The following is a 57,671-nucleotide window of genomic DNA, read 5'->3' on the forward strand; positions in this document are numbered from 1 at the left end:
CTAAGAATATGGCTTGAAATAAGAATGGTCATCCCGTAATTTTTAGATAAATTTTTAAATAACACCCTCATTTCTTGAATTCCAAGTGGATCTAGTCCATTTACTGGCTCATCCAAAATTAAAAGCTTAGGTTTATGAATGAACGAACGTGCTATTGCTAACCTTTGTCGCATTCCTAATGAAAATTTAGAAACTGGTTGGTCGCCCGTTTGAGTAAGGCCTACCATTTCTAAGACTTCAGAAACTCCAAATCCTTCCACATTCATATATGCTAAATGAAATTTTAAATTCTCAGTTGCTGATAAATGCTCATAAAATACTGGGACTTCAATTAAAGTTCCTATATTTTTTAATATCAACTCGCGATTTTTCGTTATATCCATTCCAAAAATTTCAACCTTCCCAGATGTAGGAACCAATAATCCTGATAAAATTTTAAACACTGTTGTTTTCCCTGCACCATTGGCACCTAAGAATCCATATATGGTATTGGCTTTCACCGTCATTGCGCTGCCTTTAATCACCTCTGAACCAGCAAATGTTTTTACCAATTTATCTATTTTTACCGCAAAACTATTCATCTATATCACCATCTTCTACATTCGGATAATTCTCCATAAGTGATTCTATTAATTTGTCACTCACAATATCAACACCTAGTTGCCTCATCATATATTGCATAAAAATCAGCCGCCTAATTGTTTCTGTTTTTTTACGATTAAATAGAACTGGATTCGTCCAAATATTTATCAAAAACATAAAAACTTCTGCACATTCATTAGGATATTCAGTTTCAATTGATCCATCAGCTATCCCTTGTTCTATAATTTCTTTAAAAATTAACGCTTCTTTTGTTACACCTTTTTTTATTCTTTGAATAACAAACTGTGGATTTTTAATTTGGACATTTAGAACACTATCAATCGTATGAATATTCTTGTCTGATATAAGTATCTCTAAGATTTTTATCAGCTTATCCCTACTATTTACTGAATCAACGCTGTTAGCTAATTGCTCCAACATCTCGTAAGTATAATTTAAATGTCGTTCTATAACTGCATCTAATATATCTTCTTTCGACTTAAAATGATGAAAAATAGCACCACGTGACATTCCAATAGAATCAACAATATCTTGTATACTCGTTTTATCAAATCCCTTCTCACTAAACAGCGTTGCTGACACCGTTAATATTTTTTCAATTGTTTGCTTTGAATCTTTAATTTTCATTTACACACCTCTTCTAATCTAAACATACAGGACGTCGGTATGTTTAGATTAGCATTACAATATTTGGATGTCAATAGATTAAGATATGAAACTTTTTAATTTTCCGAAAATATTTTCTTCTTCACTTGAATCAATTTCATAATGATTTCTTTTCCTCAGTTGGATGAGCAGAATGTTAAATGATATCATGGATTCATTGGACCAAAAGTTTAAGGAACTTTACATCAACAATATAGGACTTTATTCAAGTTTATACGATAATACCTACAAGGAACTAATAGGGACAGTTGAATTAGAAGGAATAAACAACTTTGATTGGGTTTTGGGGGATTGGCAGACGCTTTTACAAGCTTATGGGCCTCTTTCGGTTTCCGGTTTTACACAATCCAATCAAGCTTGGTCCTTGAATTCCTTAATTGTAATAGGCATTAACAACGGAGATCCAAATAATCTTAAACAATTCAATTTTTTAACATGTATAAATCCTTCAGACGATTTAATCAAGTATATAAGCAATGCAGCATCGATAAATGTTATTAAGCCACCCGCAGAACCGGTATTGCTATTTAAACCTTGGATTTTCTATTTCCCAAAAAATCATGACAAATTTTTTAAGTATCTTCGGTGTACGTACAGGGCACGAGGAAAACTTAAGTCTTTATAGAATATAATCAAGAATAAGGAATTTTCGAAATGTCACATTAAAGTCCTTCCTTTTTAATATTAGTACACAAAATTTTGTAATTATAAAATAAAAAAGCATGACATAAAATTGTCATGCTTTTTCTTCTCTATCCATATTTCCCCAAACCTTACCTGTTACAAAAGCTTTTATTTGTTGAAATCACTTAATTCTCAAACACAAAATTAATCTTATTTTCTTTCCACTCTAACATCGCATCAAACGTTTTCTCGCCTTTTTTAAAGCCTTTAATTAAATCGGTCTTTTCACCTTTTAAGAGCTTTGTCATATTCTTTTGTGAAATTGTTTTACTTAATATTTTCTTCGAGATGGTAAAATCACATTGCGTTGTGTTGTAGTTAGAACAACCGTAAAACGTTGACTTATCAATCACGTCGCCATCACATTTTTTACAACTACCAACCTTTTTACCAGTTGTAAATTTCGATCCTTTTCGCTCAATCGATTCAACATGTAATCCAGTGAAATCCCACTTCTCCGACATTTCCACTGCATCTTCAATAATTTTCGCTGATAGCTTTTTCGTTTGTTCCATAAATGTAGCTGGTGATGCTGTACCTTCCCCAATTTCCGCAAGGCGCTGCTCCCATTTCGCTGTCATTTCTGGTGAAGCCAGTATTTTATCACCGATTGCGGTAATTAATACTTTCCCTTTATCGGTTGCATACACTTGGTTTTTCTGCACATCTATATATTTACGGTCTTTCAGCATCGTAATAATTCCAGCGCGAGTTGCCTCTGTACCTAAACCTTCTGTTTTCTTTAATACTTTCTCAAGCTCTTCGTTCTCTAAATACTTACCTGCCGTTTTCATTAAGGTAATAAGTTGACCTTCTGTATAACGCTTCGGTGGCTGTGTTTTTCCTTCTTTCACTTTCACCTTTACAACTTTTCCTTGTTCACCTTCAGCTACAATTGGAAGAATCGTTTCGTCATCTTTATCGTCTTGGAAAATAACTTTACGCCAACCTTCTTGTATTTGCTGTTTTCCTTTTGAAATGAATTCAGCACGTTCGTCTACAAGAGTTGTAATCGTTGTGTAGTCAAAGATTGCAACTTCATAATGCGCCGCAATCAGTCTTCTTACGATCATATCGTAAATTTTCTTTTCATCACCTGATAGTTTGCTTGGATTTGTAACTTGCTCTGTCGGAATAATGGCATAGTGATCTGTTACTTTCTTTTCATTCACATAACGCTTATTATTCATAATTGATTCAACCGGAGCCGGTAATAAACCTTTATATTCATCAAACTGACTTAACTTCTGTAAAATATCAGGGAACGTCGCTGCCTCTCCTTGTGTAACATAGTTAGAATCCGAACGCGGATAAGAAACTATCCCTTTTTGATATAGTGCTTGTGTTATATCAAGCGTCTTTTTCGGTGAAAATTTAAAAGCTTTATTAGCTGTCGCTTGCAGTGCTGATAAATTAAATAAAAACGGTGGCTGAAACTCTTTACGCTCCGTTTTCATTTCTTTTACTACAGCCGGTTTACCTTGGCAAAATGCTGCAATTTTATTTGCCATATCAGGGTCTTTTAAGCGGGATTCACTATCCTTCTCCCATTTCCCCTCATACTTCTTTCCTTCTATATTAAAGGTTGCGAACACTTCCCAAAACGGCTCCGACTTAAAGTTTTCTATTTCTTTTTCACGCTTTACAATTAATGCGAGTGTCGGTGTTTGTACACGTCCAGCTGAAAATACATCGTTCATTCCTTTTTTCTTTAGCAAAATACTAAAGACACGCGATGCATTCATACCAACGACCCAGTCCGCACATGACCTTGTATACGCCTCATAGTACGTATTGATAGTATCTGATTCATCAAGCAAGTTTTTAAATCCTTGATATATAGCTTGCTTCGTTAAAGATGAAATCCAAAGACGTTTCATCGGCTTTTGTACGTTACAAAGATTAATAATGTTTCGTACAATCAATTCCCCTTCACGCCCGGCATCGCCCGCGTGAATAATTTCTGTTACCTGAGGATTATGTAACAGCTGTTTCACAACGTTAAACTGTTTATACTTCGACTTTGTTACTTCAAATTGAAATTGCTCTGGAATCATCGGTAACGTATTAAGTGACCATTTTTTCCACTCTGCGTGATAATGTTCTGGATTACATAACTGCGTCAAATGACCAATTGCCCATGTACAGTACGCTCCATTTGGAAATAACTCATTCGCTTCCACTTCTAAATATCCATCTTTCCGGCGATATTTAAACTGTGAAACAAGAGCCAAACCTTGATCTGGTTTCTCGGCAATAATTAATTTCATTTTATAACTCCCTATCCGTATTCCAGTGTTACTTTCATTGTCTATCTGTTTAGAGGCGATGATAAAACAACAATCTTATTTATCATTCGCGGGTTACTCCCCATAATGGGATAACTATAATATTATACGCTTATTCTTTATGGCTTCACAATAGAAACTCTTCATTTAACTCTTACATTCACATGCTCATAATTAAAAAGACGTCCAAAAAATCAGGAGCCTTCTTACTCACATTAATTAAATTGTGCAGATAATATGCAGATATAAATAAGCATAAGAACTCTCCATATGAACATATGATGAAATGAATGATAGGACAGGGAGGTATCATAATGTTCGCTTACACAACAACCACCTTAACACTTTGTTGTATCTCGATTCTTATTACATCTTACATTTCTAAACGTAACGGTACCCTAATGGAGTATATGGTATTTATTATGTCTTTTAGTATGAGTATCGGTTTAAGTATCGGATTTTATTTAGGAATTCTTTTTAAAGGAGAATTACTCTATTCTACTTTGCTTGCTATATTAATTAGTGGTTGTATCGGTTTTTTAGTCGGTCTACGTTTTCACCTATATACTGCTTTAGAAGGGATGTTCTCTGGATTAATGGCAAGTATGATGGGAGCAATGATTACAGAAATGTTAAACGCTCAACAAGCTCATAGTATACTGTTTATTAGCCTTTTACTTACGATAACAATAACTATGTCATGTATAATTCAACTTTTATCAGAAACTTTTTCTGCTTTTATCCAAAGGCGTTTTTTATTATTACTTTCAATTAGTGTGGTAATTATCGTTGCCGTATTCGTGACATTCCCAGATCATACTCCCCCACCTTCCCCCGGGCATGATCAACATATACATTGACTCTTGCACCGAAAATGAATAAGCAGCTATCCATAGGATAACTGCTTCATATTATTCTGGCTTATTAGGAATGTTTGGGTTGGGAACATAGTTAGATTTATAATCTGTATATTTCACTTCTGTTACCATCCCCGCGGAAGCATGGTGTAAATCATGACAGTGGAACATCCAATCACCCGGATTGTCTGCTGCAAAGGCTACTTCATATTCTTCTCCTGGTTTTAAGTTCAATGTATCTTTCACAATTGGAGAGCCTTCTATCGGTTTTCCATCTTTACTCAACACCTGGAAGAAGTGACCGTGTAAATGCATCGGATGATCGTCCATTTTAGAACGATTTACCAATTTCACTTTAACTAAATCGCCCTTTTTCACTGGAATTGGATCAATATCTGGAAATACCTTTCCGTTAATTGTATATACCATTTCATTTCCATTCATTTGCGTATTTAAGTCCATATTATATGTGGCAGTATACTGCTGATTTAACGTGAAACTACCTAGTTTTTTAGCACCATATTTCGTCATATCTAATTTCGATAATTTTTCTTTTTCATCTGCTTTATCTATCCTCTCTTTGCTGCCATCATATTCAATAACAGCTTTCATTCCTTTTGCACCTTTATTTGCTGAATGGTCTTCAACATACCATTTCCCAGGATTATTAGCAGTAAATTCAATATCATAACGTTCACCAGGTGCGATTGAAATTACTTGATCCTTTATAACTTTTGGATCGTTTATTGGTTGACCATCTGTTGCAATTACTTTTATATCATGACCGTGAACATGTATATCATGTGATAAATAACCAGCATTAACGAGTCGCAGACGAACTTTATCTCCCTTATTCACTTTCAACGGCGCTACTAAATCACCGCTTTTTCCATTGATTGTGAATAAATCATACATACTCATATCATGTCCTTCCATCTTCATATTTCCATGGTCCATTCCTGCCATATTGCCAGGGTCTTTTTTATCACTGTCCATGTCCATACCAGAATGATCCATGCTGTTCTTATCATCATTCTTTTTCGCATTTTCATTATCCTTACTAGATTTATTACCGTCTGCTTTTTCTGTTTTTCCTTTTGTCATTTCTTTTAACTGTTTATTAATCTCTTCTTTATCTGTTATCCATTCATCTAACATTAATGTGTAATCTTTATCATACTTTTCATTTGTATCTTCTACAACGAGAGCACCATATAATCCTCTATCTAATTGATTTACAGAATCTTGATGCGAGTGATACCAGTACGTTCCTGGTACGTTCGCTTCAAATTCATAGGTGAAACTTTTTCCAGGTTCAACCGCATCTTGCGTCACACCTGGAATTCCATCCATGTTATTTGGAACAGGATACCCATGCCAATGAATAGATACCGGTGCAGATAGTTCATTTTTTAATGTCACTTTCACCTTTTCACCTTTTTTCACCCGAATTTCTGGACCAGGAGATGAGCCATTAAATGTCCAGACCGGAACAATAACACCGTTACTTAATTTTTGCTTTTCTTCTTTCGCTATTAAAGTAACTTCTGGTCCCTTAACAATTTCCAATGGTTTTGTAGCCGTTTCAGTTCGTTTAGTTTTTTTATCATTCATATTTTTATGATCGTTTGTTGTATTTGTGGCCAAAGAACATGCAGCAATTAAAGATATGACAAAGACTGTAACTGCTGTTAACACAAATCTCTTCATGGAAACCCCTCCTTTTTCTTTTTCAAAATCATTATAAAAAATGATTTTCAAGAAAATATGGAGATATACAATGAGCTAAATAAAAAGACGCCCAAAATTGAGCGCCTCTTCTAATGGTTATTTCGTAACAACTTCATCTTTTTTTACATTTACATTGTTTTCTCTCATAAACGCTTCAATCTCTTCAACTTCTCTAATGATATCTTTTGACAAGTTTTCATGTCCGTCTTTCGTTACAAGAATATCATCTTCAATACGAATGCCGATTGATTCTTCTTCAATATAAAGACCAGGTTCAATTGTTATAACCATGCCTTCTTCTAACACTCTATCTTTGTATGTCCCTACATCATGCGTATCTAAACCAAGGAAATGGCTGACACCATGATAATAATATTTAGACAGTTCCTCATCTTCTTGTATTAAACCAACTGCTTTACACCCTTCTGCAAGTACTTTTTTAGCATGCTCATTTAATGCAGCGAACTTTAAGCCTGGCTTAATAATCTCTGTTGTTTCTTTCAATGCTTTTAATACAATATTATAAATTTGTTTTTGGCGACTAGAGAATGTTCCATTTGCCGGGAATGTATAACTAATATCAGCGTTATAGTAATTTTTTTGAGCGCCTAAATCTAGCAGTACTAAATCGCCATTTTGAATTTGTGCATCATTATCTTCATAATGAAGAACTGTAGCATTTTTCCCACTTGCCAAAATTGTATTGAAAGCATGATGCTTAATGCCAGATGATTTTAGTATGAAATCAAACTGAGCTTCTAATTCATATTCCATCATGTCTGCTTTTGCATGCTTAAGTACGTTGTAAATACCGTCTTTCGTTACAGCAATCGCCTCTTTCATAATTTCAATTTCTTCTTCTGTTTTAAACACTCGTAATTCACAAATATTCGGATATACATTACCAATTGTTACGTGTGGATATTGTTCTCTTACATGTTTAGCAAATGCTAATGTTTTTGTCTCTGTACCATTCCATTCACGACGCTCTAAATCTAAATATAGATGCTTCACATTTTCTGTAAAAAGTATATTTGACATTGTCTTTTCAAAGCTATCTAAATATACAACTTTCTTTATACCCGAAATTTTCTCTGCTTCTTCGTTAGAAACTGTTTTACCGACCCACTTTTCCATTACTGGATCTGACTTTTCAATAAAAAGTGTTTCTTCAACACTATTTCCAACCTTCTTCAACATGAAAATAACATTTGGTTCATCGATTCCTGTTACATAGTAAAAATTCCGATTCGGCACAAATTTATAATGTGCATCCGCTGACATATGAGGTGCTTGTCCCGCAAATAAAATAGTAATAGATTCGTCTGGTAATGTGTTTACTAATCGTTCTCTATTTTGAGCAAAAAATGTTGCTTTCATAATAATCCCCCTAGCGTTCTATGTATGATTAAAAAACTAATTATCTAATCAATTCATTTTATTATTGTTACAATTTTTCGTCAATTAATAGTACTCATAGAAAAAGGAAAATCCCCCTTACTAGTACCCCTCTAATCTACATTATGCATACAACTCCACAATTTCTTGACATTTATTCCATATACTTAAAATCTCATATATAGGAAAGGAGCCACAACTTTGAAACATTATGTAGCAACTGGGTTAGCAATTACTTCCTTATTCATAATTACTGGATGTTCTAGCAATACCGAAACAGCACCCGTGAAGAAAGAAACGGTGCAATCTGAGTCAAAAAATATAGAAACAGCAAATACGAGTCCGCAAGACTTCTATAAAGAAATTACATCTGGAAAAATCGAGCACATTCACGGAATTGGCTATGCAGGAAATATGCCTGGGGTTTCTATCGCCACTCATAGCGGGATAAAAGTTTATCATAATGGAAAATGGCTTGAAACTAAGACTGGATTACATGATTATATGGGATTTCAAGCAACGAAGAACGGATTCTTTGCCAGCGGTCATCCTGAACCAGGAGCAAATTTAAAAAACCCTTTAGGATTAATGAAAAGTTCTGATGGCGGTAATACCCTTGAAAAGCTAGCTTTTTACGGAGAATCTGATTTTCATAACCTTGCTGTCGGATATAATACGGAAGCAATTTATTTATACAATGAGCGTCCAAATTCTAAATTACAACAAGGTTTTTATTTTAGTACGAACAACGGACAAGATTGGAAAAATAGTAAGTTAAAAGGTCTTTCGAGTACGATTCATTCCTTTTCCGTACATCCGGATCAAGCTAGTGTAGTCGCGGTAAGTGCTAAAGACGGTGTTTACTTATCTACAGATTACGGAAATACATTTGAACTATTATCTACATCACTTGAATCGACAGCAGTTACATTAAGTAATGAAGATGTTATTTACGCCCCTATCAATAAACAAATGATAATGAAGAAATCAATTGCTACAAATGAAGAGACAAATATACAAACTCCATCTTTAGATGCTAAAGATGCAATTATGTACATATCACAAAACCCTCAAAATTCAGCTGAAATCGTATTTGCTACACTGAAAGCAAATGTGTTCCTTTCTACAGATGAGGGTAAAACGTGGAAGCAGATTACTAAAGAGGGAGCATTCCAATTTAATTAGAAGGGTGAATATAACTTGTTTTCAACAATTAGTGAATGGAGCTATCAACTCATGTCTCCTTTAATGGATGTCGCGAATGCTACGAAATCAGTACCTCTTTTATTTGCGTTTTTATTAGGCGTAGTAGGTACCCTTGCTCCTTGCCAATTAACAGGAAACATTAGTGCTATTACACTTTATGGCAATCAATCTTTACAAAAGGGACATGCATGGAAACATATATTGTTATTCATTTCAGGAAAAATAATAGCTTTTACAACGCTTGGACTATTAGTATGGGTCTTAGGAAAAGAGATTCAGCAAATATTAACTTTGTATTTCCCGTGGTTAAGGAAAATGATCGGACCTTTATTAATTTTAATGGGGCTAATGTTGTCAGGTATTATAAAAGGTAGTAATTTCTTCTCTACCATCTTCCCTATCAAATTTATACGAAAACAAAGTGAAGTCAGCTCATTTTTACTTGGATTTTTCTTTTCGTTAGCTTTCTGTCCGACTATGTTCGTTCTATTTTTCGGAACATTAATCCCTTTATCTTTCTCATATAATTATGGTTACTTGTTTCCGACATTCTTTTCGGTAGGAACAGCTCTCCCTATCGTTATATTAATGTTCATCATCTCCTACCTTGGATTAAATGGGGCACTACTTAAAAAGAGCCGAAAAATAGGAAAAAACATTCAACGTATAGCCGGTGTCCTACTCATTTTAATCGGACTTTATGATACTGCTCTATATTGGTAATACATCCAAAAGGTAAGCTTCAGTAAAATGAGCTTACCTTTTGGATCATTTTATTTATTCATTTTTTCTTTTGTTGTAGTTGGCTTAGCAAATTCATAACAAATGCCCGAAACAGTGGATCATTCTCTTTTTTAGGTGACCACTGCATAATAAGTTGTCGTGGAATTCTAATTTCTATCGGTTGCACAATGAAATCATTAATAATTTGCTTATGTAGTCCTGATACTGGAACAATTGTTATACCGTTAACCTGTAAAGCAAGTGCTAATGCTGAACTAATGGTCTCTGATTCCATCACTTTATTAACTACTATTTCATTTTTCGTCAAATATGGTTCAAGTACTTCTTTACAACCAGAAAGCGGCATAATGAAAGGATAATTTTTCAACTCTTTAATAGTAAGATTAGGTGGAACAAACTTTGAAGAAACCATAACATAAGGATCTTCACCAATAACTTCATAATGAAATCCTTGTATTAAATTTTCTTTTATAGAAATAGAAAAATCAGCACTTCCAGAAGACAGCCAATCTAATACTTCTTGATAGCTTCCTTCTCGAACTGCAAGCACGTACTGACTTTGATCAATATTACCTAGCTGGATACACTCCGCCAAACAATATACAGTAACGGAAGGATACGTAGCTAGTACAATTTTATACAAGCTTTTATTCTTCAACTGGAAAGCTGTTTCCTCAAGTTTTTCATACTCCATTAGAAGTCGATTCACACCAACTAAAAATTCCTTTCCATTTTCAGTTAACATCGTTCCTTGTCTAGAGCGATCAAATAAAGTTAAAGCATATCGTTTCTCTAATTTGTTTATGATATGAGTTATAGCCGGCTGTGTCATATGTAATTCTTTCGCTGCTAAACTAATGCTGTTCAACCGAGCCACATTTTTAAAAACTTTAAAATCAAAAACGTTCATTCTGTTCTCCTTATATAAAAGATATTTATATCATCTATAAATAACCTTCATTATATTTATCAAACCACTTCCTATACACTAAGTATACACCATCAATATTACGAAAAAATAAGGCATATAAACATTAGAGGAGTGTTGATTAAATGAGTACTTACATTTTAATACATGGAGCATGGCAAGGTGAATGGGCATGGGAATTAGTAAAACCTCAGCTTGAGGCTTTAGGTCACACAGTTGTTACACTAGATTTACCTGGAAGCGGAAAAGATATGACTCCCTCCCAAAATGTAACGTTAGATTCTTATGTTAATGCAGTAACAGCTACTATAGATCAACAAAATGAAAAAGTTATTCTTGTTGGACATAGTATGGGTGGAATTGTAATCACGCAAACAGCTGAACTTATACCAAATAAAATCGATAAATTAGTATATCTTTGTGCATTCTTACCACAAAACGGAGAAAGTCTTGGTAGTAAATTAGATGGTGAAGCTGGTCCACAATTCTCAATTAATGAGAATGACATGACTGCAGAACTTATACCAGAGTTGACTGAACAAACATTTTTAAATGCTACAGAAAATGAAGCTATTAAAGAATCTTCTTTCAAACAAATGCGTCCTCAACCACTAGGTCCATTCCAGCAAGAGATAAAAATATCTGCAGAGAACTTCGGAACTATAGATCGTATTTATATCGAAACGACTCTAGATAGAGCGATTCCCATTGATTTTCAGCGCCGAATGAATACAGAAACTCCTTGCACGAAAATAATTACTTTGGAAGCTGATCATTCACCATTCTTTTCTAAAGCGGCAGAACTTGTTAATTGTTTAAATGAGTTAAGCTAAACTTCATTTAATGAAAATAGACACCCGCAGGTGTCTATTTTTTATGCTAACTAAGGATTGTATTTCCTTCTCTACATTTGCATACCCTTTTGCTTCATCTCCCACTTTTTATACAGTAGTACTGCACCAAATAAAAATACTCCCGCAACAAATGAAGCTACTGGTAACATCTTTATCATTTCATCTGGAAATACGAGCGGCAATAGTGGAAATGCATACGCTGCTGGAATACGTACTCCAACGATTTTTAATAAAATAAGCATTAATATCATATTTAATAAAGTGACTACAATCCATGAATCAATCGTAAAGTACAATAACGTTCCAACAGTTGCAGATGCAGTTAATACTAATATTTGTTTAAAAGCCATTTTTTCATTGTACATCGGCTTTTGAAGTGATTCATACACAACAACTAATATTGGTGGAATAACTGCTAATTGTTCATAACCAGTTATCCAACATAAACTGATCCATACGAAATTTAGTATTAGAAATACAGTCATATATTTATACTGTATTTGCACTTTTCGCTCAATACCGTTGTTCAATTTAAATATAAGAACACCTATCATTAAAATAAATGTTAAAGCAAATACCGCGATAACAAATGACCATTCCGTCGCATTTGTTACTAATGGTAATAAACCTGTCGCAATTGATGGTGCTAAATTGGATTGAATTACACGTAAAAACAGCATCATGAATACAAGCGTTAAGCTTACTTTCCCTAAATAGGCTATATCCATTTGATTCACCATAAAACCTATCACAGCCGTTATTGACGGTGCAATAAAAATTTTATCAGGTTGTCTTAGCCACCCTGGCTCACGATATGCCCATAAAGCAACTGCCATCGCAGCTATTTCTGGCAAAATGACTTCCGGATCATTTAATAACACACCAGCTGTTACCATAGCTAAAATAAATAAAATAGCAATCGTATATGAGATGATTGTTTCTTTCTTTGAAATTACTGCATTCATTATTACATACTCCTTTTTGCTTATTACTCTCATAAAGTAAAATAATACTTTATATACCCTACTAAGGTATTGTATATTAACATCTTTTCTATTTCAAATATTTGTAGTTTTTTCATTATTTATCACCCCATACACTTACAAAACAAGGAATGTTTATAGGCATTGACACTTATTAAAAGATAGGTTACAATAACTATACATTAGTAAGTAACTAATGTAATTGAATCTAACTAGAGGTGAAACAAATGAAAAACATTTTATTCCGTATTAACGAATTATCAAAAAAAGAAAAAGCATCTGGATTAACAGTTGATGAAAAACAAGAACAACAAATGTTGCGTCAAAACTATACAAAAACATTTCGTGGAAGTTTAGATTCCATTTTATTAAACACAAAAATTGTTGATCAACATGGTCTTAACGTTACACCAGCCGCATTACAAGATGCTCAAATACGTTTAAAATTAAGCAAATGAGTTCCGCGCTAAAGAATTTTAATAAAACATAAAAAGAGCTGGATTTCCTATATAGAAATTCCAGCTCTTTTTATTGTCTTTTCTAATTTAGTATACGAACGATACATCGCAATTCTCCACGATACAATCATCGCAAATGCAAGTAAGAAAAACATTCCGCTTAACTCTGCTAAATCAATTGATTGACTTAAATACGATTTTAACGCTACTCGTACAGCCAATAAGCCTACTAAAATAAAGATGAATGCTTTTGACGGTTTCATATATATATGTTCGTTTCTTATTTCAAACTTAGTTGTTTTAATAAGAAATATAGAGAAAATAAGTCCTATACTAATCGCCTCTACTATTTCTAACGATGTTAATCGAAACTCTGGTAAGAAGTACATCATTGCACCAGTACTCATAAAAATTGGCGGTAATATAATTTTCTTTTTCGTTACCGGTTTTTTCGCTGCTTTAAAGCGAAGAAACATGACCCCAAAAGCCATACAAACTGCTACAATACTTGATAAAAGTGCTATCATACTCTCCCCCACACCTATCTATTTAAAAGACTTTTTGAGCAAAATCATAAACCAAACGAGCCCGATACTTATAATAACATGACCTAATCCAGCCATATGGCTTAAACCATTAAAGTCAGTTCCATTTACTTGTAGAAGCCCTCTCCATAGCATTGTAGCGACAGTAAAAATTACTCCTACATTATAAACAACAAACCACGCATGAAAACTCTTTGTTTCATGGACATGAAATACTTTAAATAGAGCCAAAGCGATTAAAAAGAAGACGAAGCCGAGCACTAATACGTGTGTATGCACTAATTGCAACATTGTGGATCCTTTAATTCCTTGTGCTTTCGAATACTCTCTTGCAAATACTCCTGATAATAAACCGATAATTAAGTAAATGAATGCTGCATTATATAATTTCTTCATTCTATTCCTCCTGCTGTAAACTTTCTATATTCGCTGCAATCATTTTACGCAAAGTTTATGAACGGAATATGAACAAAATATTACATTCAACTTTTGAAAATAAAAAAGCCATTCCACAATTAATAATTGCGGAATGGCTTTTCAACTTATTTTAAATCTTCTATTGAGAAAGCACCTGGAAGTAATTGCTCAACAGTCACTTCTTTTTCATCGCCTTTTACATTCATTAGTAAAACTGGCATTTTCGGTTCACAGAATTCAGCAATCACTTGTCTACAAGCACCACATGGTGAAATCGGTCCGTCTGTTTCGCCTGTAATAACTAAGTAACTAAAATCGCGCTCACCTTCTGATACTGCTTTAAAGATTGCTGTTCTTTCTGCACAGTTACATAAACCATAAGAAGCATTTTCTATATTACAACCAGTATAGATTTTACCTTCTTTCGTAACTAACGCTGCACCAACAGGAAATTTCGAATACGGAATATATGCTTTTGATAACATCTTATTTGCTTCTTCGATATATTTTTTCTTATCCATATTTTTTCCTCCTCAAAGTAAACGTAATTATGATTAGTCAGTAATAACTGTATGAACTAATTTAGGAGCAACTGCTGTTTCGGCGATAGAAATGTTCTCATAAATTTTAGCTTTTACATCTTCTACATTTTCACGGTTCGCATAGATTGTTACGAATGGCTCGCCTTCTTTTACTGCATCGCCAACTTTTTTACGTAACATTAATCCTACTGCTAAATCAATTTCATCTTCTTTTGTCGCACGGCCAGCACCTAGTAACATAGCTGCGATACCGATTTCATCTGCAACAATGTTAGAAATAACACCTGAAGCTTTTGCTGGTACATCAATTACATACTTCGCCTGTGGCATTTTTTCTGGATTGTCTACAATTGAGCTATCTCCGCCTTGATTGCTTAAGAACTCTTTAAACTTCTCAGTTGCTTTTCCGTTTTTCATAACTTCAATTAGCATTTCACGAGCTTCTTCTAATGTATTTGCTTTTTTCGCAAGTACGACCATTTGGCTACCTAATACAAGTACTAATTCCGTTAAATCTTCTGGACCTTCACCTTTTAACGTATCAATCGCTTCTTTCACTTCTAGAGCGTTACCAATCGCAAAACCAAGCGGTTGTGACATATCTGAAATAACAGCCATAGTTTGACGTCCTACATTATTTCCGATACGTACCATTGCATGTGCTAATTCTTTTGCATCTTCTTCTGTTTTCATAAATGCGCCAGCACCTGTTTTTACATCAAGTACGATTGCGTCAGCACCAGCTGCAATTTTTTTACTCATAATTGAACTCGCGATTAAAGGAATTGAGTTTACTGTTCCTGTTACATCACGTAATGCATAAATCTTTTTATCTGCAGGTGTTAAGTTTCCAGTTTGTCCAATAACAGCTACTTTGTCACGGTTTACAATATCAATGAACTGCTCTTTCGTAATTTCAACGTGGAATCCTTCTACCGCTTCTAATTTATCAATTGTTCCGCCTGTATGTCCTAAACCACGACCAGACATTTTTGCTACTGGTACATCTAAAGCAGCTACTAATGGTCCTAATACTAATGTTGTCGTATCACCAACACCGCCAGTTGAATGTTTGTCTACTTTAATTCCTTCAATTGCTGATAAATCGATCGTTTCTCCAGACTCAACCATCGCCATCGTTAAATCTGCACGTTCGCGATCTGTCATATCTTTAAAGAAGATTGCCATTGCAAGTGCACTCACTTGATAATCAGGAATACTTCCGTCTGTATATCCATTAATAAAGAATTTGATTTCTTCAGTCGTTAATTCTTTGCCGTCACGTTTTTTCGCAATAATATCTACCATTCTCATTACAATCACCATTCCTTTTTATATGATATGAATCTATTAAAATAATAAGCCTACGATTGTTGCTGATAAGAAACTTACTAACGTTGCACCGAAAAGTAATTTCAAACCAAATCTTGCGACTACATTCCCTTGCTTTTCATTTAAGCTCTTAACTGCCCCTGCAATAATTCCAATTGAAGAGAAGTTTGCAAATGAAACTAAGAATACAGATATAATCGCTGTCGTTCTATCTGAGAAATTAAAGTTTCCTTGTGCTAAATCTGTCATAGCGACAAATTCATTTGATACTAATTTTGTTGCCATAATATTTCCGGCATTAACTGCTTCATGCCAAGGTACACCCATAATAAATGCAAATGGTGCAAATACATAACCAAGAATTTCTTGGAATGAAATACCAATTACACCTTTAAATACTGCATTAATGAATGCGATTAAAGCAACGAAACCGACTAACATAGCTGCTACTGTAATTGCAACTTTAAATCCATCTATAATGTATTCCCCTAATACTTCAAAGAAAGTCTTTTTCTCTTCTTCTTGTACTTCTAACATATCTTCTTCTTCAGTAACTTCATAAGGGTTAATGATAGAAGCGATAATAAAACCACCGAATAAGTTAAGCACTAAAGCGGTTACAACATATTGTGGTTTTAATAACACCATATATGATCCAACGATAGACATTGAAACGGTAGACATTGCAGATGCACATAATGTATACATTCTTTTCTCTGGCAATAATCCTAGTTGTTTCTTAACTGAAATAAACACTTCAGATTGTCCTAAAATCGCAGAAGCAACAGCGTTATATGATTCTAGTTTCCCCATTCCATTTACTTTACTTAATGCTAGACCGATAGATTTCACAATAATAGGTAATACTTTAATGTGTTGCAAAATACCTATTAAAGCTGAAATAAATACGATTGGCATTAATACACTTAAAAAGAACGAAAACTCTTTTTGATTTACTAATCCACCAAATACGAAATTCACACCGTCAGCGGCATATTTTAATAGCTCTCCAAAACCATCTGCTATTCCGCTAATTAATATATTCCCTACACTTGTATTTAATAATAAAAACCCCAAAATGAATTGTAATATAACCATCGTTATGATTGGGCGATATTTGACTTTCTTTCTATCATTACTAGCAAGCCAAGCGATACCTAAAATCAATACGAGGCCTAAAATACCGATTAAATATTTCATAAGCCGTCTCCTCCCATTCGTATCCGCTTACATTTTTTTCAATTGTTAAAGCAATAGATACACTTTACTTTGTGTATCTATTGCTCTTAACTTTATTAATGATTAGTAGTTATCTGTAGCACCTTTTGCATCATTTAATACGATTGCAACACTAGCACTTGCTCCAACGCGAGAAGCTCCAGCAGCTACCATTTTGTCTGCATCTTCACGTGTACGAACGCCACCAGATGCTTTTACACCAACGTTTGGTCCAACTGTTTTGCGCATTAATGCGATGTCTTCAGCAGTTGCTCCGCCAGTTGAGAATCCAGTTGAAGTTTTTACGAAGTCAGCACCAGCTTTTACTGATAATTCACAAGCGCGTACTTTCTCTTCATCTGTTAATAGGCAAGTTTCAATGATTACTTTTACAAGAGCTTTTCCTTTTGCTGCTTGTACTACTTCATAAATATCTTTTTCAACGAACTCGTTATCGCCATCTTTTAAAGCGCCTACGTTGATTACCATGTCAACTTCAGTTGCACCTTTTGCGATAGCATCTTTTGTTTCGAAAGCTTTTGTTTCAGTAGTGCTTGCTCCTAATGGGAAACCGATTACAGTACAAACATCTACATCATGTCCAGCTAATTCTTCAGCAGCTAGCTTCACCCATGTAGGATTAATACAAACAGAAGCGAATTTATATTCCTTTGCTTCTTCGATTACTTTCATAACATCTTCTTTTGTAGTATTAGCTTTTAAAATTGTATGGTCAATTAACTTTGCAATATTCATTATCTTCACTCCTCATATCTTTTAACAACTTCATTCTAACTCTTAGTTGAACAAATGTAAATACACTTTTGAAATTTTGTTCATCCTTTTTCAAAAGTAATTTTCTTGTAGTAAATAAAGCGTATTCTAACTAAGAAACACTTCATATATAAAAACAAAACTTTTATATTAACAATGGTAGTATGTATCTCAATATCCATAATTATTTTTAAAAAGGCAATTTGTATTCAAAAAACACTCCATAATTCATACATAACAAAATAAAAGGCTTTCTCAAAATTAATATCTTGAGAAAGCCTTTTATTTCTAACCTTTTTGATAATGTAACAGTTCTTTAGCTGTATGCTGATCGATAATTAATACATTTGCATACCCGCCACGTAACGCACCATCAATTGCTTTTATTTTTCTATTACCACCTGCAACTAAAATAGAGCGTTTCTTTAATTTCAGTTCCTCTAACTCAATTCCAATTGTACGCTGATTAATCTCTTCGCTACTAATATTTCCGTCTCCATCAAAGAAACGTGAACAAATGTCACCGACCGATTGTTTTTTGAGTAAACTCGTTTCATCCATATCGAAATAACCTAATCGAAATAATAGCGCTTCGTCTCGCACTGTTCCTACAGTGAACACTGCAATATTCGCTTGTTTCCCCATTTCAATAATGTGATGAATATGTCGATCCTGCTCTACTAATTCTTTTGTCACTGCATTATCAAATATAACTGGAAGGGGTAGATTTCTTGGCGTCGTTTGAAAAGCATCTGCAAATAAAGCAATGGTCTCATTCGCATATGTATTTACACTAGAATGACTAATACCACCTTTTAACTGGACAACTTCTACACCTTTTACATGTTGCGGTACGATTTTTCTAGCGATTTCATACATCGTCATTCCCCAGCTTACACCAACGATATCACCGTTTTTAACCGTCTTTTCCATATACTCAGCTGCATATTTACTAATATACTCTGTAATCGTTGCATATTCTGGCACTGGTGAAAAAACGACATGCGCCTCTAACAAGTTGTACTTTTCTTTCAGTAAATTTCCAACGTTATCTAAATCAGCAAATGGATCGGCTATGCTAATTTGAACAAATCCTTTTTCTTTCGCGTACTTTAATAATCTAGAGATAGTCGGTCTTGAAATATTTAATTTATTAGCAATTTCTTGCTGACTATAATCTGATTGATAATATAATCTTGCAACTTCAACGCTTAATTGTTGTTTATCTTTATCCATAGTAACTCATTACATATCCTTTCCTGTATTTCCTTTTCGTTACAAGCATTATACAGCTTTATGCAAAAAAATTCGACTACCGAATTTTATCTAACTGAACTTCTACTACACTTATTATATACAAGGTAACTTATTGTGTAGATTTACAAACTCAATATAGATACGCTTGAAACATGTACATCGATTAATATTTAATTCATGCTTTTTCTGCAGTAACGATAACAAATCCGTTCAAAATGTACGAATCAAGTGATTTAACATAGAAAAGTTGTATATGAGGCCTAGGATATTAAAAACTGTTTTTTCTCATACCTATGGAATTTCCATCCGTTTTTCTGTAAGAGATTGAACTGATGAAGCAATAATTTTATTATCTAAAATACAAAAGCTGTACAGAACAAAGAATATAGATTATGTATCCATGGAGATGCAATCCCAATCTTCATTTTTATAATTGATTAACCAAAACAAGCCCCTTCGTCTTTCAATAACAATACTTTCCTGCATACCTGCAGTTGCTTCTCTCTCATTAATTCTATCATGTACACAAGCCCAATGAAGCCGATAAATGAGGTCGGCCTCATCCAAAATCTCTTCTGCACTTCGCAATCTTGTTTGTTGATAAAATTCATTAAAAGAACTACAACCAGAAACAAGTTTAATTGCATAATGACAGTCATAGATTTCTTTTGGAAATTTCAGTTTATTCACGAGACCAATTGACCAAAGTAAAACCCATTGGGCTTCATACTGCCATGCAATCTGTATCGCTTCTTTCACGTCAGGTTGCTCTGAAGTTAGGAAATTTCTTTCCTGCCTCGTTAATGATTCAACCACATCAAATTTGTTCAGCAGCCCCATGACAAACTCTTTGGAATTTTCCAAATCTCCTTCTTGGGCAACATCACAAGCATATTGTATGACAATCAACAAAGCTACCGCTCTCTTCGTAATCTCTTCTCGATTTCTTAACTGAATACTTGTCAAAGGAGGCAATTGAGGCAATCCTTCGATATATGGAATCCCTTTATCTTGCAGGTAGCTTATCGATTCCTGTTTTCTTTTCTCCCCATCGGTAGAAGTACTATTCTGTCCCATTATTTTGTTCGTACATGCTTGAGGAGTAAATTCTGAAGGACCAGAGGATCCATCCGGAAATACAATTACTTTTCCATCATTCCCGATGAGAGTTCGATCAGGGATAAAACCAATACCGTTTACCTGATTAAGTAATTTAAGAAACAGCTCCACGTATTCATCACTATAATCCTTCTTCGTCTCTATAGCAATTATGGTATTAATTACAGAAATTTGTGCCAAAACCATTCTCTTAAGATGTTCTTCTTGAAATTCAATTTGATCGTACATGTGCATCATTCCAGGAATATTATTGGAAAAATAATCAGGAGATGATTCTTCAGAATCCACCCGAATAATAATTTTATTTTTGCCAAATAGTCTTTTCGATTGAATGGTATATTCATTTTTATTGCGGTCAACCTTGAACCCATTTTTGAAAACTTGAGTAATGAAACCTTCTACATCACTTGTATCATTCCTTGATGCAAATATCGTAAAAAACCTCAATTTTCTCCCTCCTCTAATTCCTATTTTCTTCTTAGCTATTAAATTTAGAAAAACAAAAGAACATAAACTATTTAATATATTAAACAGCCTTTTATTATGACTTGTTCTTCAACTAAAATCTATTTGATTGTCTTAGTTGTTATTATAAATAATTATACTATCCAGTTTGGAGTATTGCTAAATGCCCATCAACTTAAAGGAGCTATTTGCTTTTTTTAGTTTGATAGCGATGTGGTGCTACCTCTGTTTTAGTAGGTTGGTAATAGTTATTTTTTAGAATATATGTGAAATCAAAAAGCTTTGAACTGGATTTTTATCATGCATTAAACTTTAGAATTCATAAAATTTTTCTGTAGATAATTTACTTTATAACTCTATACTTAAATCCAGTATAAAACTTTTATATTCTACAGCTACTTAAATTGAGTTCCCTTACTATTACCTCTTTAACTGCATTTTTTGTTGCACTAATTATGGGATAGTCTGTAGATATATCACACTTCCCTACAGTTAGGTTACTTAGATTTTTTTGCTTCTTTGTTTGCTGCATCTATTAACTTAGAAGCTGTCTCTTACCTTGCACTACCTATACCAACTTCCATTTTTTCACCTTTATCTAAACCGCCTTGTATGATTTCCACCCCATCTTTTACATAAATCATCACTTTACCTACATTATATTGTACTGGGAAATCTTTTTGTCCACACTATAACCTACTTATTTTTCCATCAACTCTAAATAAAGTTTAGATAATTCTTTTAACTCTTCTGACTTTTTCTTCATTGACTTGCTGAAAATATGATAACATGTATAAAGTTTATAGAAAATGTTTTCCCTCCAGATTCCCCCTTATTTACTCTGTAATATTTAGCGTTTAAGCGATGTTCTACTCCCATAAACGCTCCAATAAAGTAGACCTTGCCGTATTACAAATAAAAAAGGATCTAATATTTATTTCATTTAAAAAATGTTTTAGACTATAGAATAAAGTATTAGACTGTTAAAAAATAGTTGTAGACTGAAAAGTTGTATTTGTGTTTTTAAAATAAATTTACGATATTTTGTCTCTTTCAATTAAAGAATTACTTACACTTCATTTTTTCTTAGTGGACCAACAACACGGATTAATTAAATATCAATAATTAAGATACCAGAACTCTAAAAAAGGGGTGAGGATTATGATGAATAAAGAAATTCAAAAATTGTTTGATGATCTCAATTTATTTGCCAGACAGATCGCAAAAGTAAGATTATCAAATTTATCATTCGATGTATACGAATTCAAAGATAAACATGTGAAGCAAGTAGACTTAATATTTGCCAGAAAAAATCAATTTGATACTATTCAAGAGGCATTTTCTGCACTATTTAAAAAAGAATTGTTCGATGGAGAGGAATGGGATATTGTTGATGAACCAGACCCTTCAGATAAACAATGGCTAACCGCACTAAAAGATTTCTGGATTAACGCATACTATTCAAGAGTATGTAATAGCTTAGAGTTATTAAACAAAAATGATTTTATAAGTAGATTTAAAAGGGATTTAGCTGATGTGAATGTACCAGAACAAGTTATTAAAGAACTCTTAATTAGATTGAATCATATTGAAACAATACAAGTACAAAAGGGATATGTTTATGATTACATATTCGGACAATCTGATAGCCATTATTTTTTGTTTGAATGGGGAATATATGATTAAAATGATTACAACTATTATGATTATGAAGAAGCGCACTTAAAGTTATGGGGGCGTCAATGAAATAACAGATAACAAAACAATCAAACTTTTTTATAAAATCTTTACACCACTTTTCAAGAAAGAACTCCATTTTAATCATTCCTTTTTCAAAATGGAGTCTTTGTGTTTGTCATAAAATCAAGATACATACAATATTTCGAATCAAAATTAAAATCAAACAGTTAACTTTTTTTCCTCCATAACAGTATCTCTATTCACTATTTTCAAGTAGAAATGCGATACTGTTGTAATGTAGTATGGATAGATCCAAAGAAACGGGATACCAAATGTGAAAAATCCGATGATAACCCCTAAAATAAACCATCCGATAAAACTTAACGATAGTAGGAATAAATCTAATTTATGTCCTTTCATCAGTTCTTGACTCTTTTTAATTGCTTCACTCGCCGTATATTCTGGATGATCTAACAAAATATAGTAAGCCATAGAATAAGAGATAAATTTTATAATACCTGGTACAATTAATAATACACTCCATAAAAGTGTGTATACAGTCATTAAAGTAGTCACCTTTATAGATCTAAACACATTACTTTTTCGAAATCCTTCAAATAACTCACCAATTGTAGTAGATTCTTTTTTCGCTAAACGCAATGTAACTTTAAGATACCCATAATTCATAATGCCTTGTGCACCTATTAAACAAATAAATAGAACAACGAAAACAAGTAAATAAGAAAAAGCACCTGCTGCATTTAACTTTTCGTCTCCTGAAATGGAAAAACTAGAATTCATTATTTCACTTAATAGGATACCAAGAAACAACAGTGGAAATCCTATAATTAGCATACAAACCCTAGAAATAATATGATAAAGAAACGATGACAATACCGCCAATCCCCATTTGTCTGTTAATGAAGATACGGCCGCTTTTTTTAAGCCACTAATCATTTTGATCCTACCTTTCAATTTTTTCCTTTTATATGAATTACTTTTACACAAGGAATAATAGCGTATTTTAACAAAATTTCCATTCTTACATAAACAGTTTTTTAGTTTTTATTCTTGTTCAATATGGTATAGAAAAAGATTAATTATTTACAAGACAAGAAGCTAGGAGATGTTACATATGAAATATTTTGTAATAGAAGATGATGAATTATCAAGCTGTGGTGAAGAGACAATATATGTTTTTGAACATAGCAAAGGAAAAAACAGTTACGACACGATTAAAACCTTGGAAGATTTTGCAGCAACATGCCAATTCATTGAACGAAGAAATACGCATTGGTTTTGGTATAAAGGAAAACACGTTAAAGATATGCCTATTTGGGAATTCGAACAAAAATTTAGAGCTGAACAAGAAGAACTGAAAACAATATCCCAAGAAGAATTCACAGAATTGAGAAACAGATATGCCCCACTTATTAAACCTATCGAGTTCCCTATTAAAGGAATCCGAATTGCTTATGCTTATGAACCAGAATGGAATGATGAATTTTTTGTTATGGAAACGGAAGAAAGTTATTTTTCCGTATATTGGTTTACAACGGCTTAATAATCGTTTTTATAACAAATCAACAGATTTCTTATCCGAAAGGACTTTCTATAAATACTGATTAGGTGTTTAGAAAGTTTCTTCAAAGTCAGGGTGTCTAGGCTTGGGTATTCCTATTACTTGTTCTCCACTGCTAATATGATGAATAAAGCGAAACTGTAATGAGTGGGGGATTCTTCATTCCCCACTCATTATTAGTTGAAACATTCAGACTTTTACGGGCAGTTCCTCTCCTACCTATCTTCCTTGCGCTTCTCTAAATCTTGAGGTGGGAATTTTATTGCCCGTTAATACGGGATAAATTAAATTCCTATTCAATCACATCTTTATAAATGTAGCATTTCAGCCTTTACAACTTGAATATATTCCTGCAGCTTGCAAAACGCTTCCGTCAATTTCCCTGTTTCTTCTTTATGAAGAAAGCGGGCCTTGTTTCGTTCTTCCTCTATGACAAATAGTTGCGCGGCTGCATAAGAAAGACCATACTTTTCACATTTTCGTTTTATATCTTGAAAAAAAGAAGGAGGTACCGTTCCTGCTCCTGAGACAAGCATCTCATCTAGAGCTTGTTCCAATTCATCGATTATGCGCACTAACTCTATCATACAATGTTTCCCCTTCATTAAGTGTAATATTTATAATTTCTCCTACTTCTGTATATAAAATAACAGGTGTAACTACGAGCTTTGTTCCTTCCTGATAAGGATGAACTAGCATTCTCTTTACATGTAATGAGTCCAAATATATTTTTACAAGTCGAATCGTCCGCTCATTGTCTCGTTGTTTCATCATTTGCATTTGTAATACTTTCCCCTTTTTATCAATAAGAGGTATAATCCATTTTTGCTCTTGCTTCTGAAACTCCCATTCTTCCATCTCAGCAAATTCGATACAAAAGACTCCTTGTTTACTTGCCTCTAACCTGTTCGCTTTTACTTTTTTTAGTAGTTCTTCCCATGAGGTTATAAAGAGCGATTGCCACTCTGTTACATTTGTTTTTCCGTCTACTTCCCCTACTGTCTGTGAGCTAGATGACAATTGAAAATCGGTGTTAAGCTTTGCATGTTTCAATCCTAGAGATGAACGAGACAGTTCGTATCCCTTCCCTGCAATCCCCCATGGAACTTGCTTTTCATGGAGGTCCTCAGAAGTTGTGTTGCTCCCTTCATAAAACATGGGACGTGACTGTGTGTATGTGATCCACTTTTCCTGTTCTCGATTATAGAAATAATATGTCACACCAACATAACCGGACTTCGTTTGCCAGCCGGATGCGCCAAAGGCATGCAAAGTAAGCGGTGGAACTTCATAATATTCCGAACGAAACGGACTCTCTTGCAGACGGTGACGTTCTAACAACACAATGTATTCATAAATCGCGGACAGCGTTTGCCGATAGGATGCCATTTGAAAAGATGCATGTTTCATTCGGTATAGCCTAATATCAGTCCCTAGCTTACGAAATAAATTTTCTAACTTTGCTAGTTTCAAAGAACGCGCTTTTACAGAAAGTTGTTCTATTTCATAGATTGTTTTTTCTGTAAGACGTGTTAATCCAAAGTGAACAATTTGCTCAATCATCTCTTTGAAAATAGATAGCTTATCCGACTCAATAATAAGAAACTGTACCTGTTTCGTTTCATGCGAAATTCCTCTCTCTTTTTGATACCAATATATTGCTTCCGCCTTATGCCGGCATATTCCCTCTGCTTTACATGTACAAATCGCATCAGCTACCGATTCAGCTGTCAGAAAGCGAACCGTTATATCCTCTTCTGGAAAGGAGGCGATTAAAGCACCCTCTTCTTCCAAAACAAACTTTTGCTGAAATGTTTCGCGGAACATCATTTCAGCCCACATTTTTTCGGAGACAATATTGTGAACGTCCACATTCAAAAGGGCAGAGAAATCAACTTTTATGTTCTCCTCACCTTCGTACATCTTCTTTGCTTCTAATAAAGCAATAATGACATGCTTACAAATCGAGCGTGCTTCACAAGTGCAGGAGTAACTGCGTATATCTCCCGTAAACGTTACAGTAGTTTCATCATCAAGATGTATTTGCGCTGCACCCTCTTCTACGTCCATTTTGATATTTGTTGCAGCAGCCAAATCCTTCATTGCTCTCTTATATGTTCCTTTGTTGGACATGGCAATTAAATATGTTTCATCAATAGAGGAAAGAACATTTAAGAAATGATTGTTGCGATCCACTGTGCCAACCTCCCTGGTGTTAACGCGGCTACATGAGCACCGAGCGCCGCCATTTTTTCAGCTGCCTGTTTATCATAAAAAGGCTGTGCAGTCGGATCAAGAGAAGTAAGCACAATCAGTTTTGCTCCTGATTCTACAATCTTCATCGCTTCTCGGTACATTTCAGCGTAACTGCCACCTTCATATAAATCCGTTACAAGCACGACAATTGTTTTATGAGGCATCTCGATTTTATTCGTTGCGTAGCGCAGCGCCTGAGCAATATATGTTCCTCCACCAAGCTGTACACTCATAAGCGTTTCCACCGGATCATCAATACGATCCGTTAAATCAACAACAGCTGTATCAAAGATGAACAAATCTGTCTTAATCGTCGGTAAGCTTGCGAAAATACCCGCCATAACTGCGCTATGGATAACAGAATCAATCATACTTCCACTCTCGTCTACTGCGAGGATTACACGCCATGTGCTAACATGTTTAGTGGCAGCGTAAAAGTACGGTTTTTCAATATGAATGGCGTTTGTTTCCTTGTCAAAATGCTTTAAGTTCTTTCGAATCGTTTTCTTAAAATCAAAGTTACGCATCGTGCGCACGCGGCTAGAACGATTTCGATCCGGTCTACCGCTTAATGCGTGCTTCACTTCTTGCTCTAAATTACGACGCAACTCCTCAGTGACTTTCGCTACAATACGTTTAGCTGTGTCTAATACATCCGGTTTTACATAATCTTTAAATTGTAAAATGCATTTTAATAAATTCATATTCGGTTCCATTTTTTCAAGCGTTTGCTTATCCTGTAATAGAGCTGTTAATTCATATTTCTCTAACGCATGATTTTCCATAATTTCAATGGTTTCTTTCGGAAATAACTCCCGCACTTTCGAAATCCAAGTCGGCACTGTTAGCTGAGAGGGATCTAAGGATCCACCGCGCTCTTCTCCGCGTTCTCTCTCGTACAAAAAGTCCAGCATCTCGTCCATTTCTCTGTATACAGGTTCTTCTTCCTGAAATGTAATTTGATCATCCGCATGTTTCCCAAGAACAAGACGCCAGCGATTTAAAGAAATGTTATTCTCCATCTTCTAGCCCCCGTCTCATTAAAATCCCCTTCGCTTTCCGATCTAACTGCATTACATACATCAGCATCTCTTCGGAAATTGGTTCTTCTTTTATCGCTTCTTCTGTAGCGCCATATAACTTGGAAATCTGTCTAGCAATCGTATCCACTTCAAGCGGCGTGAATTGACTGAATAAGAGGCGTAAATGTGGCAACACTTGTAGAAATATCTCTTCATCAAGTTCTTCTAGAACATGAGACATTCCGTTAAGCAACGATTCGTTATATAAAAAGATATCTTTGGCGCCAGCAAACAAACCATTCAAAAATATCGGAGCTTGCTTTTGCATATCACCGCTTCCATAAAAATACCCTTCTGCCACTTGCATTACCTCATCGATTTCCCGCTTTCCTAAAGTAGTTAACAGCCCAAATACCGCTCCCTCTACTTGACTTTCTCTTTTTTCCTTTTGCAAATAAAGCTCCAATGCGTCAATAAATTGCTGATCTGTAGGCTTCATTGTATACAAATCGATAAGCTTTTCTGCAATAATTGCTGGTTCGCCCCCATCTAAAACAGAAAATAACGAAAGTGCTTTACTCCTAGCGTAATCCGCTTGCTGATTTGCTTTTTCTATTTGTGATAAATAATAAGCACAATTTGCCATAGAAGCAAAATCTCCATCCTTTTGCACAGCTTCATCTATAAATTGGGTGTACATGGAAAAGTCGGAAAACAAACCACTTAAATAGGCTTCTAGCAATAAAAGGGCCACCTCTCCAGCCCGTCCCTTTGCCTTGTGTAGCTTTGCTCTTAGCATTTCCTGCGCCGCTTCTTTCACCGTTCCGCCATACACAGATATATCTATCAGAGCACTTTCTACTTGTGCTGAAAAACGATATTTCCAAGTTTCACGCATAAGATTAATATTCTGTTTTCTAGCTAAGTTTGGACCGCGTAGCTTCTCGCAAAATGGAACTCCTAAAAAAGCGAGACAATGAAAAAATTGACTTAAGCGCAAGTGCCTTTCTTTCTTGTATATGTCAAGAATCGTCTCCTGCGGTACAGTTGAACGGGCCGGTAGACGAAACGACCGAACGGAAGCACGAAAATCATGCACGAGCGGCGGCACATCTGCTTCTTTTGACAATTCCCCGCGCTTTGTCCCTTGCAAACTCTTCTGAAGCAATGCTAAAGGCTTATTGGCCGAGAATATCTCACCTTTCACAAATGTACTGCGCACTGCGTCCATTAATTCATACAATCCGGGTTGCATCTTTCCACGAAGCAGTGCAAGTTCACGTATCATTCGTGCAGCCTCAATCTCATCTGCCATTGATATTCCTTCTACCTTTAGCTGTCTAGCAATTCGTATCATAAATTGCTCAGCTACCGATTCATCGCTGTTCTCCCAAATATGTTGGTAAAAAGCAGGTGCAGGCATTCCGCTCTCATAGCCACGCATCTGATCACTTTCCAAAAAGGAATACGGCATAAGATAGTTTTTAGCATACAATTTAGGTAACGGGCTTTTCGGCAACTTTTTCTTTTTTCCTTCCAATTCAAGAAGCCCTTTCACATGAAAGCCTCCAGTAATAACGAGCACCTTGTCATACACTTTACGCGCTTTTTCAATTTCTTTTGCCATATGTATCTCCCTGGCTTCACAACCGTCTTCTGTCAACATCCCCTGCGTATAGTCCGCGCGTGTATAATAACAATAATGAAATAACTGACGGACAAACTCCTCGCTCGTCATATGAAAGCCTTGCAACTCAAAGTATTTCTCCCAAAACTCATGGAAATTTCGGCACCCGGTTTTTTCCGAAAGCATACGGACATATTGGCTATGCCAGAAATATTGCTCATCATGTTTCCCATTCTCTTCCTCATTTTTTGTTAAAAACACATATTCTTTATAAGGAAGATCAATAAATGAAACAGGAATGTTCTGTGCAGCGCCTTTTCGTAGCGCGACAAGTTCTGGCGAATAGTCGAGAAAGGGATAGTACGCACGGTACTTTCCACTTTCTCCTCTTTCAAGCACATTCGTTTTATCATCATAACTGCAATATATACAAATCGGAGCTTTACTATCTGCACTCACAATATGCGGAATAAGTGGGTTACAGTCTATCGGGCCTTCTATAAGAATTGCATCTGGTTTATAGCATTTAACAATCTTTTGTATATGAAAAGAGCACGCAGGACTATGATGGCGAATTGGCACGTATACGACGTTCCGATCTAAATTGTAAGCTCTTTGAAACAATGCATTTACTTCAGCTGATTGCGAGCTTCGAAAAACGACTTCCATACCTCTCCTCCTATTTGGCCTCGCGCCTTAACGATGCTTGTAAAATAACTGCGTAACTTTTCTAAATCATCCTTGTTTTCTTTCGCAATCGTCCCTGACAAATATCGAACAAGCGCATCCATTTTCACTTCTCCACTTCCATAATAGTACGCATCCATTGCACTTTGATAATATACAGATACCGCTTCTGCAGTACTCATAACAGAAGATGGCTGATCAATTCGTTTTCCTTCAGCAGTTACCCCTTCTCGAAGTTCATGAAAAACAGTCGCTAACAGCTGAACAACCGTTTGATCCACTTTTGGTTTGATGCCTGATGCCCTTAATAACCGCGTTACTTGTGACTCTATTATTTTTGCTTCAAGCTTTACATCTTGAATTGGATGTACCGTTTCAAAATTAAAACGACGTTTCAATGCACTACTCATCTCATTCACACCGCGATCGCGTGTGTTAGCCGTCGCAATAATATTGAAGCCAGGCTTTGCTGTAAGAATTCCTTGTTCTCCAAATTCCGGAATATTGAGCACCTTATCGCTCAGAACGCTGATCAATGAATCTTGCACTTCCTGTGGGCAACGCGTTAACTCTTCAAATCTAGTTAATATCCCTTTTTTCATCCCAACGAAGAGAGGCCCTGGCACAAGCGCCTCCCTTACAGGTCCTTTCGCAAGAAGAAGTGCATAGTTCCACGAATACTTAATTGTATCTTCCATCGTAGCGGCGGTTCCTTGCACAGTGTTACGGCTATTTCTGCATATTGCGGCAGTAAGTAGCTCACTCAGCATCGTCTTTGCAGTCCCAGGCTCCCCAATTAACATAAGTCCGCGATTCCCTGCTAATGTAACAATCGCTCGTTCCACAAGCGCATCATTCCCATAAAACTTACGGCTAATTTCCACTTCTTTTCCTTCCAAAAGAAGCGGTTCTTCTTGTCCGATAATAAACGTACGAACAGCACGCGGTGACAATCGCCAGTTAGGTGGTTTTGGAAACGAATCATTCGCTTCTAACGCATTCAATTCTATTTCATACAATTCTTCCATTAATGGTTTAATAGACTGCATATGTCATTTCCTTTCTTATCGCTTACTGCGCCAGTTTTCATCATGGCCAAGATTCGATTCTGTCGTCCGTTTTATATCATATAAAATTTCGCTAAAAAATCGTTTAGGTACTTGATTTGGCACAATGCGTCTCGCATCATCAACTTCGTCATAGGAGTATGAACCGCGGCTCACTGTGCCTGCTTTATAAAATTGAATTTCAAATAAGCATACATCGTCCTCTTCTTCATATCCAACAGGTGCACCTTCAAATGCAAGCTCCGCCCCTAATCCTGTGCGAGCGTCTTCTTTATAGAAAGAATAATACACACCAGCGTCTTCAACTGATCCGCGATTCCAACCGTACTTCGTTAACTTACCAAACAGCGACCGACCATTGATTTGAATGCCCCCAAACCTTTCCACAGTTACTTTCTCATCTTCCGCCGCCAGAAATACTTCGCGAACAATTTGCGGGAATGGTTGGATAACCTCATAATCTTCTAATTGTTCCTTCCATAATTCCCTTTCCTCTTTGGACAATTCTAGCGGATGGATTAGACCGATAACAGTGTCTGGCGTAAGTTCATGCTCTTCTTCGTCAACCGTATTGAATGTGCCGTCTTCCATATAACGAAAAGTCGCAAGCAACTTTCCTTCCTTATACTCGCCCCAAATAAGTGAGATAGCAAATTGCTGCATAATTGGATTTTCCACAAACAAAGACTTCCATGTATGTTGCGACCAATAACGATTAAGAGAAAGTGCCATTTCAAGACGTTGCGTTTGCATACTAATGATACTTCGAAGCTGTTTCTTTATAGATGATAACTCCATCTTAGCCTCTTCTGCTTTTTCCACATGATCTTTTGCATTTGGTTTCGGAAGCGACTTTATTCGTTTTCCTTCTTCTGTTTTTAACTCGATTTTCAGGTTGGGCGTTAAATAGGCAGTAAACATCCTACTTCCGTAATCAATTGTCTTTTCACCGCGTTTATTAAAACCAAGGTCCGGAACAAGCTGATCCTCTAGTTCTTCTTCTGTTATACCACGTGTTTTAGCAGCGAGACTCAACGCTTCTTTCGCAGCATTACGCACCTGTTTATGTTTATATTTGAATGCTATGGTATTAATCGTCATAAGTGCAAGATGCGACGAAGACAACGCCAACGCCTGAACAGCTGCTGCAGCGATAGCTCCGCGCATGCCAACAGCCCACTCATCAATCTGCTTTTTGAGCAGTAGCGCCATTTCATCATCACTATGAACGCTATACATCGAAAGAATACCTCGCTTTTTCGCCTCCGCTCCTTGAGAAATCCACAGCTGATAGATTGCTTGTATATTTTCTTTCAAATCTTGTTCATTTAAAGCTGCACCTATCACTTCCACCGCTTCCTTTTTCTCAATTACAGACTCCGATACATACTGCTGAAAATAAGCAAGCGGAAGCGTTGCATCCGCAATTACATCGGAATCACGAAGACGAATTTGTGGTTCAAATCCGAGCCACTGCACGAGTGCGTTTCTTTTTTGTGGTGTTAAAATACGTGTACAAAAAGCTTCGATACTTCCTGATACTCCTTCTAGGTCTCCATCGCCAAGCAGCGGAGCAAACTTCTCCATCAAGGAAGCATTTTTCTTTTCTTGCAAAGCTTCTTGCACAAGTTGTGTATATTTTTCAGATTTATAGTTTAAAAGTGTTTGCATTACATTTTCGCGTACGACTTTCTTTCTACTATTCAATTCCTTCGCTACATCATCTGCAGCTTCCACATCTTTTGTAAGAAACTCGACTGCGGCAGTACGTACTTTTTTAGAGGAATCTCCAAGACTTTGAATAAGAAGAGCACGTGTTTTAACCCCATCATACTTTGCTAGCTCATCCAAAATGAAAATCCGTTCATCTACAGGATACTCAGTAAATACTCCTGTCACATATGCCTGTTCTTTTACAAATAAACGAACGAGTGCTTCTTTTGCCTTACTTTCCTCCTCACTGTGCCGAGCAGCTTGTTTAACTGAATAATAAACAAGTTTCTCCTTCGATAAACCGTAGGATAGAAGATCTTCCAACATTCGTTCAAGCGAACCTTCCTTATGAGAATACTGTTGCAGAAGTTCATATAATTTATAATTATAGTCATTTCCAAATTGAAGTTTGAGTGCTGCTTCCCTCTTTACCGCTTCCTCTATATCCCAAAGGAGTGCAATTGCTAAAACAGACATTCCTCGGTAATTATTTTGCTGCTTTGAACTCTCAAGCACTTGCTTCATATCTTCAAATGATAATTTCCCAACTAAATAGTCACGATATGTATCGCGTATGTCAGATGATTCGGACTCAAGGGCAATCGTTAAAAATTCTTCACGTAATCTGTTTCGATTAAATTCGTATCCTTTTTCCGCCAAAAGCATCACCACGAAAAGATAATGACTTTGACTTAAATATTGCAGCATACGCTGAACAAATTCTGGCTGTTCTTCCACCATACGAAGCAATAATTGATATTCATATACTTTGTCGGAGTTAAAGACGCCTAAATGACGCCATGTAAGACGATATGCGAAAAACCTTTCCTCTGAAACACCGAATTGTTCGCACAAGTTTAGACTGGTTTCATACGCTTGTTTATCAAAACCCCTTGTTCTTACATGATTTCCAAACTGATCAAGAACATGACACACATGATCCGTTGCATAATCCATAAAATTTTTAACAGAACGTTTCGCTAACAAGTCAATATATCGTCTTGCCACATTTGAATGCTGATAAACACGAAATAATAGGTGCCAGGTTACATCAGGTAAAGATGAACCAACAGAAACTTCACTATCAGATTCACCTTGAACGTATCTTTTCGCCAATTCTATCTTCTCTTGTGCCCCATCCAGTTTCAATATAAACTCCGCATGCTCTTGCAGCTCTTCCTCCAATAAAGAACTGTACGTAAGAAATCTCTCATAATCTGCATCTAGCATATGCAGAAGCAAAACCATCTTTGGTCGACCTGTTATAACTTGCAACTTCTCTTCTATGTACTTTGGATTCTCCCTTATTAATTCCCTAAGAAAAACATCCGCTTCATTTACAGAACGGGAAAGATTTGTTAAATACTTACACGCCAATTCTACAAGACTATCAAATGCAAGACCGCTTTTTTCAAAATAAACTTTTATATCTAGAAAACTCATATGTGAAAAGCGTACGAGAAGAACATTCAACAGTTGATCTTCAAGCAAGTAATAAAATAACCGAAAAAAACCTGCGTCTTGCTTATACGTTTCCCTAAAATCACTCATAAACTGCCAAGCAAAATCACTACGTTTATTGTCACGAATTGTCGTTTGTTCTATATGCTTTAAAATTTCTTCATCTCTCGTCTGCAAGTAACGTAACGCTAATTCTTCTTGTTCCCCTGTTATATTAAGATGTTGAAACAACTGATATGTACTGACTGCCATCTTCTCTGCCTCCCTAGTTCTTTTATAAATTCATCGTTATATCATTTATATATGATAATAACCATTCTCTCGTATGTCTGAAATTTCAGATACAGAAATACGGAATATATTTACATTATTAGTATATCATATCAACCTAAATAAGAACGTACGTTTCTTTTAAAAACTTCATATTTATTTAAAACAATCATTGAAAATTTGGTTTAGAGATAAACAAAGTAAGTACTGAATGTTTTTATGATATGTATTAGACTTAAGATTTCGGCAAAAAATTCGAGCACTGCATTCAAACGTAATTTAATGAATAAAAAAGACGCCAATTATAGCGTCTTGAACTGTACCCCGGGGATATGCAACGCTATCTTAAATAGATTTTCTGGTTATAATACAGGCCCATAAAGGAGCTGTTTTATCCCACTTTTATTTTTATTTGTAATTCCATGCTATTTCTACTACTTCTTCGGGAGTCAATTCTTCATCATTCCAAAAAATCAAATCACTTGGAGCAGGGTGAGGTACACCAGAGTTATTAAATTGATGAACATAGTTACTGTGTTCATCCTCAGGTAAATCAAGATCATAAATTTTTTTTACAAGCTCAAGCAGTTCTGTTTTCGTCAATTTACATATCAAATTTTTCATCCTTTCATTTAATTTATAACCCTTTGTTCCCGAAATGGTATGCGGGATCTAAAACATTTTGATGTATTTTAGGAGATACAATCATTAGATTATAGACATCTCCATCTTTATCAATAGACAGTTTATGATGCAATATATATTTATTATGGTTACCATAATGTTCCGTTCTTGGTGAGTAAGGAGCCTTACCGTTTTTCATAAGCTTTTTTATATCCATAGGACTAAATTCTCCAGCATAACTTGAATCAGCAAGTGTTTTCCAAAATTCCTCTCTAAAATCATCAAATGATTTAAATTCTTTTCCGACTAATTTGTCTCTAACTTCTTGCGGAATAATACCAATATCACCATCATTATACATTAACTTCTATGATGTATAACCTTCTAATGAATTAAGCTAATTCTCCTGTTTCGGAGGTTTGGGTAAAAATATCCTCCTTGAACATAGGCATTTTTTTATTCATGAAGAAATATTACCGCAAAGCTACATTGATAAAACACACGGCAAATTTATTTATCAAATTACAAATCCAACTCTCACAAAAAACAGGATAAAAAAATAAACAGCAGAACTAGTCCACTGTTTACTTCGCCACGCCTTCATGTAATTTTTCTGTATAATCTTTTACATCTTTCCAGCTATCTTTCGCTGTATGTAAATCTTCTTTTATAAACGTAAATTCTTCAGGGCTGATTCCTTTTACGTTTTGCAGTAAATTATTATATTTTGCCCCTACTGTATACCATTGATTTGATATATTTTGCAGTGCTGTAATTGCTGCATCAATTGTTTCAGTCATATTTGTTGTTTTATTTTTTACATCTGTCAATATTGCCACTTCTGCTTGTGCGCCAGAAATTCTATCTTTTAAATTGGAGATTTCTCTTTCTGCATTTGCGATATCTTTTTTCGCAATCGCAATCATCGGTCCGCCAGCAAGACATGTTATTAGTGCTACGCAAAGTACGCCACCAGCAATGACCATATCATTACTCTTTTTGATTGAATCGTTATATGTATTTATTTGTTGCTCTAGAGCTGGAATGCCAGCATTCGTACTTGCTAAAATTGCTGTTAATTGATTTGTATCCTCTTTAAAACTATTTGTGTCTTTCGCCATTCTATCGCGAAAAGCTTTCAAATCCCCTAATAATACATCTACCTCATTTTGATTTTTTACAATATCAGCATACAACTTTTCTAAATCCGCTTTTAATTTTCCACTATCCTTTTGTTCAATCGCTACTAGCATGCTATTATAATACGCTTGAAAAGTATTATTGTAATTAATAATATTTTGATCTGTTTTCATAATTTGAGGCTTCATATAATTTAACCAATACGCTGCGTTAATTTTTGCATCTCTTTGGTGCTGAATCATATTTCCTTTAAACTCACTATTAATGGAACTTATTTTACTCAAATCAGTCTCTTGCTGATTTTGAATTAATTTTGCATATGAATCCATTGCAAATATGCTCGATGTCGTTTGCGCCATAACATCTTGGAATCCAGCTGGCCCTAACGAATAATTTTCCGCACTTTCTTGCAATGTTTTTACGTTTTGTTCTGCTGCAAAAGGATGTAAAGGAAATGCGTTACTTGTTGCCACTCCAGCAATCATTAACGTTAAAAGACATTTTTTATAAAATCGTTTCTGCATACTCTTCACCTATTTTCTTTATAAGGGTATAAAAAGCTCCTGCTCACAACTGAACAGGAGCTTCAAATCACTCATCAATACTTAACGCTCTAACGATTCGTATCCGATTATGCTTTTTTCGTATCTACTACTTTAATATCTTCAGCATAAATCTTTTCTGCATAGTCTTTAATGTTTTTCCAGCTATCTTTCGCAATGTTTAAATCTTCTTTAATGAAAACAAGGTCGTTTGGACTAATTGAATCTACATTTTGAAGTAGAGAATTGTATTTTGATCCCATTGTGTACCATTGATTTGAAATGTTTTGTAACGCTGTAATTGCAGTATCAATTGTATTTGTTAAATACTCCGTTTGTGTTTTGATGTTCGTTAACCCAGCTACTTCTAATTGAGCAGTTGTAACTTGTCCTGTTATTTTTTGAATTTCAGCTTGTGCATTATCAAGCTCTTTCTTCGCTAATACGATTCCAGCTGTACCACCGCCTACAGCTGCTGCACCACCTGCAATTAATGCGACTCCTAACGGCGTTCCTGCACCTGTAGCGATAACTACTGCACCACCGATAATTGCAATTGGGCCTAGTGCTGTCGCAACAGATGAGCCGATAATTATTGCATTATATTTACTAATTGCTTCATTGTACGTTGTAATTTGATTTTGCAGAAGCGGAATTCCAGCATCTTGACTAGCTAAGATAGATGTAATTTGATTTGCATCACCTTTGAAGTTTTGCGTATCGGACGTCATTTTGTTTCGGAATTTCTTCAAGTCTTCTACTAACTGATCTACTTGCGCTTTATTTTCATTAATACTACTTGATAATCTAGTTAAACCTTTCGTAAGAGTCGCTTTATCTTTTGCATCTACCGCAGCAACTAAAGTATCATAATAGTTTTGGAATTTCGTATTGTAATTAATAATATTTTGATTCGTTGAAATAAGCTGTGGTTTTAATACATCTAACCATTGCTTCGCATTTCCTCTAGCTGTATCCTGGTGCTGAATTACTTTCCCTTTTAAAGCCACATCAACAGACGATACATTACCAAAGTTAACATTACCTTGTTTAATAATTGTTAAAGCGTACAGATCCATTACTAAAGCGTTTGAACCTGTTCTTTCCATTGCATCTTTTAGGCCTTCTGGTCCTAATGAGTATTCTTCATAGTCATTATAAGCTTTTGCTACCGCATGAATTGGAGCTTGTTTCACTGTACTTTCAGCTGCATACGTATGAGCTGGCATAATGTTTCCTGCTGCAAATACTGCCATAAGTGCTGATAGAGCCATTACTTTATAAGGTTTTTTTGTCATTTCTCTTCTCTCCCTATATCGTTACTTATTTTTAATGTACTTCAACGTTTGTAACGTAATCTTCAAATTGATTCGTTTGTTTATTCATTTCATCACTTACTTTTTTAATTTGATTGAAATGTTTTTGAAGTAAACTACTATCTGTATACGTGCCTTCTTCAACACTCTTTTGAATTTGGATCATATTATTGTTTAGAACTTTCCAATCCGTTAATAACGTTTCTAAAGTTGAGATTTGACGATCAATTAATTCTGTAAAGCTACTTACTTGATCTTCAACGAATGTAATTTGTGTCGCCTCTGCTTCAGTTTGTGATAACTTTTGAATAAGTGGTAGTAGCTCTTTTTGCTTTTGCTGAATGCGAAGAGCTGCTTCTCTCGTTTGACTATCTGCAGCATTTACAATTTCATTACTTAAAGTACCGATAGAAACGAAATCAATTGTTTTCGTCTGCGCAGTTTGATTCGTAATTGTAAATACTTGTTTACCGATATTAATAGAACCTTTAATAATTTCTTGAGGCCTATTCAAAATAGTCGTTAATTCAGCTTGAATTTCCCCTTGAATTCTTTTAATATCTTCTCTTAATTTCACAATATCTCCACTTGATCCTTGCAGTGTTTTTATTGCTTCATCAGCTTTAATTGATAAGTTGCTACTATCTTTGTCTAATACCGTTTTAAATCGATTTAACTCTAATAAGTCTTGCTCCATACTCTCTTGGATGCTTTGTACTTGCAATTGTAATTTTCCATATGCACTTGTAAAATCTGCTTTTGCTTGTTCATCTTCATTTATGTTTCCTGCTAGTTCATAGAGCTTACTATAATAACTATTAAATCTAGTACTATATCTCATCATCTCTTGATTTAAGTCGATTAGCTTCGGATTATATTCATCAATCCACTCTCGTACATTTGCCTTTGCAAACTTTTGATGATTCGTCAAACTACTCATCGCATTCACCTTAATGTCTGGCTGCTGTAAAATAACTAATCCGTATGCTTGTATAAGTGGTGACTGTGACCCTAACATTCTAATTGAATTGGATAATGTATTTGGAGCAATTACATTTTGTGCATATACTGTTTTCACTACTGTTTTCCCCTCTTCAGCGTAAGCGCTTACAGGAACAAAACAACTCGTAGATACTGCTGTAACCAATAACCCTGTAATTAAAGTCTTTTTCACTTTAACTCCTCCTATGTATTAGCAACTATTACTATCGCATTTTATTATTCTGTTTTCTTGCATATAGTTTGAGATGGTTAAAATAGAGAACGTTCTCATCGTGACTCACGTATGAACCATCTCTCCCAACTTTTATTGCTACAGTACTTACTTATTGTTATAAAACATTTCATAACTTTTCATATGTGGTTAGTATGAATAAGGTTGTATAATTTTTCTATCTCAACACCATTCCCACATTTGTACAGTGAATATATTACACGGAAATACTATTCATTTTAAAATAATTTTCGTACAGAATTATGAAATTTCGTTTTGTTTTCATGTAAGTTTTGTACTGTAAGGTCATTTAAACACAGCTATTTATCTATCGTAAAGAAGTATTTTCATTCCCTTTATTTTCAAGCTTTCCTGTCCTTATTTCAAAATATAATCCGCTTCACTTTTTCAATTGAAATATCCATATATCACAACAAAAACCTCTACTTATTCATAGACGCAAAAATTATATCAATATAACTTTCAGACCCATATGCAATTATGCATAGTGTATACACAAAAAGGATAGCTTCACTTTCGTAAAGCTATCCTTAAAAAACCTTCTTACTTTTTCAAATGATATGGAACTGTCGTAATAACAACATTTCTTTTATAAAGTAAATACGCACGAATGAGTAAACTAGACTGGTTATGAAGAATGTTATGCCAACCTTTTTTCGGTATGAACTGTGGTATAACGACCGTAACTCGGTAATTTGATTCACTCGCTTTATATTGCACTGTATCAATAAACTTTGTTAGTGGCTGAATAATACTTCTATAATGAGAATGTAACGTAACAAGTCTTACTTCAGGTTGCCATTTCTTCCATTTCTCTTCAAATTTCTTTTCCTCTTCTCTGTCAAAAGCAACATATACAGCTATAACTTGATCTGCAGAAAGAGCCTTCGCATAGTTCAATGAATTTTCTACTACATGCGTCATACCAGCTACAGGAACGACAATTACATTTCCCTCAATTGGAACAAGTGGTTCACAAGTTTTTAAACTTAATTGATCGCCCACTGCATCGTAATGCTTCTTAACTCTATGGAACAAGAAGATGATGGCAGGTAAGAAAATAAGGATTGACCAAACTTGTGCAAATTTAGTTAAAAAGAACATGCTCATTACGATAAAACTAATAATTGCACCAATTAAATTAACCGTTAATCTCAAAGCCCATCCTTCAGGTTTTTCACGAAGCCATTTTAATACCATACCCGTTTGAGAAAGTGTAAATGGAATAAATACACCTACTGCATATAACGGGATTAAATGTTCTGTTTGCCCTTGGAAAGCTACAATTAAAATAATCGAAGCTATCCCAAGTATAATAATACCGTTTGAGTAACCTAGGCGGTCTCCTCTAATCGTAAACATTCTCGGTATAAATTTGTCTTTTGCAAGGTTAACTGCTAATAGTGGAAATGCAGAATAACCTGTATTAGCAGCAAGAATTAATATTAAAGCAGTTGTACCTTGTATGAAATAGTACATGAAATTACGTCCAAAAGTTTGTTCAGCAATTTGTGAAACAACTGTTACTTCCTTACTTGGATTAATTCCGTAATAATAAGCTAAAAAGACAATTCCTGAAAATAAAACGGCAAGTAATGCACCCATTGCAAGCAATGTTTTCGCTGCATTGTTAGGTGCAGGATCCTTAAAGTTTGGAATTGCGTTAGAGATTGCCTCAACACCTGTTAAAGCCGAACTACCCGATGCAAATGCTCGTAGCAGTAAGAACAAACTAATTCCCGCAACCGGCGTTCCAATTGGCGTGTGTAAAGTCGGTGAAACGTGACCAGTTAAAATATTGTATATCCCTACCCCAATTAATATAAATAGTGCTAAAACGAATAAATAAACAGGATACGCTAAAACGGAAGCTGATTCCGTTACCCCTCTTAAATTTAAAATAGTAATAAATATAACAAATATAATCGCAATGATTACATTATGTGCATGTAAACTAGGCAAAGCTGATGTGAGCGCATCTGTACCTGCAGACACACTTACTGCAACAGTTAAAATATAATCGACTAATAAAGATCCTCCAGCTATTAACCCTGGATTCATCCCTAAATTTTCTTTTGATACAACATACGCGCCCCCGCCATGCGGATAAGCAAAAATAATTTGACGATAAGATAAAATAAGGGCTGTCAATAACACTAATACCCCAACAGCGATCGGAATTGAATACCAATAAGCAATCGCTCCAAGACCTGCTAAAGCAATTAAAATTTGCTCTGGTCCATATGCAACCGATGACAATGCGTCAGAAGATAAAATGGCTAACGCCTTCGTTTTATTAAGCTTCTGCTCTCCTAACTCAGTTGATTTTAACGGTCTTCCAATTAAAAATCTTTTAATAGATGAAACCAATACTGTCCACTCTCCAATAATTTTGTACGAACGATGCTGCTTGTTACAGCCAGCAAACTATTTCTTCAGAAAACAAAAAATGTCTACAAGCCATAGCGAAATAGACTTGTAGACATTATTTTTTTTGTCGCACAAGCTCCACCTTCCTTCTCAATATAACGCTTACGAGGTTAGCTGTCGGATTCGGGCCTATGAGTAGCCCTACCTTTTTCAAGGATTCACCCCATCGGATTAAGAACTAATCCGTAAGAACGGGTCCCCCGTACCATGCGGTTTCAGCGATTTAGAAAATTGAAACTGTGGATTATAATACTCCTTTATTTTCAAAATGTAAACAAAAATTTTGAAAAAGAAAAAATTTAAAATGATTGCGCATAATCCGCCGGTAAATATACATAATGAATACTAAAAAATCGATAAAGGAGACCCATATGTCTAAAGAAAAGAAGCCTATTTTTTCCGATTCCTATTTAGATGCGTTAGCAAATGAAATTAATCAATTATACGGTAAACGTGAACAGGAAATAAATTTGACAGATAGAACGAAAAGAAATAAATAATTTGTCATAAAAAAAGAAAGCAATACACTTATATATTGCTTTCTTTTTTATTTTTTCATACATCCAATTCTATTTCTGACCTGTTAAAGGTCATTTCTTCATACACTTTCAAATTTTGATATACTGCCCCTAATAATGGTGCTTCTATAGAAAATTGTTCTGCTACATCTAGTAAGTATCCTTGTAAGTACTTCCCTTCAATGGACGAACCTTTTTCCATATCACGCTGCATCGATGACTTCATATCATACGAAATTTTATCAATTGTTTTCATATGTTCCTGGGCAATACCATCCTTAACTGGAGCTTTCATAGACCTCATGATTTGCACACATTCTTCAAATAAGTTTCGGATAAATTCGTGTCCACCTTCACTTTCACGAATCGGTCCTATTGGTGCACGCATTAATGTCGTCACACCCGACATTACAGTAATAAATAAATATTTATGCCACATATCTTGCGTAATATTTTCACTTAAAACAAAACTAGATTTCGTACCTGCAAATGCTTTAGAAATATGCTTTATTCTCTCTGAACCTTGAAGCTTGATTTCTCCAAACAGAAGTCTGTTGGCAGCACTCGTTTGTACAATTTCTCCTTGATCGTTTAACGTCGTCTCGATAAAGCATAAACCGCCAATTACTTTTTCCACGCCAAATTCCTTTTGTAATTGTGATACATGAGCGATACCATTTAACAATGGAATGATGACAGTTTTTTCGCTAACATAGGGCTTCAAATCTTGAATTGCCTCGTTTAAGTGATACGCTTTTGTTGAAAATAAAATGACATCAAATGGAGCAGTTCGATCTTCTTTCGTTATTAATTTCGGTTGGAAGGAAAAATCCCCATTAACACTTCGGATTACAAGTCCTCTTTCCTCCAATTGTTTTTTCCGTTTACTACGAACAAGAAACGTAACATCTTCCCCTTTTTCGACTAATCGGCCACCAAAAAATCCTCCGACGCCACCAGCTCCTAATACTAAAATACGCATACAACATCCCCCTTTTCAAAATACAATTTTATAACGTGTAGTATACATAACATTATACATATCCTCTACTAAATAACCTGAATTTTCATTCTTAATCAAGTATAAAACAGTGGTTATTTTCAAATAAATTTGGGCATGTTGTTTTTATAGCATATATGAAAGGAAACAATGTAAATGGAGGCAATACAGACAATCGAGGAAAAAGATGTAGCAACAGCTATATTTCAATTTATATTCCCGTTTTCTTTTAAAACTGGATATGAACAAAATATGTTCCCTTTCTTACAGAAAAATGATTTTCGCCCTTTTCGACTCGATCATCTTGAAAATGAAAATACATACTACGGAAAGTTTCAAGTTTCACATCAAAATATGGAAGCATATTATCTTTCATTTACAAATAAAATTCTATTTCCTCACTCAGAGCATCAAAAAGGATTACAACGCTATTCTAAAGACCTTAACTTAACTGGACATTTAACAACAAATTTGATTTCTGTTCCATTCAAGATTCATTCTATTGATGTAACACTTTGCCCTTATGAGCTTGGCTTCTTAACAATTCGGACAGAAGTAGAAACCGCTCCAAACATGACATTATCAGAAGCAATCGAATTCGCCGCCCGCTTCCGTGTACTTGAAACTAAAAATGATACAAACGAGACTATTTGTATTGAATGTAACGGAAAACAATACTCACAAGTGGAAAAACTTATATTCGGTGATTTATTTCATGGTGTAACAGACTTCTTTGAGAAAAAGAGATTGCGGAGCTCTTACTTTCAAACCTTTCCTTTCTTTGAAGACCAAAGAATGTATGTACAAACTTTATTATCCGTGAATAAAGAGTCAGACCTTCATATAATCGATGTATACCGAACTTCCAGTCTTTCCGGATTAACAGACGATGGCAATCCGTATATTAGCGCAAATAACATCCCTTATATTCAAGATTATTTAACAAAACATTCTTATCAAAGATGGGCTCCTAATCGCTACTTTGTTATGGAAGAACATATTTTTACATGTATAACAAATGAAGGTGAGCAAGCAATCGCTAAACTTGCTAGTCAAATGTACGGGGAGTTTTATTACGCTTTGTTATTAAATCTATTTCATAAAGTTGTTTTATTAAAAATGGCAAACGCTTATGCTGAACTTAACATTGAACAAGATACAAATGAAATAGAGAAATTAATTTATTCAATCAATTCATTTACAGCAAATTACTTCTCTTTAGAGTTAGTATCCCAATCACAGAGTGAAGATATTTTCTTCCGCTTAAGAAATCTATTTAACATTGAAGTACTATACTCGAATGCAAAACAAAATCTTGATAGTTTGTTTAAATATCAAGAAAATGTCGCTTCTAAAAAAGATAGCCTTTTACTATTAGTTTTAACGCTCTACTCTGTAGTAGGCCAAATGTTAGGGTTTACTATGATTGATCTTTTAAGAAACACCGATTCAAACAAAATCTCGTCGCCACTTGAATTTTTCGCGCTTTTAATAGCAATTAGCGGCATAGTCATTTCACTTATTTTAGGCGCGCAAAGTTTATACCAATGGAGTCTACAACATAAACGAAGAAAAGCATGGGTAAAACAAACTGTACTTTCTGCTGTGAAAGAGAAAGATGATAAACATTAAAAAAGATTATTTTCATTTACTGAAATTTTCATCGGTGATTTTTCGAATATATCGACTTACCGACAAAAAACGACAAAAGACAGAACCAGATAATATCAAAAGGGTACTCCAAAATGACGTTTGGAGTACCCTTTTTTATTACACAAGTTCAGCTTACTTCCCTGCTTCGATTTGTTCTAATGCAGCAGCTACTTGTTCTTCAGTTAATTCATGTTGTACTACGTAGCGGTTACGTGGGCTTACACGACATTCATGAGAACATGCACGTAAATATTTCGCTTCGTTTTCTTCAGAACATAAAATTTTCTTATTACATTCTGGATTTGAACAGTTTACATAGCGCTCACAAGGTTCACCTGTAAAGTGATCTTTACCAACAATAACATGTTCTTTTTGGTTTACTGGTACAGCAATACGCTCATCAAACACGTAACATTGTCCATCCCAAAGCTCGCCTTGTACTTCTGGATCTTTTCCGTACGTTACAATTCCGCCGTGAAGCTGACTTACATCTTCATACCCTTCACGAACTAACCAACCAGAAAACTTCTCACAACGAATTCCACCTGTGCAGTACGTTAAAATCTTTTTACCTTCAAGTGTTTCTTTGTTTTCTCTAATCCAATCTGGTAATTCACGGAATGATTCGATATCTGGTTTAATTGCACCTTTGAAGTGTCCTAAATCAAACTCATAATCATTTCGTGCATCAATAATAACTGTATCTTCTTGTTTCATTGCTTCATAAAAATCTTTTGGCTCTAAATACTTTCCAGTTATTTCGTGTGGGTTAATGTCATCTTCTAGACGAAGTGTAACTAACTCTGGACGAGGACGCACGTGCATTTTCTTGAATGCGTGCCCTTCTTCTTCATCTATTTTAAATACGATACCGTCAAAGCGCGGATCGTTGTTCATTGCTTCCATGTATTTTTCTGTTTGTTCTACAGTTCCAGAACAAGTTCCGTTAATCCCTTCTTTAGCTACAAGGATTCTTCCTTTTAATTCAAGTGAATTACAAAATGCTAAATGCTCTGCAGCGAATTCTTCAGGGTTTTCAATTGTTGTGTACATGTAATATAGTAATACTCTGTATGGTTTTGTAGTTGCCAATGTATTTCTACCACCTATCTAATTTTTAAAATCATGTATAAGTTAACGTTCATATCAAAACATATATAATAAGAAAATGTATCCAAAGTTTTATGCATCCCATTTTCTTCTCTTTATACTATTTTCTATAAGTTAACAAAAATAAAAAACAAGATTACACATCAAAACACTATGGTTATGTTGTAATCCCAATATATTATATATCATACAAATCCATTTCCATCAATTAATATACTGTATTATAGGCTTTATGTTCACATAAATTTCAAAAATAGCCCTTTAATTCATTATGCTTCCCCACGTCATCACACCATAAACTCCCAATTTTTCATAACACGACACCATCTATTGCAGCAAGGCATATAATTTGCACTAAGGAAACATTTATGTTCAAATAAAATTATCAACTAATACATTTAAATGTATTGAAATAATGAGCAAGAATAAATACAATAATTTCATCAAGTTAACATTTTAAAGGGGAAAACTACTATGAATAAAGATATATCAAAAGATGAACAAGTCCCTTCTCAAAGTACAACTGTTCAATCAGCCCATTTAGCATTAAGTGGACAAACGAAAGGCTTAAAAAGACTATTACCATTCTTAGGCCCTGCTTTTATCGCTTCAGTCGCTTATATTGATCCTGGCAATTTCGCGACAAATATTGCAGCTGGATCACAATATGGATATTTATTACTCTGGGTAATTCTTGCTTCTAATTTAATGGCGGTATTAATCCAAACTTTATCCGCTAAATTAGGAATTGCTACAGGTAAAAACCTTCCTGAAATCGCTCGAGAAAACTTCCCAAAACCTGTTTCCATCGGTTTATGGATTCAAGGGGAGCTCGTTATTATGGCGACTGATTTAGCTGAATTTATTGGAGCGGCACTCGGATTGTACTTATTGTTCGGGATTCCAATGTTACCAGCCGCTTTAATTACAGCTGCTGGATCATTTATTATTCTTGAATTTCAACGCAGAGGCTTCCGTCCATTAGAAGCTATTATAACAGGAATGATTTTTATCGTTGTTATCGCTTTTGGTGTACAAGTCTTCTACGCAAAACCAGAATTAAGCCCTTTACTTTCAGGACTATTTATTCCAAAATTCCAAGGCGTGGATAGTATCTTATTAGCAGCTGGTATTTTAGGCGCAACAGTTATGCCACATGCAATATATCTACATTCCGCCTTAACGCAGCGCCGCGTAGTCGGAACAAATGATGAACAAAAGAAAAAGATTTTCCGCTTCGAGTTTATTGATATTATTATCGCAATGGTTATCGCTGGAGCAATTAATGCAAGTATGTTAATTGTTGCTGCTGCACTATTCTTTAAAAACGGCTTGCATGTTGAAGATCTTGATGTTGCTTTTAACCAATTTAGTAACTTAGTCGGTCCTGCATCCGCTGCTTTATTTGGAATCGGACTTTTATCAGCAGGTTTATCTAGCTCTTCAGTCGGGACAATGTCTGGTGACATTATTATGCAAGGTTTCATTCGAATGCATATTCCGTTATACTTACGCCGCTTTATTACAATGATTCCACCATTAGTTATTATCGCTTTAGGTGTAAACCCAACTTACGCTCTCGTTATGAGCCAAGTTGTCTTATCATTCGGTATTGCTTTTGCGTTAGTACCGCTTATTATGTTTACAAGCAGTAAAAAAATTATGGGTGCACTCGTTAACCACCGTATAACAACTTTTATCGCTTGGATAATCGCTGCACTCGTTATCATTTTAAATATTTTCTTACTGTATCAAACATTTGTAGGGTAATGAAAAAAGGTATTCCAATAAAAATGGAATACCTTTTTTGGCGAAGTAATTCTCTTCTAATTACCACCTATGTATGTACCTCTTTCTGGCATTATCGCACCTTTTTCAGTTCGAAAGTAAAGTGGTAATCCTTCCGAAAGAAATATACTCACCTTGGATGGATCCTGCCTTTGATGATGAATATGTAAATGGGGCTCACTTGAACTTCCTGAGTTACCGACTTGAGCAAGAACCTCTCCTTCATTTACATGTTGCCCTTCCCTCACATTAATTGATCCTTTCTTTAAATGGGCAAGCATCAAAAATGTCCCTGTTTCATCTAGTCGTAAATAAATATGATTCCCCGCCATTGACTGAAAATTATCCGATCCCGGAACTACATCTTTTTCATCATTATTGATAGATACAACTGTTCCAGAAGCTGGTGCCATTACTTTCGCTCCATATATTCCATAGTCACCTAACTTACTACTTTTCACTTCAGCAGGCGGGATAAGAATATCATATGCCCATCGTTCATTCGGTTTTATAACGTGATAGTTCGTTTCTACCCGATCACCACCCCATCCTACTAGTGCTCGTTCATTTAAGGGAAAACGAACGACTATTTTAGGACTCATAGTCTGTACATCTGCTGGGTAAGCAAGTCCGCCTATGTTAGCAAACCACCCTAAAGGCCAAGCTCCAATTATAGAGAAAAGAACGATGAAGATTAGTGTTCTATCTATTCGCTTTCTGAAAATGCCTTCCCACACAAATAGTAATACTGATCCTATCAAAATAAAGATTGATACTAAGCTAAAGGCTTGTAACCCCCACCAAACAATGACTGATATAACACCATGGGCTAAATAAACTACACTCCAACTTATAATTAAAAACGCAACTAAAATTACTAATACATATTTCTTCCACATGTTGTATCCCCACCCTCATATCTTTGTTCTACATGATACGAAGTGAACATTACGACATATAAAAGAAATACTTACGACTTTCTTACAATTCTTGATAATGCGGTAAGACGATGGTGAAAACAGTTTCTTTCTCGTTACTGCACACAGTGATATCCCCTTTATGAAGCTCTGCTATACTTCTCGCAATTGCAAGTCCCATTCCTTTTCCACCCGTATGAGAGCTACGTGATTTTTCACCACGATAAAACTTCTCAAAAACGTAAGGAAGGTTCTCATTCGGAATACATTGTCCAAAATTTTTAATTTCTATTTCAACATTCATGTCTCTTTTAGAAATTTGAATCAAAATCTGTTTTCCGTCTTTCCCGTATATAATACTATTACTAATTACATTTTCGAACAGCCTCACCATAAGCGCTACATCCATTTCCACATGTAACTCCTTATCACCATTAATACAAAAGCTCATATCGGCATCATCTAGTTGTGGCACAAAATCAATCATGATTTGTTCAATGAACGCTTTCATATTTACTACACTTTTATGTAATTCAATCCCTCTATAATTTATTTGACAATATTCTAATAAATCATCTACTTGATTTTTTAATTCATAACTTTTTCGCTTTAATATACTTACATACTGTTCACATTCTTCTCTATTTGAATGAAGCTGATTTCCTAACAGGTCCGCGTAACCGATTAGAGATGTTACAGGTGTTCGTAAGTCATGAGAAATATTACTAATCATTTCAGTTTTCATTTCCTGCGATTTTTTTTCATTTTCGATAGACTCTTTTAAACTTTTAGCCATCCAATTAACATTCGTGGCTAATTCACCAATCTCATCGTTTTTTGAAATAGGTATATGTATTTCCAAATTACCATTACTTATTTCTTTCAAGTTCTTATTTATTTCAGATAACCTTTTCATCATTGTTTTTGTCATGAATGCAAAGTATATTGTAGTAAAAATTAAAAAAGCTATTAAATATAAAAGTGAATATTTTTCCTCTAACGCAGTAACATGACTATATATATTTCCAATTACAATTTGAAACGCTATTATACTTACAGTTGCTAACAGAATGCTACATATGAATGCGATAAAAAACTTAGTTCTAATGCCTTGTAATGATTTAATCTTCAATTTTATATCCGACTCCCCAAACATTTTGAATAAACTTCGGCTCTTTTGGATTCTCTTCAATTTTATTTCTTAATCTTGCAATATGAACCATTACTGTATTATTACTTTCATAGGCCCTTTCTTTCCAAACACTCTCATATATTTCTTCAATAGTAAACACACGATTCATTGCAGCTGCCATTAAATACAAAATATCATATTCGGTTCTCGTAAGATTGATTGTTTCTCCATATAACATTACTGTTCTAGACACTTCATCTATTTCTAACCCTCTAATGTTTATTTTCTTTTCTATTTCTTGGACAGCATTTTGATTAAAATATGTATACCTTCTTAATTGAGCTTTCACTCTCGCTATAAATTCAATTGTACTGAAGGGCTTCACAATATAATCATCTGCTCCAGTACTAAATCCTATTACCTTATCTACATCTGATGATTTTGCGCTTAAAAACATAATTGGTAAACTATGTTTCTCTCTAATCCTTCTACACAATTCTATACCATCCATTTGTGGCATCATAATATCCAAAATAGCAAGTTGAATACTGTTATTATTTATTATTTTTAAAGCCTCTTCCCCGTTATGAGCACTAAAAACTTTAAAACCCTCTTGCATTAAATTCGCGTTAACAAATCGAACAATATCTTGATCATCATCTACAATTAAAATTGAATTTTTCTCCATATGCAAACCTCTTTTTTGAAATATATTCCACAATCAATTTTATCACAAATCAAAACCATACTTCCCTCTTGAATAATCTTTATTTTCAGATTACATTATATAATAACAACACATTCTAGTTTCAGAAGAAATGGAGTGAAAGCATGTTTCCTATATTAAAAACCGACCGACTCATTTTACGAGAACTTACCGAAGAAGATGCACCGAGTATACTACAATGCTTTTCTAATACTGATGTACTGCGCTATTATGGCCAAAAACCATTACAAAATATTGATCAAGTGAAACAAGTCATTCATAACTTTAAGCTGAGTTACAATGCAAGAAGCGGTATAAAATGGGGTATCGAATTAAAGGACAAGAAAGAGCTCGTTGGAACCATTGGTTTTCACGATTGGTCTTCTGAGCATAAACGAGCCAATATAAGTTATGCCTTTCTCCCTGAACACTGGGGAAATGGATATGCTACTGAGGCAGTTTCTGAAGTTATATCTTACGGCTTCCATACACTTCATTTAAAGCGTATCGGAGCAATTGTCTTCCTTGAAAATGAGGCGTCAAATAAAGTGCTATTAAAATTAGGTTTTGAAAAAGAAGGAGTTCTAAAAAATTATATGTATCAAGATGATATTCCCTATGACACGAATTATTATTCTTTATTAAAATGAGTTTAATAGAAATTATACGTAAAAACTCGTTTCAGCATAATGAATCAAGATAGTGGATTTTTAACGAAAGATAGGAAACCGAGCGTTTTTCATTTCTTAGATCATCATACGACTGATGCGAAGTACAATAAATTATATAATCTAAAAAGGGGCATGAGCATACTCTTACTCATGTCCCTTTTTTTACGTTCTTTTTCTGTTTTCGCAATGCTTTTGGAATGTATAGCTTTCCATGTACTCTCCCGTCATTGCATATGCTTTAGAACGAGATCCTCCACAAACATATCGAAACTCACAAACTAAACTTTTTAAAAGTTTTCAATATCATTACCTCTTTTCTAAAACCATAAAGAACGTACTATCCGGTAGCGCAACCGCATTCCCAGACTCGTCTTTAAAATCGATTTTCTCGCTAAGATGTTGTGTATATCCATCCTGTAAATAGTTCATAGCTTGAACGATGTTTACTTTATCTCCAAAGATACCCTTTACGAAATCCTTATAGTCGTTTGGCGTAAAGATTCCAAACTGCTCTTGCACCTCGTGAACGAAGGAATCCTCACCCCATGTATACGTATATAAGAACTCCATCGCATCGTTAACAGGCATTTTGACTGTATTGTCTGCAAGTACCTCATACTGGATTATACGCCCCTTAAATTCACGGACATACTGCTCTAAGAACTTCATTCCGCCTGCATCTTTAAAATGAATCACACGCATTAACATTTTATCTTCAGTCATGATGCCATCACGAATGATAATACGACCTCCTGGCTTTAACACTTCGTAAGCACTCTGTAGTCCCTTTTTAATTACTTCATGATTGAATTTCTTACCTTCATACTCGATATAAGAGAACAGTTCATGAAGGATAGAAGAATATACAATCGTATCAACCGATTCTTTATCAAACGAGCTACCTAAGTTGATTGCATCCCCTTTAATGACGTCCCAAGAACGACCTTCGTCCTGTTTCTTCTTTTTCAACGTATCAATCACGTTTTTGGAAATATCGATACCGTAGATTCGTTTATTTTCGGTCTCTTCTTCAATCATGTCTAGCATAACACCACCACCAGCTCCAACATCTACAACCGTATCTCCCTTTATATAATCAAGAATAATTCGTTTATCATCAGCCGAACTATTCATATGCTCCAGATACACTTCTTCGTTATGGAATCTATCATATGCGTCCTTTCGTAACCCGAAGAAATCAAAGAGCAGTACGTTTGCTCGAGCATGCATCATATCTATCTTTTCTGCCTCTACACAGAAGGTGATTAACGCTTCACCTACAGCAGAAAACTGAAACGACACATATGCAGTCTTCATATCTTCATCGACTTTAGCTTCAAAAGAAACATGCGTTGTATCCGGCTTCTCGTTCTCACGGTACTCCCGTAGATACTTCTCAATAACCCGCTTACGATACACGTTGTCCTTCTTCTCGCCTTTGAAATCATAGTGCAACTGCTGCATCAATTTCTCGAAATGGATATGCTGAACCTTTCTAGTGCCTATCTCGTTCTTTAACATAACAAAAACTGTCCAAATATCCTCGAAGCTAAGAGCATGCATAGACGGTTCTACATACCACAAATCCTTATCAGATAAGAACGTTTGAACGTCACTCTTCTCGCTCCCCATAATTATATCTTTTTCAAATACTGACTCCTTATGTTTTGGCGTGAGTCTATGTATACGAGAAGTAAACGGCTCCACATAACCATCAAATAGCCCATCAATTGTAATCTTCACATCGTTCTTTACTTCACTCCACAAAGATTTTGATACGCCCTCAATAATACATTGGTTAAGAAAGTATAAAATCTCCTTTAACCTAACGTCTCCGTATTCTTCTTTATATGTGTTAATTAAATCAATATGAGAGTCCAAACGAGCCTCCCCGCGGATATACTGCCCGATTAATCCATGTGTTCTAATTAAATCTCGAACAAACAAATACTCAGTAGCGTTTAAGTTTGTCTCTATACGTTCGATAAACTGAATATCACTAAAGATATCAGCAGAACCCTCGTTATGTACCAATAGATTGATCCCGTTTTTCTTCCATTGCTCCCGCTGTTTTAAAGAGCCTACCTTTGCAAGCTCACTATACGTTAGTACCTTTTCAATAATGCGATACGCTTCTTCATCTAAAGACAATCCATCTAACACTTGCAGCGTACGGTGCACATAGTACAACACCGCGTCTGTTTTTAATGCACCAAGTACCTGTACATTCTCATAGTTTTGATGTATCTCCTCTGCCTCGATTAGATACTTTAACCACGTAGGGAGAGTATTAGAAAACCCTTCAATGTATTTATTTAGAACCTCAATATTTTTCAACTTATTTACCCCCATATATAATCAATTTCAGTAGTATGGCCTGGGACATCTTCTCTAAAAAGATTATCACCTTATGCCCCCTTTACCATCTGTATCTCTTTCAAATACAAATGCATCAAACCGAGTCTTTTTATCATGTAAAAGAGAGTTATCAATTTCGTTTCTAACATGCCAAGGTTGTAACACATTCTTTTGTTTATCTCTTATTTTATCTTCATTAGGAATTTCGGAGGATCACTTCTCAAATTGATAAACGTATGTTGTAACAGAATCAACTGAAAATTGAAACGGCAAGCGGGTGCACTCCACTTGCCGTTTTTTCATAGCTTAGTATGTACTTGAATTTCTTTTGCTTTCTCTTTTTCACCCTTCACGCGTACAATTAAATCATATGATCCGGATTTTGGCGCTTCAAAAGAAAGCAAGCCTTCTTTTTGAGAAGTGACTTCTTCTTCATAAATAACCTTATCATCTTTTGTAACTTGCAATAAAATCGTACCTTCTTCAACGGCTGCTTCATAAGGGATTTCCACATTTCCTTTTTCAGCTTTTAGCGTTTGTACATCGTAATACCCTTGCAGGGAACCAATTTTCAAAGTCGTTTCGCCATTTTTTTGAACCTTTGTAACTTGTGTTGCTGTATTGCACGCGCTTAACAATACAACAAGAGTGAGGATCATAAATAAACGTAGTGATTTCATAGAAATTCTCCTTTTTTATGTATATGAATTAAAATTCTAAATTTAAATTTTGTACCATCTTATTTCCCACCTCTTAAAATAGCTGTTTTTATAATAAAATAAGTAATAGAAAATAATAAACAAGTACCCATTGTACCAAAAACTGCAACTGAGATGTTACCTGCTAATGTTTCATTTGGATCTAATGCATTAGGTAAAACTGTACCAAAAATTGCAATACAGGCTAATACAACCATAAAATATTTAAATCTTTTTACTTTCTTATTCATACTAATTATCCCCTTTATTCCTTAACATTAACTTCTAAACCAAATCCCCCCCAAAACCTACACCAGGACCTAATGGTACATGAAATTTGACTCTGCTTTTTCTAGCTTCAAAAGATCCCCCGAGATTCCCAAATTAATTTCCCCCAAGTATTATACATACCAATTCATTCATATAGAAAAAGCCCCGTTCCAATCAAACACTTAAGCCCCTCTTTTTTTATAATACTCAAATAATTCTACACAAACATTTCTATCAATTCATCTTAATACCTCAATTACCTTTTAAGTATACCAATGACAAAATATATAATCTAATATTTTTTATATAATTCAAAAACAAACATAGTTACAGCAAGAGAATGCTTGTATGCTGATCTGTACTGCATTCCCTTATTCCATGTATGCTATATTTCTATTCTTTTTTTACTTAAATAAATTGCTCAATCTTATTTGTTGCAACTTCTTATGAATGCGTAACTACAATTTTTCATTTCTCTTCTTCATATGCTGGGAACACCACCAAAAGATGTCCCTGCCCTATGAAAAAAACCTTACTTTTAAAAAGTAAGGTTTTTTGTATTTATTCATTAGCGACATAAGCATTCTTATAAGTATAAATACCACCAAATTGATGCTTTTCAATTCCTTTTACATAATCCTTTTGTACGTAAGCTGAGCCCATTTGATAAAGTGGTGCGACCGCAGCATCCTCTAACAGAATACGCTCGGCCTCTTGCAATGCTTCCCACCTTTTCTTCTGATTTAGTACTAGATCACTTTTCGCTCTCTTTATTAATTCATCGTAGTGAAGGTTAGAGTAATTCATTTTGTTATTCGGATTACCCGTCGTAAATAGTTCTAAATAACTAATTGGGTCTTTAAAGTCCGGTCCCCAATTTGCCATAGATATATCGTAATCTCCGGTTTGTTCTAACTGTAATTTTTGCTTAAATGGCTGTTGTTTTATTTGTATCGTTAATCCTTGCAAATGCTTTTCTAAGTCACCTTTTATATATTCTGCCATACGTTTTGCATTATCTTGTTCAAACGTTAAAAACTCAAGGTTTACTTGCTCTACTCCAAGCTCTTTTTTCGCTTCTTCCCAAATCTTTTTCGCATTTTGCAAATCATATGAAGAAAGATCTCCGTTTTCTTTTCTAAAATCTTTACCCGTCTCTTCGTTTACATGACCAGCTGGTACAAGCCCACTTGCAGGTTTTGCCCCATTATTAATAAAGTGAGCAACGAAATCCTCTTTATTTAACGCGAATGAAATAGATTGACGCACCTTTTTATTTGCTAATGCATTATTTTTTTCATTAAAACGTAGCATAGCAATTCCAGGATCGCTCGACATATGTAACTCCTTATTCCCTTTATACTTGTCTACAAATTGAGAATTAATAGGCACCCGGTCCAAATCACCAGCTTCGTATAAATTAACAACCGTCATTGTATCCTTTACAATTTGAAAGTTTATTTCGTCTAATTTCACTTTCTTTTGATCCCAATATGCAGCATTCTTCTTTAATTGAAACTCTTGTTCATGCTTCCATTTCTCTAATACAAATGGACCATTATATATGAGATTACTAGGTTCCAATGCATAATTCTTTCCTTGTTCCTTCAAAAATGATTCATGCTGTGGTAAGTAAATAGGTAATGCTAACAGCTGTAAAAAGTAAGGAATTGGCTGCTCTAGTTCCACTTCTAATTTATAATCATTTATAACTTTAACCCCAAGTGCATCAAGAGGCATTGTTCCCTTATTTATCTCTTTCGCGTTTTTCACGTAAAAGAGCATGGACGCATATTGAGACGTTGTTTCCGGGTTAATTGCACGTTTCCATGCAAACATAAAATCATTTGCTGTCACACTGTCTCCATTTGACCATTTTGCATCTTTACGCAAATCAAATGTATATTTTTTACCATCTTCACTTCTTTGAAACGATTTTGCTACCGCTGGAATAGGCTGATCTTGATCATCTAATACATACAACCCTTCAAATATGTTTTGCATAACATGCGCTGATGTGCCATCCATCGTTTTCGCAGTATCAAGAGAAGGAATTTCTTCTGATACTGTTACATTTAATACTTGTTTTTTTGCCTCTGTGTCACTTTTATTCGCTTTATTATTACAAGCTGTTAATAATAAAGTTGTAACAAGTGCCATTACCATTAAATGGCTCTTTTTTCGCTTCATGAATTGTTCTCCTTAAGTATAAAATATTATAAAGCGTTATATATTATAGCAGAAATATGAACAGAAAGATGCGACATTCTTTTGAATATTTATTCGTTCAAAAAAAAGCTACCCTTTTAAAAAGGATAGCTAAAGATTGCATGTATAATCTGCGCTGTTCGCTCAAGTGTTTATAAAAAATCTCTTATTGCATACCTCCCTTTTTGTTTTAACTTTTCTTCTGTTTCATGTAAATTCCCCCATAACTAACTTAATAGGCGTATAGGGTACAGTTTGGTTGGGATATCTTCGTATCTCCATTCAGCAATGCCACTTTGTTTTTTCGAATCCAGGTCAAGTAGAAAGTGATATTTTACAAATCTTATACACTTAAGGATTTTGTAAGGATCAAGTAAGAAAAACGAGAACTTTGTTTCGTATAGTCAAAATATAAAGTGAAGAAAGAAAGAGAGAGGTTAGGAGTTGCCAGAGCGATTACGACAAAACCAGGACTGTTGGTTTTAGATGACATATCAATGATTTAGATGGTTGTTACAAGAGAACCTTAATTTATCCTACCTGTTTTTTTACCATTACATATTGGAGGTTAAAACATGAATAAAAAAAAGAAAATACAAAAATCCGTACTTTCCTTTACCCTACTCTTTTCTTTAGGTATTTCATCTTTTCCGCTTACAACAACTATTCACGCAGATACACGTGAGAAACCATCTGTAGAAAAGAAACAAGTCTCTTTAACGGAGCGTACATCATTATTCCTTGAATATCTCCAGCAAGGTAAGTACCCAGAGGCACTTCAGTTGACGTCTGCTGCTTTTCAATCCAAGTTTACAGCAAACACATTACAAAACTGGTGGACACAAAGTGACTGGAGCGGGATAAAAAGCATGGGAACCCCCGTGATAAAAGAACGAAACTTGGTCCATCAGACGGTGGAAAT

49 protein-coding genes, 4 pseudogenes and 1 riboswitch (2 of these 54 cut by a window edge) are annotated in these 57,671 nt (G+C 34.9%); of the genes and pseudogenes, 13 read left to right on the plus strand and 40 right to left on the minus strand.

The genetic code is table 11. The annotated features are described in order from the left end of the window. Positions 1-581 carry the 5' portion of an ATP-binding cassette domain-containing protein gene (locus QEP67_RS18535; protein WP_001083811.1) on the minus strand. The gene continues 151 nt to the left of window position 1, outside the view, so 581 of the gene's 732 nt are visible here — the first part of the coding sequence; it begins with the start codon at positions 579-581; its stop codon lies off the left edge, out of view. Next, positions 574-1,230, minus strand: coding sequence for a TetR/AcrR family transcriptional regulator (locus QEP67_RS18540; RefSeq protein ID WP_000692812.1), 657 nt, complete (start codon positions 1,228-1,230; stop codon positions 574-576). The genes QEP67_RS18535 and QEP67_RS18540 overlap by 8 nt, the downstream gene beginning before the upstream one ends. A gap of 172 nt (positions 1,231-1,402) precedes the next feature. Here QEP67_RS18540 and QEP67_RS18545 point away from each other — a divergent pair, with 172 nt between their 5' ends. Beyond that, positions 1,403-1,894, plus strand: a complete 492-nt coding sequence (locus tag QEP67_RS18545; RefSeq protein WP_000930863.1) for a hypothetical protein — start codon at positions 1,403-1,405, stop codon at positions 1,892-1,894. A 184-nt stretch (positions 1,895-2,078) separates the two neighbouring features. Here the strand turns inward: QEP67_RS18545 and topB are convergent, their stop codons facing one another. Next, the gene (gene topB / locus QEP67_RS18550; protein ID WP_353706363.1) at positions 2,079-4,223 is read right to left on the minus strand and encodes a DNA topoisomerase III; all 2,145 of its coding nucleotides are present in this window, start codon (positions 4,221-4,223) and stop codon (positions 2,079-2,081) included. A gap of 332 nt (positions 4,224-4,555) precedes the next feature. Between topB and QEP67_RS18555 the strand changes: the two genes are divergently transcribed. Then, positions 4,556-5,101 carry a hypothetical protein gene (locus tag QEP67_RS18555; protein ID WP_353706364.1) on the plus strand — a complete coding sequence of 182 codons (546 nt, stop codon included), beginning with the start codon at positions 4,556-4,558 and terminating at the stop codon, positions 5,099-5,101. A 51-nt stretch (positions 5,102-5,152) separates the two neighbouring features. Here QEP67_RS18555 and QEP67_RS18560 read toward each other — a convergent pair whose 3' ends face one another. Together QEP67_RS18560 and QEP67_RS18565 are read right to left on the minus strand one after the other, a co-directional pair. Further along, entirely contained in the window at positions 5,153-6,808 is a 1,656-nt protein-coding gene (locus tag QEP67_RS18560) for a multicopper oxidase family protein (RefSeq protein ID WP_048566918.1), read from the minus strand. 117 nt (positions 6,809-6,925) lie between these two features. Next, positions 6,926-8,209 carry an aminopeptidase P family protein gene (locus QEP67_RS18565; protein WP_000648254.1) on the minus strand — a complete coding sequence of 428 codons (1,284 nt, stop codon included), beginning with the start codon at positions 8,207-8,209 and terminating at the stop codon, positions 6,926-6,928. Positions 8,210-8,428: 219 nt separating this feature from the next. Between QEP67_RS18565 and QEP67_RS18570 the strand changes: the two genes are divergently transcribed. Both QEP67_RS18570 and QEP67_RS18575 read left to right on the plus strand, forming a co-directional pair. Beyond that, positions 8,429-9,412, plus strand: coding sequence for a F510_1955 family glycosylhydrolase (locus QEP67_RS18570; protein ID WP_048566917.1), 984 nt, complete (start codon positions 8,429-8,431; stop codon positions 9,410-9,412). A 15-nt stretch (positions 9,413-9,427) separates the two neighbouring features. After that, a complete protein-coding gene (locus QEP67_RS18575; protein ID WP_239661036.1) occupies positions 9,428-10,156 on the plus strand; it encodes a sulfite exporter TauE/SafE family protein in 729 nt (242 codons plus the stop codon). Between the two features lie 58 nt (positions 10,157-10,214). Here the strand turns inward: QEP67_RS18575 and QEP67_RS18580 are convergent, their stop codons facing one another. Then, entirely contained in the window at positions 10,215-11,087 is an 873-nt protein-coding gene (locus QEP67_RS18580; protein ID WP_353706365.1) for a LysR family transcriptional regulator, read from the minus strand. Between the two features lie 143 nt (positions 11,088-11,230). On the opposite strand from QEP67_RS18580, the gene QEP67_RS18585 reads away from it, so the two are divergent. Then, complete coding sequence (locus tag QEP67_RS18585; protein WP_353706366.1) at positions 11,231-11,938, plus strand: alpha/beta fold hydrolase; 708 nt, start codon at positions 11,231-11,233, stop codon at positions 11,936-11,938. A 71-nt stretch (positions 11,939-12,009) separates the two neighbouring features. Here QEP67_RS18585 and QEP67_RS18590 read toward each other — a convergent pair whose 3' ends face one another. Beyond that, a complete protein-coding gene (locus QEP67_RS18590) occupies positions 12,010-12,924 on the minus strand; it encodes an HPP family protein (RefSeq protein WP_000994729.1) in 915 nt (304 codons plus the stop codon). 245 nt (positions 12,925-13,169) lie between these two features. On the opposite strand from QEP67_RS18590, the gene QEP67_RS18595 reads away from it, so the two are divergent. After that, positions 13,170-13,400, plus strand: coding sequence for a DUF896 domain-containing protein (locus QEP67_RS18595; protein WP_000789775.1), 231 nt, complete (start codon positions 13,170-13,172; stop codon positions 13,398-13,400). Positions 13,401-13,447: 47 nt separating this feature from the next. Here QEP67_RS18595 and QEP67_RS18600 read toward each other — a convergent pair whose 3' ends face one another. From QEP67_RS18600 to QEP67_RS18640, 9 genes and pseudogenes are all read right to left on the minus strand, one after another. Next, the gene (locus QEP67_RS18600) at positions 13,448-13,927 is read right to left on the minus strand and encodes a cytochrome c biogenesis protein CcdC (protein ID WP_048566913.1); all 480 of its coding nucleotides are present in this window, start codon (positions 13,925-13,927) and stop codon (positions 13,448-13,450) included. An 18-nt stretch (positions 13,928-13,945) separates the two neighbouring features. After that, on the minus strand, positions 13,946-14,341 hold the full coding sequence (locus QEP67_RS18605; protein ID WP_000737865.1) for a DUF2871 domain-containing protein: 396 nt from the start codon (positions 14,339-14,341) through the stop codon (positions 13,946-13,948). Between the two features lie 146 nt (positions 14,342-14,487). Continuing rightward, on the minus strand, positions 14,488-14,883 hold the full coding sequence (locus tag QEP67_RS18610) for a cytidine deaminase (RefSeq protein WP_000358538.1): 396 nt from the start codon (positions 14,881-14,883) through the stop codon (positions 14,488-14,490). Between the two features lie 33 nt (positions 14,884-14,916). Beyond that, positions 14,917-16,218: a pyrimidine-nucleoside phosphorylase gene (locus tag QEP67_RS18615; protein WP_002108542.1), complete on the minus strand. Its 1,302-nt coding sequence runs from the start codon at positions 16,216-16,218 to the stop codon at positions 14,917-14,919. Between the two features lie 36 nt (positions 16,219-16,254). Further along, a complete protein-coding gene (locus QEP67_RS18620; RefSeq protein ID WP_048566912.1) occupies positions 16,255-17,436 on the minus strand; it encodes a NupC/NupG family nucleoside CNT transporter in 1,182 nt (393 codons plus the stop codon). Positions 17,437-17,538: 102 nt separating this feature from the next. Continuing rightward, positions 17,539-18,210 (minus strand): deoxyribose-phosphate aldolase, encoded by a 672-nt coding sequence (gene deoC, locus QEP67_RS18625; protein ID WP_001017444.1) that lies wholly within the window; start codon positions 18,208-18,210, stop codon positions 17,539-17,541. 306 nt (positions 18,211-18,516) lie between these two features. Continuing rightward, positions 18,517-19,464 (minus strand): sugar-binding transcriptional regulator, encoded by a 948-nt coding sequence (locus tag QEP67_RS18630; protein ID WP_016088365.1) that lies wholly within the window; start codon positions 19,462-19,464, stop codon positions 18,517-18,519. A gap of 411 nt (positions 19,465-19,875) precedes the next feature. Next, the gene (locus QEP67_RS18635) at positions 19,876-21,051 is read right to left on the minus strand and encodes a DUF4272 domain-containing protein (protein WP_353706367.1); all 1,176 of its coding nucleotides are present in this window, start codon (positions 21,049-21,051) and stop codon (positions 19,876-19,878) included. Between the two features lie 572 nt (positions 21,052-21,623). Continuing rightward, positions 21,624-21,844, minus strand: a pseudogene (locus QEP67_RS18640) (hypothetical protein); the annotation flags it as partial. 386 nt (positions 21,845-22,230) lie between these two features. Here QEP67_RS18640 and QEP67_RS18645 point away from each other — a divergent pair. Further along, complete coding sequence (locus tag QEP67_RS18645) at positions 22,231-22,755, plus strand: hypothetical protein (protein ID WP_000981152.1); 525 nt, start codon at positions 22,231-22,233, stop codon at positions 22,753-22,755. A gap of 213 nt (positions 22,756-22,968) precedes the next feature. On the opposite strand, the gene QEP67_RS18650 is transcribed toward QEP67_RS18645, so the two are convergent. Further along, on the minus strand, positions 22,969-23,706 hold the full coding sequence (locus tag QEP67_RS18650) for a DUF975 family protein (protein WP_000623192.1): 738 nt from the start codon (positions 23,704-23,706) through the stop codon (positions 22,969-22,971). A 178-nt stretch (positions 23,707-23,884) separates the two neighbouring features. Here QEP67_RS18650 and QEP67_RS18655 point away from each other — a divergent pair, with 178 nt between their 5' ends. Continuing rightward, a complete protein-coding gene (locus QEP67_RS18655; RefSeq protein ID WP_000873462.1) occupies positions 23,885-24,313 on the plus strand; it encodes a hypothetical protein in 429 nt (142 codons plus the stop codon). Positions 24,314-24,639: 326 nt separating this feature from the next. On the opposite strand, the gene QEP67_RS18660 is transcribed toward QEP67_RS18655, so the two are convergent. From QEP67_RS18660 to QEP67_RS18715, 12 genes and pseudogenes are all read right to left on the minus strand, one after another. Beyond that, on the minus strand, positions 24,640-24,918 hold the full coding sequence (locus tag QEP67_RS18660) for a hypothetical protein (protein WP_000571716.1): 279 nt from the start codon (positions 24,916-24,918) through the stop codon (positions 24,640-24,642). Further along, on the minus strand, positions 24,890-26,527 hold the full coding sequence (locus tag QEP67_RS18665) for an SWIM zinc finger family protein (protein WP_353706368.1): 1,638 nt from the start codon (positions 26,525-26,527) through the stop codon (positions 24,890-24,892). The genes QEP67_RS18660 and QEP67_RS18665 overlap by 29 nt, the downstream gene beginning before the upstream one ends. Beyond that, positions 26,503-27,609: a VWA domain-containing protein gene (locus QEP67_RS18670; RefSeq protein ID WP_048566906.1), complete on the minus strand. Its 1,107-nt coding sequence runs from the start codon at positions 27,607-27,609 to the stop codon at positions 26,503-26,505. Before QEP67_RS18670 ends, QEP67_RS18665 begins: the two co-directional genes overlap by 25 nt. Continuing rightward, the gene (locus QEP67_RS18675) at positions 27,599-29,905 is read right to left on the minus strand and encodes a DUF5682 family protein (protein ID WP_353706369.1); all 2,307 of its coding nucleotides are present in this window, start codon (positions 29,903-29,905) and stop codon (positions 27,599-27,601) included. Before QEP67_RS18675 ends, QEP67_RS18670 begins: the two co-directional genes overlap by 11 nt. Further along, complete coding sequence (locus QEP67_RS18680; protein WP_353706370.1) at positions 29,866-30,972, minus strand: AAA family ATPase; 1,107 nt, start codon at positions 30,970-30,972, stop codon at positions 29,866-29,868. The genes QEP67_RS18675 and QEP67_RS18680 overlap by 40 nt, the downstream gene beginning before the upstream one ends. Positions 30,973-30,987: 15 nt before the next feature. After that, positions 30,988-34,416: a DUF4132 domain-containing protein gene (locus QEP67_RS18685; RefSeq protein ID WP_048566904.1), complete on the minus strand. Its 3,429-nt coding sequence runs from the start codon at positions 34,414-34,416 to the stop codon at positions 30,988-30,990. A gap of 426 nt (positions 34,417-34,842) precedes the next feature. Beyond that, positions 34,843-35,049 carry a bacteriocin immunity protein gene (locus QEP67_RS18690; protein WP_000562892.1) on the minus strand — a complete coding sequence of 69 codons (207 nt, stop codon included), beginning with the start codon at positions 35,047-35,049 and terminating at the stop codon, positions 34,843-34,845. A gap of 22 nt (positions 35,050-35,071) precedes the next feature. After that, positions 35,072-35,425: pseudogene (locus tag QEP67_RS18695) on the minus strand (hypothetical protein); the annotation flags it as partial. Between the two features lie 217 nt (positions 35,426-35,642). Further along, the gene (nheC, locus tag QEP67_RS18700) at positions 35,643-36,722 is read right to left on the minus strand and encodes a non-hemolytic enterotoxin NHE subunit C (protein ID WP_061673168.1); all 1,080 of its coding nucleotides are present in this window, start codon (positions 36,720-36,722) and stop codon (positions 35,643-35,645) included. A gap of 107 nt (positions 36,723-36,829) precedes the next feature. Then, complete coding sequence (gene nheB, locus QEP67_RS18705; RefSeq protein WP_000162963.1) at positions 36,830-38,038, minus strand: non-hemolytic enterotoxin NHE subunit B; 1,209 nt, start codon at positions 38,036-38,038, stop codon at positions 36,830-36,832. Positions 38,039-38,069: 31 nt separating this feature from the next. Then, positions 38,070-39,230: a non-hemolytic enterotoxin NHE subunit A gene (gene nheA, locus QEP67_RS18710; protein ID WP_353706371.1), complete on the minus strand. Its 1,161-nt coding sequence runs from the start codon at positions 39,228-39,230 to the stop codon at positions 38,070-38,072. 603 nt (positions 39,231-39,833) lie between these two features. Next, positions 39,834-41,660, minus strand: coding sequence for an APC family permease (locus tag QEP67_RS18715; RefSeq protein WP_151035388.1), 1,827 nt, complete (start codon positions 41,658-41,660; stop codon positions 39,834-39,836). A gap of 144 nt (positions 41,661-41,804) precedes the next feature. Beyond that, positions 41,805-41,951, minus strand: a riboswitch (cyclic di-AMP (ydaO/yuaA leader). A 140-nt stretch (positions 41,952-42,091) separates the two neighbouring features. On the opposite strand from QEP67_RS18715, the gene QEP67_RS18720 reads away from it, so the two are divergent. After that, the gene (locus tag QEP67_RS18720) at positions 42,092-42,220 is read left to right on the plus strand and encodes a hypothetical protein (RefSeq protein ID WP_000031869.1); all 129 of its coding nucleotides are present in this window, start codon (positions 42,092-42,094) and stop codon (positions 42,218-42,220) included. 55 nt (positions 42,221-42,275) lie between these two features. Here the strand turns inward: QEP67_RS18720 and panE are convergent, their stop codons facing one another. Beyond that, positions 42,276-43,220 carry a 2-dehydropantoate 2-reductase gene (gene panE / locus QEP67_RS18725; protein WP_001221890.1) on the minus strand — a complete coding sequence of 315 codons (945 nt, stop codon included), beginning with the start codon at positions 43,218-43,220 and terminating at the stop codon, positions 42,276-42,278. A gap of 174 nt (positions 43,221-43,394) precedes the next feature. Here panE and QEP67_RS18730 point away from each other — a divergent pair, with 174 nt between their 5' ends. After that, positions 43,395-44,870 carry a hypothetical protein gene (locus tag QEP67_RS18730; protein ID WP_000387443.1) on the plus strand — a complete coding sequence of 492 codons (1,476 nt, stop codon included), beginning with the start codon at positions 43,395-43,397 and terminating at the stop codon, positions 44,868-44,870. 153 nt (positions 44,871-45,023) lie between these two features. Here QEP67_RS18730 and QEP67_RS18735 read toward each other — a convergent pair whose 3' ends face one another. Beyond that, entirely contained in the window at positions 45,024-45,983 is a 960-nt protein-coding gene (locus QEP67_RS18735; RefSeq protein WP_000246226.1) for a rhodanese-related sulfurtransferase, read from the minus strand. Positions 45,984-46,475: 492 nt separating this feature from the next. Between QEP67_RS18735 and QEP67_RS18740 the strand changes: the two genes are divergently transcribed. Further along, positions 46,476-47,771 carry an Nramp family divalent metal transporter gene (locus tag QEP67_RS18740; RefSeq protein ID WP_001030665.1) on the plus strand — a complete coding sequence of 432 codons (1,296 nt, stop codon included), beginning with the start codon at positions 46,476-46,478 and terminating at the stop codon, positions 47,769-47,771. A gap of 56 nt (positions 47,772-47,827) precedes the next feature. Here QEP67_RS18740 and QEP67_RS18745 read toward each other — a convergent pair whose 3' ends face one another. The 3 genes from QEP67_RS18745 to QEP67_RS18755 all read right to left on the minus strand — a co-directional run bounded on the left by QEP67_RS18745 (position 47,828) and on the right by QEP67_RS18755 (position 50,526). Beyond that, the gene (locus QEP67_RS18745) at positions 47,828-48,688 is read right to left on the minus strand and encodes a M23 family metallopeptidase (RefSeq protein WP_000265689.1); all 861 of its coding nucleotides are present in this window, start codon (positions 48,686-48,688) and stop codon (positions 47,828-47,830) included. 82 nt (positions 48,689-48,770) lie between these two features. Beyond that, on the minus strand, positions 48,771-49,838 hold the full coding sequence (locus QEP67_RS18750) for a HAMP domain-containing sensor histidine kinase (protein ID WP_048566899.1): 1,068 nt from the start codon (positions 49,836-49,838) through the stop codon (positions 48,771-48,773). After that, positions 49,828-50,526: a response regulator transcription factor gene (locus QEP67_RS18755; protein WP_061673169.1), complete on the minus strand. Its 699-nt coding sequence runs from the start codon at positions 50,524-50,526 to the stop codon at positions 49,828-49,830. Before QEP67_RS18755 ends, QEP67_RS18750 begins: the two co-directional genes overlap by 11 nt. Positions 50,527-50,669: 143 nt before the next feature. On the opposite strand from QEP67_RS18755, the gene QEP67_RS18760 reads away from it, so the two are divergent. Further along, entirely contained in the window at positions 50,670-51,194 is a 525-nt protein-coding gene (locus QEP67_RS18760) for a GNAT family N-acetyltransferase (RefSeq protein WP_064056715.1), read from the plus strand. A gap of 169 nt (positions 51,195-51,363) precedes the next feature. Here QEP67_RS18760 and QEP67_RS18765 read toward each other — a convergent pair. The 6 genes and pseudogenes from QEP67_RS18765 to QEP67_RS18790 all read right to left on the minus strand — a co-directional run. After that, positions 51,364-51,494: pseudogene (locus tag QEP67_RS18765) on the minus strand (radical SAM/SPASM domain-containing protein); the annotation flags it as partial. A gap of 27 nt (positions 51,495-51,521) precedes the next feature. After that, positions 51,522-53,567, minus strand: a complete 2,046-nt coding sequence (locus tag QEP67_RS18770) for a class I SAM-dependent methyltransferase (protein WP_074651126.1) — start codon at positions 53,565-53,567, stop codon at positions 51,522-51,524. 305 nt (positions 53,568-53,872) lie between these two features. Continuing rightward, a complete protein-coding gene (locus QEP67_RS18775; RefSeq protein WP_000838924.1) occupies positions 53,873-54,253 on the minus strand; it encodes a hypothetical protein in 381 nt (126 codons plus the stop codon). Between the two features lie 59 nt (positions 54,254-54,312). Then, positions 54,313-54,522: a hypothetical protein gene (locus tag QEP67_RS18780; RefSeq protein ID WP_001036929.1), complete on the minus strand. Its 210-nt coding sequence runs from the start codon at positions 54,520-54,522 to the stop codon at positions 54,313-54,315. 580 nt (positions 54,523-55,102) lie between these two features. Beyond that, a complete protein-coding gene (locus tag QEP67_RS18785; RefSeq protein ID WP_000823531.1) occupies positions 55,103-56,731 on the minus strand; it encodes a peptide ABC transporter substrate-binding protein in 1,629 nt (542 codons plus the stop codon). Between the two features lie 248 nt (positions 56,732-56,979). Next, positions 56,980-57,069, minus strand: a pseudogene (locus tag QEP67_RS18790) (DNA repair protein); the annotation flags it as partial. Between the two features lie 255 nt (positions 57,070-57,324). On the opposite strand from QEP67_RS18790, the gene QEP67_RS18795 reads away from it, so the two are divergent. Continuing rightward, positions 57,325-57,671: the start of an alpha/beta fold hydrolase gene (locus QEP67_RS18795; RefSeq protein ID WP_001035252.1), read on the plus strand. It continues 1,036 nt past the right edge of the window; 347 of the gene's 1,383 nt are visible here — the first part of the coding sequence; it begins with the start codon at positions 57,325-57,327; its stop codon lies beyond the right edge, outside the window.

This window comes from Bacillus cereus group sp. MS39, assembly GCF_040448665.1.
In the GTDB taxonomy this organism is placed as follows: domain Bacteria; phylum Bacillota; class Bacilli; order Bacillales; family Bacillaceae_G; genus Bacillus_A; species Bacillus_A wiedmannii.

Coding starts and splice junctions, on each gene's coding strand:
- QEP67_RS18685 (WP_048566904.1), bottom strand. CDS start 34,416: ATGGCAGTCAGTACATATCAGTTGTTTCAACATCTTAATATAACAGGG.
- QEP67_RS18585 (WP_353706366.1), top strand. CDS start 11,231: ATGAGTACTTACATTTTAATACATGGAGCATGGCAAGGTGAATGGGCA.
- QEP67_RS18755 (WP_061673169.1), bottom strand. CDS start 50,526: ATGGAGAAAAATTCAATTTTAATTGTAGATGATGATCAAGATATTGTT.
- QEP67_RS18610 (WP_000358538.1), bottom strand. CDS start 14,883: ATGGATAAGAAAAAATATATCGAAGAAGCAAATAAGATGTTATCAAAA.
- panE (WP_001221890.1), bottom strand. CDS start 43,220: ATGCGTATTTTAGTATTAGGAGCTGGTGGCGTCGGAGGATTTTTTGGT.
- QEP67_RS18540 (WP_000692812.1), bottom strand. CDS start 1,230: ATGAAAATTAAAGATTCAAAGCAAACAATTGAAAAAATATTAACGGTG.
- QEP67_RS18555 (WP_353706364.1), top strand. CDS start 4,556: ATGTTCGCTTACACAACAACCACCTTAACACTTTGTTGTATCTCGATT.
- QEP67_RS18615 (WP_002108542.1), bottom strand. CDS start 16,218: ATGAGAATGGTAGATATTATTGCGAAAAAACGTGACGGCAAAGAATTA.
- nheC (WP_061673168.1), bottom strand. CDS start 36,722: ATGCAGAAACGATTTTATAAAAAATGTCTTTTAACGTTAATGATTGCT.
- QEP67_RS18780 (WP_001036929.1), bottom strand. CDS start 54,522: ATGAATAAGAAAGTAAAAAGATTTAAATATTTTATGGTTGTATTAGCC.
- QEP67_RS18560 (WP_048566918.1), bottom strand. CDS start 6,808: ATGAAGAGATTTGTGTTAACAGCAGTTACAGTCTTTGTCATATCTTTA.
- topB (WP_353706363.1), bottom strand. CDS start 4,223: ATGAAATTAATTATTGCCGAGAAACCAGATCAAGGTTTGGCTCTTGTT.
- QEP67_RS18595 (WP_000789775.1), top strand. CDS start 13,170: ATGAAAAACATTTTATTCCGTATTAACGAATTATCAAAAAAAGAAAAA.
- QEP67_RS18670 (WP_048566906.1), bottom strand. CDS start 27,609: ATGGAGAATAACATTTCTTTAAATCGCTGGCGTCTTGTTCTTGGGAAA.
- deoC (WP_001017444.1), bottom strand. CDS start 18,210: ATGAATATTGCAAAGTTAATTGACCATACAATTTTAAAAGCTAATACT.
- QEP67_RS18785 (WP_000823531.1), bottom strand. CDS start 56,731: ATGAAGCGAAAAAAGAGCCATTTAATGGTAATGGCACTTGTTACAACT.
- QEP67_RS18620 (WP_048566912.1), bottom strand. CDS start 17,436: ATGAAATATTTAATCGGTATTTTAGGCCTCGTATTGATTTTAGGTATC.
- QEP67_RS18650 (WP_000623192.1), bottom strand. CDS start 23,706: ATGATTAGTGGCTTAAAAAAAGCGGCCGTATCTTCATTAACAGACAAA.
- QEP67_RS18580 (WP_353706365.1), bottom strand. CDS start 11,087: ATGAACGTTTTTGATTTTAAAGTTTTTAAAAATGTGGCTCGGTTGAAC.
- QEP67_RS18590 (WP_000994729.1), bottom strand. CDS start 12,924: ATGAATGCAGTAATTTCAAAGAAAGAAACAATCATCTCATATACGATT.
- QEP67_RS18770 (WP_074651126.1), bottom strand. CDS start 53,567: ATGGGGGTAAATAAGTTGAAAAATATTGAGGTTCTAAATAAATACATT.
- QEP67_RS18655 (WP_000873462.1), top strand. CDS start 23,885: ATGAAATATTTTGTAATAGAAGATGATGAATTATCAAGCTGTGGTGAA.
- QEP67_RS18740 (WP_001030665.1), top strand. CDS start 46,476: ATGAATAAAGATATATCAAAAGATGAACAAGTCCCTTCTCAAAGTACA.
- nheB (WP_000162963.1), bottom strand. CDS start 38,038: ATGACAAAAAAACCTTATAAAGTAATGGCTCTATCAGCACTTATGGCA.
- QEP67_RS18605 (WP_000737865.1), bottom strand. CDS start 14,341: ATGAAGAAATTATATAATGCAGCATTCATTTACTTAATTATCGGTTTA.
- QEP67_RS18760 (WP_064056715.1), top strand. CDS start 50,670: ATGTTTCCTATATTAAAAACCGACCGACTCATTTTACGAGAACTTACC.
- QEP67_RS18675 (WP_353706369.1), bottom strand. CDS start 29,905: ATGGAAGTCGTTTTTCGAAGCTCGCAATCAGCTGAAGTAAATGCATTG.
- QEP67_RS18720 (WP_000031869.1), top strand. CDS start 42,092: ATGTCTAAAGAAAAGAAGCCTATTTTTTCCGATTCCTATTTAGATGCG.
- QEP67_RS18745 (WP_000265689.1), bottom strand. CDS start 48,688: ATGTGGAAGAAATATGTATTAGTAATTTTAGTTGCGTTTTTAATTATA.
- QEP67_RS18680 (WP_353706370.1), bottom strand. CDS start 30,972: ATGCAGTCTATTAAACCATTAATGGAAGAATTGTATGAAATAGAATTG.
- QEP67_RS18730 (WP_000387443.1), top strand. CDS start 43,395: ATGGAGGCAATACAGACAATCGAGGAAAAAGATGTAGCAACAGCTATA.
- QEP67_RS18600 (WP_048566913.1), bottom strand. CDS start 13,927: ATGATAGCACTTTTATCAAGTATTGTAGCAGTTTGTATGGCTTTTGGG.
- QEP67_RS18775 (WP_000838924.1), bottom strand. CDS start 54,253: ATGAAATCACTACGTTTATTTATGATCCTCACTCTTGTTGTATTGTTA.
- QEP67_RS18630 (WP_016088365.1), bottom strand. CDS start 19,464: ATGGATAAAGATAAACAACAATTAAGCGTTGAAGTTGCAAGATTATAT.
- QEP67_RS18660 (WP_000571716.1), bottom strand. CDS start 24,918: ATGATAGAGTTAGTGCGCATAATCGATGAATTGGAACAAGCTCTAGAT.
- QEP67_RS18645 (WP_000981152.1), top strand. CDS start 22,231: ATGATGAATAAAGAAATTCAAAAATTGTTTGATGATCTCAATTTATTT.
- QEP67_RS18545 (WP_000930863.1), top strand. CDS start 1,403: ATGTTAAATGATATCATGGATTCATTGGACCAAAAGTTTAAGGAACTT.
- QEP67_RS18565 (WP_000648254.1), bottom strand. CDS start 8,209: ATGAAAGCAACATTTTTTGCTCAAAATAGAGAACGATTAGTAAACACA.